The sequence below is a fragment of the Pseudorhodobacter antarcticus genome (assembly GCF_900110135.1).
Taxonomy (GTDB): Bacteria; Pseudomonadota; Alphaproteobacteria; order Rhodobacterales; family Rhodobacteraceae; genus Pseudorhodobacter; species Pseudorhodobacter antarcticus.
The window spans coordinates 111,658-153,075 of record NZ_FOCO01000006.1; the positions used below are offsets into that span (position 1 = coordinate 111,658).

The 41,418-nt window shown below is 60.2% G+C and carries 45 protein-coding genes and 1 pseudogene (1 of these 46 only partly in view); 32 read left to right on the forward strand and 14 right to left on the reverse strand.

The window, feature by feature from the left end:
• Positions 1–276, reverse strand: the beginning of a protein-coding gene (locus tag BMY36_RS04565) for a Hint domain-containing protein (RefSeq protein ID WP_050520999.1). The gene continues 852 nt to the left of window position 1, outside the view; 276 of the gene's 1,128 nt are visible here — the first part of the coding sequence; it begins with the start codon at positions 274–276; the stop codon falls past the left edge of the window.
• Positions 277–397: 121 nt separating this feature from the next.
• Between BMY36_RS04565 and fabD the strand changes: the two genes are divergently transcribed.
• The 24 genes from fabD to cysE all read left to right on the forward strand — a co-directional run bounded on the left by fabD (position 398) and on the right by cysE (position 20,570).
• Complete coding sequence (gene fabD / locus BMY36_RS04570; RefSeq protein WP_050521036.1) at positions 398–1,330, forward strand: ACP S-malonyltransferase; 933 nt, start codon at positions 398–400, stop codon at positions 1,328–1,330.
• A gap of 107 nt (positions 1,331–1,437) precedes the next feature.
• The gene (gene fabG / locus BMY36_RS04575) at positions 1,438–2,175 is read left to right on the forward strand and encodes a 3-oxoacyl-[acyl-carrier-protein] reductase (RefSeq protein WP_050521000.1); all 738 of its coding nucleotides are present in this window, start codon (positions 1,438–1,440) and stop codon (positions 2,173–2,175) included.
• Between the two features lie 231 nt (positions 2,176–2,406).
• Positions 2,407–2,640, forward strand: a complete 234-nt coding sequence (locus BMY36_RS04580) for an acyl carrier protein (protein WP_050521001.1) — start codon at positions 2,407–2,409, stop codon at positions 2,638–2,640.
• A gap of 165 nt (positions 2,641–2,805) precedes the next feature.
• The gene (gene fabF, locus BMY36_RS04585) at positions 2,806–4,068 is read left to right on the forward strand and encodes a beta-ketoacyl-ACP synthase II (protein ID WP_050521037.1); all 1,263 of its coding nucleotides are present in this window, start codon (positions 2,806–2,808) and stop codon (positions 4,066–4,068) included.
• Positions 4,068–5,246, forward strand: a complete 1,179-nt coding sequence (gene mltG, locus BMY36_RS04590) for an endolytic transglycosylase MltG (RefSeq protein ID WP_050521002.1) — start codon at positions 4,068–4,070, stop codon at positions 5,244–5,246. The genes fabF and mltG overlap by 1 nt, the downstream gene beginning before the upstream one ends.
• A 190-nt stretch (positions 5,247–5,436) precedes the next feature.
• A complete protein-coding gene (locus BMY36_RS04595; RefSeq protein ID WP_175469249.1) occupies positions 5,437–5,760 on the forward strand; it encodes a hypothetical protein in 324 nt (107 codons plus the stop codon).
• Entirely contained in the window at positions 5,711–7,054 is a 1,344-nt protein-coding gene (locus tag BMY36_RS04600) for a DNA-packaging protein (protein WP_050521003.1), read from the forward strand. The genes BMY36_RS04595 and BMY36_RS04600 overlap by 50 nt, the downstream gene beginning before the upstream one ends.
• Positions 7,055–7,141: 87 nt before the next feature.
• Positions 7,142–8,317, forward strand: coding sequence for a phage portal protein (locus tag BMY36_RS04605; protein ID WP_050521004.1), 1,176 nt, complete (start codon positions 7,142–7,144; stop codon positions 8,315–8,317).
• Complete coding sequence (locus tag BMY36_RS04610; RefSeq protein WP_050521005.1) at positions 8,314–8,562, forward strand: GTA head formation protein, RCAP_rcc01685 family; 249 nt, start codon at positions 8,314–8,316, stop codon at positions 8,560–8,562. Before BMY36_RS04605 ends, BMY36_RS04610 begins: the two co-directional genes overlap by 4 nt.
• 4 nt (positions 8,563–8,566) lie before the next feature.
• Entirely contained in the window at positions 8,567–9,127 is a 561-nt protein-coding gene (locus BMY36_RS04615) for an HK97 family phage prohead protease (RefSeq protein WP_050521039.1), read from the forward strand.
• 36 nt (positions 9,128–9,163) lie between these two features.
• Positions 9,164–10,354: a phage major capsid protein gene (locus tag BMY36_RS04620; RefSeq protein ID WP_050521006.1), complete on the forward strand. Its 1,191-nt coding sequence runs from the start codon at positions 9,164–9,166 to the stop codon at positions 10,352–10,354.
• A 178-nt stretch (positions 10,355–10,532) separates the two neighbouring features.
• Positions 10,533–11,132 (forward strand): head-tail connector protein, encoded by a 600-nt coding sequence (locus BMY36_RS04625; RefSeq protein WP_050521007.1) that lies wholly within the window; start codon positions 10,533–10,535, stop codon positions 11,130–11,132.
• Positions 11,129–11,467 carry a head-tail adaptor protein gene (locus tag BMY36_RS04630; protein WP_050521008.1) on the forward strand — a complete coding sequence of 113 codons (339 nt, stop codon included), beginning with the start codon at positions 11,129–11,131 and terminating at the stop codon, positions 11,465–11,467. The genes BMY36_RS04625 and BMY36_RS04630 overlap by 4 nt, the downstream gene beginning before the upstream one ends.
• On the forward strand, positions 11,464–11,862 hold the full coding sequence (locus BMY36_RS04635) for a DUF3168 domain-containing protein (protein WP_050521009.1): 399 nt from the start codon (positions 11,464–11,466) through the stop codon (positions 11,860–11,862). The genes BMY36_RS04630 and BMY36_RS04635 overlap by 4 nt, the downstream gene beginning before the upstream one ends.
• Positions 11,863–11,910: 48 nt before the next feature.
• Positions 11,911–12,324: a phage major tail protein, TP901-1 family gene (locus BMY36_RS04640; protein ID WP_050521010.1), complete on the forward strand. Its 414-nt coding sequence runs from the start codon at positions 11,911–11,913 to the stop codon at positions 12,322–12,324.
• Entirely contained in the window at positions 12,324–12,644 is a 321-nt protein-coding gene (locus tag BMY36_RS04645) for a gene transfer agent family protein (protein WP_050521011.1), read from the forward strand. The genes BMY36_RS04640 and BMY36_RS04645 overlap by 1 nt, the downstream gene beginning before the upstream one ends.
• Positions 12,645–12,647: 3 nt before the next feature.
• Positions 12,648–12,848 carry a rcc01693 family protein gene (locus tag BMY36_RS04650; protein ID WP_050521012.1) on the forward strand — a complete coding sequence of 67 codons (201 nt, stop codon included), beginning with the start codon at positions 12,648–12,650 and terminating at the stop codon, positions 12,846–12,848.
• The gene (locus BMY36_RS04655; protein WP_050521013.1) at positions 12,835–13,488 is read left to right on the forward strand and encodes an RcGTA-type gene transfer agent tail tape measure protein; all 654 of its coding nucleotides are present in this window, start codon (positions 12,835–12,837) and stop codon (positions 13,486–13,488) included. Before BMY36_RS04650 ends, BMY36_RS04655 begins: the two co-directional genes overlap by 14 nt.
• An 11-nt stretch (positions 13,489–13,499) precedes the next feature.
• Positions 13,500–14,132, forward strand: a complete 633-nt coding sequence (locus BMY36_RS04660) for a DUF2460 domain-containing protein (protein ID WP_050521014.1) — start codon at positions 13,500–13,502, stop codon at positions 14,130–14,132.
• Positions 14,132–15,019, forward strand: coding sequence for a phage/gene transfer agent baseplate hub protein (locus BMY36_RS04665; RefSeq protein WP_050521015.1), 888 nt, complete (start codon positions 14,132–14,134; stop codon positions 15,017–15,019). The genes BMY36_RS04660 and BMY36_RS04665 overlap by 1 nt, the downstream gene beginning before the upstream one ends.
• Positions 15,016–15,450 (forward strand): C40 family peptidase, encoded by a 435-nt coding sequence (locus tag BMY36_RS04670; RefSeq protein WP_050521016.1) that lies wholly within the window; start codon positions 15,016–15,018, stop codon positions 15,448–15,450. Before BMY36_RS04665 ends, BMY36_RS04670 begins: the two co-directional genes overlap by 4 nt.
• 13 nt (positions 15,451–15,463) lie before the next feature.
• Positions 15,464–19,369: a baseplate multidomain protein megatron gene (locus BMY36_RS04675; protein ID WP_050521017.1), complete on the forward strand. Its 3,906-nt coding sequence runs from the start codon at positions 15,464–15,466 to the stop codon at positions 19,367–19,369.
• 10 nt (positions 19,370–19,379) lie between these two features.
• Entirely contained in the window at positions 19,380–19,691 is a 312-nt protein-coding gene (locus BMY36_RS04680; protein ID WP_139193935.1) for a DUF7742 family protein, read from the forward strand.
• A 75-nt stretch (positions 19,692–19,766) separates the two neighbouring features.
• Positions 19,767–20,570, forward strand: coding sequence for a serine O-acetyltransferase (cysE, locus tag BMY36_RS04685; RefSeq protein ID WP_050521019.1), 804 nt, complete (start codon positions 19,767–19,769; stop codon positions 20,568–20,570).
• Positions 20,571–20,641: 71 nt separating this feature from the next.
• On the opposite strand, the gene BMY36_RS04690 is transcribed toward cysE, so the two are convergent.
• The 6 genes from BMY36_RS04690 to BMY36_RS04715 all read right to left on the reverse strand — a co-directional run bounded on the left by BMY36_RS04690 (position 20,642) and on the right by BMY36_RS04715 (position 27,079).
• Positions 20,642–21,949 (reverse strand): pyruvate dehydrogenase complex dihydrolipoamide acetyltransferase, encoded by a 1,308-nt coding sequence (locus BMY36_RS04690; protein WP_050521020.1) that lies wholly within the window; start codon positions 21,947–21,949, stop codon positions 20,642–20,644.
• 13 nt (positions 21,950–21,962) lie between these two features.
• Positions 21,963–23,357, reverse strand: coding sequence for a pyruvate dehydrogenase complex E1 component subunit beta (locus tag BMY36_RS04695; protein ID WP_050521021.1), 1,395 nt, complete (start codon positions 23,355–23,357; stop codon positions 21,963–21,965).
• A gap of 14 nt (positions 23,358–23,371) precedes the next feature.
• Positions 23,372–24,361, reverse strand: coding sequence for a pyruvate dehydrogenase (acetyl-transferring) E1 component subunit alpha (gene pdhA / locus BMY36_RS04700; protein ID WP_050521022.1), 990 nt, complete (start codon positions 24,359–24,361; stop codon positions 23,372–23,374).
• An 84-nt stretch (positions 24,362–24,445) separates the two neighbouring features.
• Positions 24,446–24,748, reverse strand: a complete 303-nt coding sequence (locus tag BMY36_RS04705; RefSeq protein WP_050521023.1) for an FtsB family cell division protein — start codon at positions 24,746–24,748, stop codon at positions 24,446–24,448.
• A gap of 100 nt (positions 24,749–24,848) precedes the next feature.
• The gene (locus tag BMY36_RS04710) at positions 24,849–25,742 is read right to left on the reverse strand and encodes a fructose bisphosphate aldolase (RefSeq protein WP_050521024.1); all 894 of its coding nucleotides are present in this window, start codon (positions 25,740–25,742) and stop codon (positions 24,849–24,851) included.
• A 143-nt stretch (positions 25,743–25,885) separates the two neighbouring features.
• Positions 25,886–27,079, reverse strand: coding sequence for a phosphoglycerate kinase (locus tag BMY36_RS04715; protein WP_050521025.1), 1,194 nt, complete (start codon positions 27,077–27,079; stop codon positions 25,886–25,888).
• 139 nt (positions 27,080–27,218) lie between these two features.
• On the opposite strand from BMY36_RS04715, the gene BMY36_RS04720 reads away from it, so the two are divergent.
• Positions 27,219–27,725 (forward strand): peptidylprolyl isomerase, encoded by a 507-nt coding sequence (locus BMY36_RS04720; RefSeq protein ID WP_050521026.1) that lies wholly within the window; start codon positions 27,219–27,221, stop codon positions 27,723–27,725.
• Complete coding sequence (locus BMY36_RS04725) at positions 27,718–28,329, forward strand: peptidylprolyl isomerase (RefSeq protein WP_050521027.1); 612 nt, start codon at positions 27,718–27,720, stop codon at positions 28,327–28,329. The genes BMY36_RS04720 and BMY36_RS04725 overlap by 8 nt, the downstream gene beginning before the upstream one ends.
• Before the next feature lie 206 nt (positions 28,330–28,535).
• On the opposite strand, the gene tyrS is transcribed toward BMY36_RS04725, so the two are convergent.
• Positions 28,536–29,783 carry a tyrosine--tRNA ligase gene (gene tyrS, locus BMY36_RS04730; protein ID WP_050521028.1) on the reverse strand — a complete coding sequence of 416 codons (1,248 nt, stop codon included), beginning with the start codon at positions 29,781–29,783 and terminating at the stop codon, positions 28,536–28,538.
• Between the two features lie 72 nt (positions 29,784–29,855).
• Between tyrS and BMY36_RS04735 the strand changes: the two genes are divergently transcribed.
• A complete protein-coding gene (locus BMY36_RS04735) occupies positions 29,856–30,950 on the forward strand; it encodes an anhydro-N-acetylmuramic acid kinase (protein WP_050521029.1) in 1,095 nt (364 codons plus the stop codon).
• 22 nt (positions 30,951–30,972) lie between these two features.
• Here the strand turns inward: BMY36_RS04735 and rarD are convergent, their stop codons facing one another.
• The 5 genes from rarD to BMY36_RS04760 form a co-directional block, all read right to left on the reverse strand.
• Positions 30,973–31,875, reverse strand: coding sequence for an EamA family transporter RarD (rarD, locus tag BMY36_RS04740; protein ID WP_050521030.1), 903 nt, complete (start codon positions 31,873–31,875; stop codon positions 30,973–30,975).
• A gap of 164 nt (positions 31,876–32,039) precedes the next feature.
• Entirely contained in the window at positions 32,040–33,317 is a 1,278-nt protein-coding gene (gene eno, locus BMY36_RS04745) for a phosphopyruvate hydratase (RefSeq protein WP_050521031.1), read from the reverse strand.
• A 29-nt stretch (positions 33,318–33,346) separates the two neighbouring features.
• The gene (locus tag BMY36_RS04750) at positions 33,347–34,246 is read right to left on the reverse strand and encodes a DMT family transporter (RefSeq protein WP_050521032.1); all 900 of its coding nucleotides are present in this window, start codon (positions 34,244–34,246) and stop codon (positions 33,347–33,349) included.
• Positions 34,243–34,683 carry a Fur family transcriptional regulator gene (locus tag BMY36_RS04755; protein ID WP_050521033.1) on the reverse strand — a complete coding sequence of 147 codons (441 nt, stop codon included), beginning with the start codon at positions 34,681–34,683 and terminating at the stop codon, positions 34,243–34,245. The genes BMY36_RS04750 and BMY36_RS04755 overlap by 4 nt, the downstream gene beginning before the upstream one ends.
• Positions 34,684–34,758: 75 nt before the next feature.
• Entirely contained in the window at positions 34,759–35,502 is a 744-nt protein-coding gene (locus BMY36_RS04760; protein ID WP_074818451.1) for a DUF533 domain-containing protein, read from the reverse strand.
• Positions 35,503–36,195: 693 nt separating this feature from the next.
• On the opposite strand from BMY36_RS04760, the gene BMY36_RS04765 reads away from it, so the two are divergent.
• The 4 genes and pseudogenes from BMY36_RS04765 to tnpB form a co-directional block, all read left to right on the forward strand.
• A complete protein-coding gene (locus BMY36_RS04765) occupies positions 36,196–39,870 on the forward strand; it encodes a vitamin B12-dependent ribonucleotide reductase (protein ID WP_050521035.1) in 3,675 nt (1,224 codons plus the stop codon).
• Between the two features lie 217 nt (positions 39,871–40,087).
• Entirely contained in the window at positions 40,088–40,228 is a 141-nt protein-coding gene (locus BMY36_RS19825) for a hypothetical protein (RefSeq protein WP_175469250.1), read from the forward strand.
• Between the two features lie 200 nt (positions 40,229–40,428).
• Positions 40,429–40,809 carry a transposase gene (locus BMY36_RS04770; protein WP_244888655.1) on the forward strand — a complete coding sequence of 127 codons (381 nt, stop codon included), beginning with the start codon at positions 40,429–40,431 and terminating at the stop codon, positions 40,807–40,809.
• A pseudogene (gene tnpB, locus BMY36_RS04775) lies at positions 40,758–40,994 on the forward strand (IS66 family insertion sequence element accessory protein TnpB); the annotation flags it as partial. The gene BMY36_RS04770 and the pseudogene tnpB, both read left to right, overlap by 52 nt.
• A 17-nt stretch (positions 40,995–41,011) precedes the next feature.
• On the opposite strand, the gene BMY36_RS20170 reads toward tnpB, so the two are convergent.
• The gene (locus BMY36_RS20170; RefSeq protein ID WP_139193936.1) at positions 41,012–41,269 is read right to left on the reverse strand and encodes a hypothetical protein; all 258 of its coding nucleotides are present in this window, start codon (positions 41,267–41,269) and stop codon (positions 41,012–41,014) included.
• Between BMY36_RS20170 and BMY36_RS04780 the strand changes: the two genes are divergently transcribed.
• A partial coding sequence (locus tag BMY36_RS04780) for an IS66 family transposase (protein ID WP_217646616.1) occupies positions 41,268–41,418 on the forward strand: 151 nt, incomplete at its 3' end. The two genes, BMY36_RS20170 and BMY36_RS04780, sit on opposite strands and share 2 nt — an antisense overlap.

A 41,418-nucleotide genomic window follows, 5' to 3' on the forward strand; every position in this document is an offset into this window, starting at 1 on the left:
TTGGTCGAGGATTTGATGACTGGCGTCGACGGTTTGGCCGCTGCCCAAAGCTTCGTCATCAAAGATCGGGTCATCGTCGAGGATATTCATCACGGCGGGCGTGCCGCTGACCGTAAACGTGCTTGGCGCGATCGAAAAGGGCTGGCGGCCCAGATCGGAGTTGGAAAACGCGAGGAAGCGGTAGACGGGCGTGATGTGTGCTTTTTGGTTGTGACGGGTGGGGTGGCGCGGGATTTGAGGCAAAATTGGTTCTGTATCGACGATAATACGGGTCAAATTTACCGATTTTTTGCGGGGAATGTGGCAATGGCGGGGTGATTGTGGGGTGGGGGTGCGGGAAAAGTTTGCGGTGCCTTGGGGGCTGGGCTATGGGTTTGGCAGCAGATTTGGAGGCCATATGAGCAGAGCATTTGTATTTCCGGGGCAAGGGTCGCAGGCGATTGGCATGGGCCGCGCGTTGGCCGAAGCCTATGCGCCCGCCCGCGCGGTGTTTGAGGCGGTGGACGCGGCGCTGGGCGAGGATTTGTCGGGGTTGATCTGGGCGGGCGATATTGAGGCGCTGACGCTGACGCAAAACGCCCAGCCCGCGATTATGGCGACATCTATGGCGGCGCTGGCAGCACTGGAGGCCGAGGGCTTGGGGTTGGAGCATGTGGCCTTTGTGGCGGGGCACAGTTTGGGCGAATATTCGGCGCTGTGTGCGGTGGGGGCGATTGATTTGGCCGACACGGCGCGGTTGCTGCGGGTGCGGGGCCAAGCGATGCAGGCGGCGGTGCCGGTGGGTGTGGGGGCCATGGCTGCCGTGTTGGGGTTGGAGTATGATGCTGTGGTCGCGCTGGCGGCGGAGGCGGCAGGCAGCGAGGTGTGTCAGGTGGCCAATGACAATGACCCGGCCCAAGTGGTGATTTCGGGGCATTTGGCAGCGGTGGAGCGGGCCTGTGTTTTGGCCAAAGAGCGCGGGGCCAAGCGGGCGTTGATGTTGCCAGTGTCTGCACCGTTTCATTGTGCGTTGATGGGGCCTGCAGGGCAGGTGATGGCTGCGGCGTTGGAGGGTGTGGAGGTACGCGCGCCGCGGGTGCCTGTGGTGAGCAATGTGCGGGCGCAGGCGGTGGTGGATGCCGCGGACATTCGCGGGTTGTTGGTGGCGCAGGTGACGGGTGAAGTGCGCTGGCGCGCATCGGTGCAATGGATGGCGCAGGCCGGGGTTGATGAGTTCTGGGAAATTGGCGCGGGCAAAGCCTTGTCCGGGATGATTAAGCGGATTGAGAAAGAGACGGTGCAACGCAATGTGGGTGTGCCGGATGATATTTTGGGGTTGAAGCTGGTTTGAATTGCAAGCGCCGGGGGGCTTCGCCGCCCCCCGGACCCCCCGCAGGTATTTTTACCAATGCGAATGGGGGGAGGGGCTGTTGGGGCGGTATAGGTTATGGAGTTGTTATGTTTGATATGACGGGGCGGAATGTGTTGGTTACGGGTGCGTCTGGTGGCATTGGCGGCGAGATTGCGCGGGTGTTGCATGGGGCGGGGGCTGTGGTGGCGCTGTCTGGGACGCGGGAGGGGCCGCTGGTTGCGCTGGCGGCGGAATTGGGGGAGCGCGCGCATGTGTTGACTTGCGATTTGTCGGACGCGGCATCGGTGGAGGCGTTGCCGAAGGCCGCGATTGCCGCGATGGGGTCGGTGGATGTGTTGGTGAACAACGCAGGCATTACGCGGGACAATTTGTTCATGCGCATGTCGGATGAGGAATGGGCGTCTGTTTTGGATGTGAACTTGACTTCGACTTTTCGGTTGTGCCGGGGGGTTTTGCGCGGGATGATGAAAGCGCGCTGGGGGCGGATTGTGAATATTTCGTCTATTGTTGGCGCGACGGGCAATCCGGGGCAAGCGAACTATGCGGCGAGTAAGGCGGGGATGGTGGGGATGTCGAAATCCCTTGCCTATGAGGTGGCGAGCCGGGGGATTACGGTGAATTGCGTGGCACCGGGGTTTATTGCCACTGCGATGACCGAGAAGTTGACCGACGACCAGAAGGGCAAGATTTTGACGCAGATCCCGGCGGCGCGGATGGGCGAGCCGCGTGATATTGCGGCGGCTTGTTTGTATTTGGCCAGTGCCGAGGGTGGATATGTGACCGGGGCCACGCTGCATGTGAATGGCGGTATGGCGATGCTGTGACGCGTTGGGTGCGGGTTTTGGGCTGCCGCCTTTGCGGGGTGCCGGTGTTGGCCCTGTCCCTTGCGCCATGAATAGCGTTTGCCAATGGCACGGACTGTGTTATAGGCGGCGCTGACACGGCCGGAGGGTTTTGCGACGCTTCGGTTTCCCGGTGTTTTCGGGGTGAGCCGCTCAACAGAGCAAGAGACAAAAGATCGGGATTTTAGGCCCGCCACTGCATGAGGAATTACCATGAGCGACATCGCTGACCGCGTGAAGAAGATCGTCGTCGAGCATCTGGGCGTTGAAGAGAACAAGGTTGTTGAAAACGCCTCGTTCATCGACGATCTGGGGGCGGACAGCCTTGATACCGTTGAGTTGGTCATGGCGTTTGAAGAAGAGTTTGGGATTGAGATTCCGGATGACGCTGCAGAAACCATCCAGACCTTTGGCGATGCGGTGAAGTTTATTACCTCCGCTGCTTGAACGGGTCACCGTTTGACATTTGAAAGGGCGTCCCGGTTGGGGCGCCTTTTTGCTGTTTAGTGCATTGGTGCGGGGCGATTGTTGCGCCGGGCCGCGCTGGCGTGTATCACGATTTCAAATGGGAGCCTGTGGGCGGATGCGCCGGGCAGCGAGAAGGATTTTGCGATGCGTCGAGTGGTTGTGACGGGCTTGGGGATGGTGACACCGCTGGCCTGCGGGGTTGAGGAAACTTGGGCGCGGCTGATTGCGGGGCAATCGGGGGCGGGGCCGATCACGCGGTTTGATGCCAGCGGTGTGGTGACGCAATATGCTTGTGAAATCCCTTTGGGCGATGGTTCTGACGGCACGTTTAACCCTGATGATTGGATGGAGCCGAAGGACCGCCGCAAGGTGGATGACTTTATCCTGTATGGCATGGCGGCGGCGGTGCAGGCGGTGCGCGATTCGGGGTGGGTGGCTGTTTCGGATGAGGACAAGCACCGCACGGGCGTGATGATTGGGTCCGGCATTGGCGGATTGTCGTCGATCGCGGAAACGGCTGTGTTGATCAAGGAGCGTGGGGCCAAGCGGGTGTCGCCGTTTTTCATTCCCAGCGCGTTGATCAATTTGGTGTCAGGGCAAGTGTCGATCCGGTTTGGGTTCAAGGGGCCGAACCATGCGGTGGTCACGGCCTGTTCGACGGGCGCGCATGCGATTGGCGATGCCGCGCGGATGATTGCGTTTGATGATGCCGATGTGATGATTGCGGGCGGGGCGGAAAGCCCAATTTCCGAGATTGGGATTGCGGGGTTTAATGCCTGTAAGGCGCTATCCACAAAGCGGGCGGATGACCCGACCAAGGCCAGCCGCCCCTATGATGCGGACCGGGACGGGTTTGTGATGGGCGAAGGTGCCGGCGTTGTGGTGCTGGAAGAATATGAGCATGCGCGCGCCCGTGGGGCCAAGATTTATGCTGAGGTGTTGGGGTATGGCATGTCGGGCGATGCGTATCACATCACCGCGCCAGCCGAGGATGGTGATGGTGGGTATCGCAGCATGGCGATGGCGTTGAAACGCGCTGGGCTGGTGCCTGCCGATGTGGATTACATCAACGCGCATGGCACCAGTACGATGGCCGATACCATTGAATTGGGCGCGGTGGAGCGCCTTATGGGTGATGCGGCGGCGGGGGTGACGATGAGTTCGACCAAATCCGCGATTGGGCATTTGCTGGGGGCGGCGGGCGCTGTGGAGGCGATTTTCTGTGTTTTGGCGCTGCGCGACCAGATTGCGCCGCCGACGATCAATTTGGACAATTTGGCGGTGGTGCCGAAGCTGGATTTGGCACCGAATGTGGCGCGCAAGCGCAAGATTGATGTGGCGCTGTCGAATTCCTTTGGGTTTGGTGGCACCAATGCGAGCCTTGTTATTGGCAAGGTGCGGCACTGATGTGGCGGGCGATTGCATCCAACGCGCTGACGTTTTTCATCGTCGTGCTGGTCGTGATTTCGGGGCTGCTGGCCTGGGGGCGGGCGGAATATTCCGGGCCGGGGCCGTTGGTGGATGCGGCCTGTGTGAAGGTGGACCGGGGCGCGTCGCTGTCATCGGTGAGCCGGGTGTTGGAGACGAGTGGCGTGATTTCGGACGCGCGGGTGTTTCGCATTGGTGCGGATTATTCGGGCGCGGGCGCGGGCCTGAAATTTGGCAGCTATTTGGTGCCAGCGGGCGCGTCGATGGTGGATGTGCTGGGAATTATCACGGAAGGCGGGCAATCGACCTGCGGGCGTGAGGTGAATTTTCGGATTGGCGTGAATTCGGCAGATGTGATTTTGCGCGAATTGGATGCAGCGACGGGGCGGTATTTGGAGGTGGTCAAGTTTGACCCCGCCGTTGACGTGGCCCCGCAAACTTATCTGGATGCGGTGGCGGATGCGGATTTACGCTACCGCGTGACGTTGGCCGAAGGGGTGACATCGTGGCAGGTGGTAGACGTGCTGCGCCGCGCGGACTTTATGGACGGCGAGATTGCGGCGGTGCCTGCCGAGGGCAGCCTTGCGCCCGACAGTTATGAGGTGACACGCGGGGGCGACCGGGCGGCGTTGATTGGCGCGATGGAAGAGCGGCAAGTGCGGGTGTTGGCGGAAGAATGGGCCGAGCGTGCGCCCGATTTGCCTTATGCCAGCCCCGAGGAGGCGCTGATTATGGCGTCGATCGTGGAGAAGGAAACCGGTATCGCCGAGGAGCGGCGGCAGGTGGCGAGCGTGTTTGTGAACCGTTTGCGCAAGGGGATGCGGTTGCAGACCGACCCCACGGTGATTTACGGCGTGACGAACGGCGAGGGCGTGTTGGGGCGGGGGTTGCGGCAATCGGAGCTGCGGCGCGAAACGCCGTATAACACCTATGTCATTCCGGCGCTGCCGCCCACGCCGATTGCCAATCCGGGGCGGTTGAGCATTGAGGCCGCGTTGAACCCGGATGACACGCCATTCATTTTCTTTGTGGCGGATGGCACGGGGGGCCATGCCTTTGCGGTGACGTTGGAGGACCATAACGCTAATGTGGTTAAGTGGCGCGCGATTGAAGCGCAGCAGGGGCAAAATGCGGTGACAGGGGTGCAAGGGAACTGAACCTGTTAAGGTTCGGTTAACGCAGCGCGCGGCTAAGCCGTTGGTTTTGTTTGGTTTTATCTTGACTTAGCGCGCGGTCGCGGGTATTGCTTTTGACATGCTAGAAGACGTGGGCAAGCGGCACGGGGGTGACCCCGGGGCCGCTTTTTCACATCTCTCGTGCGGGCAGCATGAGGCGGGCGCAGCACAAATGACGATGAATATCCAAATAGGGGACGCGCCGCTGGCAGAGTTGCTGGCGGCGGTGGACGAAATGTACCGCGATGCCGGGTTGGAACTGGCGCGCGCTGTGAAGGCCGCGAAAACCGGCACGCCCCAAGACGCGAAAGCGGCCTTGCAGGCGGTGCGCGATTTGAAGGCCGCGTTTCAATTGGCAATGGATGAAAGGACAAAACTTGACAAAATCCGCACAGATACAGCCGGGATCATTGGGGAAAGCATCCTTGACCTTGAGGCCGCGCGCGATGAAATCGGGGGCAGGTTGGCTCGCCTCCGCGACGCCGGAGGGGGTTGAGGCGTTTTTGGGGGGATTGAGCGACAATGCGTTGCTGGCCCTGCCGTGGATGTTTGAGTTTTGGGCGTTGCCGCATCAGTTGGCACCTGAAGGCGCGTGGAAAAGCTGGGTGATTATGGGGGGGCGCGGGGCGGGGAAGACCCGCGCCGGGGCGGAATGGGTGCGGGGGCAGGTTGAAGGGGCGCTGCCGCTGGATGCGGGCCGCGCGCGGCGGGTGGCGTTGGTGGGCGAAAGTGTGGACCAAGTGCGCGATGTGATGGTGTTTGGTGATAGTGGGATTTTGGCCTGTTCGCCCCCCGACCGCCGCCCGAAATGGGAGGCGGGTGCGGCGCGGTTGGTCTGGGCGAATGGGGCCACGGCAACCGCGTATAGCGCGCATAACCCCGAGAAGTTGCGCGGGCCGCAGTTTGATGCGGCCTGGGTGGATGAGTTGGCGAAATGGCCCAATGCGCAGCACACTTGGGACATGCTGCAATTTGCGCTGCGGTTGGGGGCGCATCCGCAGCAGGTGGTGACGACCACGCCCAAGAATGTGGAGGTGTTGAAAGCGGTGTTGCGCAACCCATCCACTGTGGCGACCCATGCGCCGACGCAAGCGAACCGGGCGAATTTGGCGGCGTCATTTCTGGAGGAGGTGGATCGGCGTTACGCGGGCACGGCGCAGGGGCGGCAGGAGTTGGAGGGGCTGTTGGTGGAGGAGGCGGCGGGCGCGATGTGGTCGCTGGCGCGGATTGAGGCGGCCCGGGTGGAACGTGCGCCGGGGCTGTCGCGCATTGTGGTGGCGGTGGACCCGCCGGTGACGGGGCATGCGGGGTCGGATGCCTGCGGGATTATGGTGGTGGGGGCGGTGACGGACGGGCCGCCGCAAACCTGGCGGGCGTTTGTGTTGGAGGATGCCACGGTGCAGGCGGCGTCACCCGATGCGTGGGCGCGCGCCGTGATCGCCGCCAAAGAGCGTTGGGGCGCTGACCGCGTGGTGGCGGAGGTGAACCAAGGTGGGGATTTGGTGGAAAGCGTTTTGCGCCAGATCGACCCGTTGGTGTCGTACCGCGCCGTTAGGGCCACGCGGGGCAAGGTGGTGCGCGCCGAGCCTGTGGCGGCGCTTTATGAGCAGGGGCGGGTCTGCCATTTGCCCAATCTTGGGGCGCTGGAGGCGCAGATGTGCCTGATGACCAGCACCGGGTTTCAGGCCAAGGGCAGCCCGGACCGCGTGGATGCGCTGGTGTGGGCGCTGACCGATCTGATGGTGGACGCGGCCACGCATTACCAACGACCCACCGTGCGCACGCTTTAACACATTTTAATAAAATTGGATCAGATTTGGGCTCAAGCCGAGGGGGCAACGCGCCGCCCCCCAGACACGACAAAGGAGCTGACCGAGATGGTGTTCGATTTTCTGAAACGCGGTGCGGCCCCGGTGCCGGAGCAAAAAGCATCAGCGGCGGGGCCGGTGATTAACTATGGCAGTTCGGGGCGGGTGGCGTGGAGCCCGCGCGATGCGGTGAGCCTGACCAAGACGGGGTTCCTTGGCAACCCAATCGGGTTTCGGGCGGTCAAGATGATTGCGGAAACCGCGGCGGCGATGCCGTTGGTTTTGCAAGATACTTTGCGCCGCTATGAGGTGCATCCGCTGATGTCGCTGGTCAAGCGCCCGAACCAAATGCAGGGCCGCGCGGAGTTGTTGGAGGCGCTTTATGGGCAACTTTTGCTGTCGGGCAATGCCTATATTGAGGCGGTCCAGGGGCCAGCGGTGTTGCCTGCGGAATTGCATGTGCTGCGGTCGGACCGGATGCATTTGGTGCCGGGGGCGGATGGTTGGCCTGTGGCCTATGACTATACCGTGGGGAACCGGAAGCATCGGTTTGACATGACGGGGGAGTTGAAACCGATTTGCCATATTCGCAATTTCCACCCGCAAGATGACCATTACGGCTTTTCACCAATGCAAGCGGCGGCGGTTGCGCTGGATGTGCATGTGGCGGCGTCGCATTGGTCCAAAGCGCTGCTGGACAATGCCGCACGGCCCAGCGGTGCGATTGTTTACAAGGGGTTGGATGGCCAATCGCAACTGACCAGTGACCAGTATGATCGTTTGCTGAATGAGATGGCATCGCATCATCAAGGCGCGCGCAATGCGGGCAGGCCGATGTTGCTGGAAGGCGGCCTTGATTGGAAACCGATGGGGTTTAGCCCGTCTGACATGGAATTTCAGAAAACCAAAGAGGCGGCGGCGCGCGATATTGCCATCGCCTTTGGGGTGCCGCCGATGCTGTTGGGGATACCCGGCGATGCGACCTATGCCAATTATCAAGAAGCGAACCGCGCGTTTTTCCGGCTGACGGTGTTGCCGTTGGTGTCGAAAGTCACCGCCGCGCTATCGTTTTGGCTGTCGGCGTTTTCGGGTGAGGAGGTCGAGTTTAAGGCCGATCTGGACCAAGTGGCGGCGCTGGCCGGCGAGCGCGACCAGCAATGGGCGCGGATTGGTGGTGCGGATTTCCTGACGCCAGCGGAAAAGCGTGGGCTGTTGGGCCTGCCAGCGCTGGCTGAGGATGAATGAGCCTGCGCGGCAAGGATGCGGGCGGGTCGCGGTATCTGTACGACAGTTTTGATGCGGCAGCGGCGCGAATAGAGGCAAATGAGCGCGTGGCGGAGGAACGCTGGACGGGGCTGGAATACCGGCTGGGCCAGATTGAGGGCAGTCTGGAGCGGCTGGAAAAGCGCATTTGGCTGGGGGTTTACGGGGTCGTGGCCTTTCTGCTGGCGCAGGGGGCCGAGGCGGTGCTGTCGGCGGCAATGAGGTGAAATGATGGGATATTTTGAAGGATTTGGCGCGTTGGAACGCAAGTTTCATGTGCCGGAAGCGGGGCTGATTGTGACGGATGGCAGGGTGATTGAAGGCTATGCCAGCTTGTTTGGCAAGCGCGATCAGGGCGGCGATGTGGTGCAAAAAGGCGCCTATGCGGCCAGTCTGAAGGCGCTGGCGGGGGCGGGGCGGCGGGTGAAAATGCTGTGGCAGCATGACCCGGCGCAGCCCATTGGCGTGTGGGACGAGGTACGCGAGGACGGCGTGGGCCTGTATGTGAAGGGCCGGATTTTGGCGGATGTCGAAAAGGGGCGCGAGGCGGTGGCGCTGCTGGCGGCGGGCGCGATTGACGGGCTTTCCATCGGTTATCGCACGTTGCGAGTCGAAAAAGATGGCAAGGGCCAACGGCTTTTGTCGGAGCTGGAGCTGTGGGAGGTGTCGCTGGTGACGTTTCCCATGCTGCCAGAAGCGCGGGTGGCGGCAAAGGGCGATGCCTTGGGCAACACCTGGGCGAGTGTGGCGCAGATCCTTGAGGATGCGCGCCGGGAGTTGGCGGCCCGCTGAGGCGGGCGCTGGGTGAACCCTTGAAAGGACATGAGGATGACCGATGCAAAGGCACGGGCCGGGGAAGGTTTGCCCCACGGCGCGGCGGTGGATGTGAAATCTGCCATGATGGGTTTTTTGAACGAATTCAGCGGCTTTCGGGCCGAAGTGAAGACTGCATTGCAACAACAGGAAGAGCGTATGACCATGCTTGATCATAAAACGATGACTTACGGGCGGCCCGCCTTATCGGCGACTGCCGAGGCCGATGTGCCGCATACCAAAGCGTTTGACGCCTATTTGCGGTCTGGCGATGATGACGGGCTGCGCGGTTTGGTGCTGGAAGGCAAAGCGCTGAACACCGCCGTGAATGGCGATGGTGGGTTTTTGGTGGACCCGCAGACGGCGGACAGCATTAAGTCGATGTTGGTGTCGACCAGTTCGATCCGAGCGATTGCGAATGTGGTGAATGTTGAGGCATCAAGCTTTGACGTTTTGATTGACCGGTCCGAAGTGGGCAGCGGTTGGGCCACGGAAATTGGCGCGCAGGCGGAAACGGTGACCCCGATTGTTGAGCGGATTTCGATCCGTTTGCACGAACTGTCGGCGATGCCGAAGGCCAGCCAGCGGTTGCTGGACGACAGCGCGTTTGATGTTGAAGGGTGGCTGGCGGGCAAGATTGCCACGCGGTTTATCCGGGCGGAATCGGCGGCGTTTGTGTCGGGTGATGGCATTGACAAGCCCAAAGGGTTTTTGCTGCCTGCCAAGGTGGCCAATGCGAGCTGGGCGTGGGGCAGCCTTGGCTATGTCGCGACGGGGGCTGCGGGTGATTTTGCAGCGACCAATGCGGCGGATGCGATTATCAATTTGGTGTATTCGCTGTCGGCCACCTACCGTGCGAATGGCACGTTTGTGATGAATTCCAAAACCGCCGGGGCCGTGCGCAAGATGAAGGATGCCGATGGGCGTTTCCTTTGGTCGGACGGGTTGTCGGCGGGCGAGCCTGCGCGCTTGATGGGGTACGGCGTCCTGATTTGTGAGGATATGCCGGATATTGCAGCCAATGCCTATGCGATTGCGTTTGGTGATTTTGCCAGCGGTTACACGATTGCCGAGCGCCCCGATTTGCGCGTGATGCGCGATCCCTTTAGCGCGAAACCGCATGTTTTGTTCTATGCGACCAAGCGGGTTGGCGGCGATGTGTCCGACTTTGCGGCGATTAAGCTGCTGAAATTCGCAGTCTCCTAAGGGGGTGCGAGTGACCTGGCCCTTGGGTTTGGGCTGGGTCCTTTGGGTGCGCGCGGGGGGGTGGGGTTTTGAGGCTGCCCCCCGCCCGGGTCGTCTAGCTGCTCCCACCCGTTCGAGCGATGCGGGGTGCGTGCCCAGAATTACACAGGTTTGGCAGCGAAATTAGTGGAGAATTTGGATGTATTTGATCGAGCAAACAACGGTTCCCACGGCGGCGCTGCCGGTGCAGGCGCTGAAAAACCATTTGCGGCTGGGCACCGGTTTTGCCGATGACGGGCTGCAAGATGGATTGGTGGAAAGCTATTTGCGGGCGGCGATGGCGGCGATTGAAGGGCGGATTGGCAAGGTGCTGATTGCGCGCAGTTTCACATGGAGTTTGGACGATTGGCGGCGCGGGGGGGAGCAAGCGTTGCCTGTGGCCCCGGTGTCGGTAGTCAGCCAGATTGCGCTGTTGGACCGGGCGGGTGTGGCGGAGGTGGTGCCAGCGAGCGCTTACCGTTTGGTGCAAGATATGCACCGCCCGCGGGTGCAGGCGGCTGGGTTTATGCTGCCGCAAGTGCCGATGGATGGCGGGATTGAGATTACTTTTGTCGCAGGATTTGGCCCGGCCTGGGGCGATGTGCCTGCCGATTTGGCGCAAGCGGTGTTGATGCTGGCGGCGGAATATTACGAGGGCCGCCATGACGGGGGCCAAGGTGCGGGCGGTTTGCCGTTGGCCGTGGTCACGTTGATCGAACGCTGGCGCACGGTGCGGGTGCTGGGGGGGGCGGGGGCATGAAGGTGGTGCATCTGTCGCGGCCTTTGGTGCTGGAGGGCGCGGTTGAACTGGCCGATGGCATGGGCGGGTTGACGCGGAGTTGGGGTGCGTTGGGCACGCTGTGGGCCGAGGTTTTGCCGGGCACCGGGCGCGATGTGGCGGGCGAGGAGGTGGTGGTGTCCACCGTGCCGTATCGAATCACGGTGCGCGGTGCGCCGCAGGGGGCGGCATCGCGGCCCCAAGTGGGCCAGCGGTTTCGCGACGGCGCCCGCGTGTTTGCGATTTTGGCGGTGACGGAGCGCGACGAGGACGGGCGGTATTTGGTGTGCTTTGTGCGCGAGGAGGTTTTGCCATGAGCTATGGTTCGGCGGCGGCGTTGCAGGCGGCGGTTTATGCGCAATTGACCAGTGCGGCGGCCCTTGCGGGGGTGTTGGTGGTGGATGCGGTGCCAACGGGCAGCGGTGCGGGGACGTTTGTGTTGATTGGCCCGGAGGAGGTGATTGACCAAGCCGATAAAACCGGCGGCGGGGCGGAGCATCGTTTGGTGGTTTCGGTGATTTCGGACGCGACTGGGTTTGCGGCGGCCAAGGCGGTTGCGGTGGCGGTGTCGGACGCGCTGGACGATGCGTCGTTGGTTTTGACGCGGGGGCGGTTGGTCAGTTTGCGATTTTTGCGAGCGCGGGCGCAGCGGTTGGATGCGGGCGGCGCGCGGCGCATTGACCTGAGTTTTCGGGCGCGGCTTGAGGATTAAGGTTTGACCCTAGGGGTCTGTTTTTGATGCAATAAATGGAGATAAGCAATGGCTGTGCAAAGCGGAAAAGATCTGCTGATCAAGCTAGATATGGTTGGCGATGGCAGCTTTGAGACGATTGCGGGGCTGCGCGCGTCGCGGATCAGTTTCAACGCGGAGACGGTGGATGTGACCAGTTTGGAAAGCACCGGCGGCTGGCGCGAGTTGCTGGCGGGGGCGGGTGTGAAAACAGCGTCCATTTCCGGGTCGGGGGTGTTTCGTGATGCGGGCACGGATGAACGCGCGCGCCAGATTTTCTTTGATGGAGAAATCCCGCTATTTCAGGTGATTATCCCTGATTTTGGTGTGGTGGAGGGGGCGTTTCAACTGTCGTCGATCGAATATGCGGGCAGCCATAACGGCGAGGCGACGTATGAGATGACGATGGTTTCGGCCGGCGCGCTGACCTTTACGGCGCTGTAATGGCGAACCCTTGGACGGGTGAGGTGGCCGTGGTGCTTGATGGCCAGCGCCATGTGGCCAAGCTGACGCTGGGGGCGCTGGCGGAGTTGGAGGCCGTGCTGGAAACCGGGACGCTGATTGAATTGGTGGAACGGTTTGAGGCGGGGCGGTTTTCAACGCGCGACGTGTTGGCGCTGCTGGTGGCGGGGCTGCGGGGCGGTGGTTGGCAAGGGTCGGCTGCGGATTTGCGCTGTGTCGAGATTGGCGGCGGCCCGGTGGAGGCGGCGCGGGTGGCGGCGGAATTGCTGGCGCGGGCGTTTTCTGTGCCGGGGGAGGCCTGAGCGATGGATTGGGCGGGGCTGATGCAGGTGGGCCTGCATGTTTTGGGGCTGGCGCCCGCCGATTTCTGGCGGCTGACCCCGGTGGAATTGCGCATCAAACTGGGGGCGGCGGCGGTCGCTGCCCCTTTGAGCCGCGCGCGCTTGGAAGATTTGGCGCGCGCCTTTCCGGATGTAAAAAGGGAGCCTGAGCATGGCGGATATTGAGCGGTTGGAGGACCAGATCGCGGCGCTGGAGGTGTCGCTGGAGGGGACGGGCGGCATGGTGGCGGCGTTTGACGGCGAGTTGGGGCGGATGCGCGAGAGTTTGGTGTTTACCGGGCGCGAGGTCACCACGCTGTCCAACAGCATGGGCGGCGGTTTGCGGCGTGCGTTTGATGGCGTGGTGTTTGACGGGATGAAGCTGTCGGACGCGCTGAAGGGTGTGGCGAAAACCATGAGCGACAGTGTGTATTCTGTTGCGATGAAACCTGTGCAAAACGCGCTGGGGGGATTGGTGGCGAATGGGCTGGGGTCAGTTTTGGGCGGGGTAATGCCCTTTGCCAATGGCGGTGCGTTTTCGCAAGGCCGGGTGATGCCGTTTGCCAAGGGGGGCGTTGTATCGCAGCCCACGAACTTTCCGATGCGTGGCGGGATGGGGTTGATGGGCGAGGCGGGACCGGAGGCGATTATGCCGCTGGCGCGCGGGGCCGATGGGCGGCTGGGCGTGCAGGCGGGGGGCGGCGGGCGGCCCGTGACGGTGGTGATGAACATCTCCACCCCCGATGTGGCCGGGTTTCAGCGCAGCCAAAGCCAGATTGCGGCGCTGGCCTCGCGGGCGTTGTCGCGCGGCCAGCGCAATAAGTAAGGAGATATGGAATGGGATTTCACGAGATAAGGTTTCCGGCGAACTTGAGCTTTGGCTCGGTCGGCGGACCAGAGCGGCGCACCGAGATTGTGACGCTGGCCAACGGGTTTGAAGAGCGCAACACACCTTGGGCCCATTCGCGCAGGCGCTATGATGCGGGCGTGAGTTTGCGCAGTTTGGATGATGTGGAGGCGCTGATTGCGTTCTTTGAAGCGCGGCGCGGGCAGTTGTTCGGGTTTCGCTGGAAAGATTGGTCGGATTACAAATCTTGCCTGCCATCCAAGGTGCCGGGGGCGCTGGACCAGTTGATTGGGCGGGGCGATGGGGTGTCGGTGACGTTTCAGTTGAGCAAAACCTATGCGTCGGGGGAGCAGACTTACACGCGGCCTGTGATCAAGCCAGTCGTTGGCAGTGTGAAACTGGCGCTGGCGGGTGACCCCAAGGTGGAGAGTTTGGAGTTTACAGTGGATCCGAACACCGGGGTAATCACTTTTCCGACGCCCCCCGATGAAGGCGTGCGGATCTCGGCGGGGTTTGAATTTGATGTGCCGGTGCGGTTTGATACGGACCGCATCCAGACATCCGTACAGTCGTTCAAAGCGGGTGATGTGCCGTCGGTGCCTGTTGTAGAGCTGCGGGTTTGATGGGCGCGCGGGAGGCGCTGTATGCGCATCTGGCCAGTGGGGCGACCACCGTTTGCCGGGCGTGGGAAATTGCGCGCAAGGATGGGGTTTGGTTTGGGTTCACCGATCATGACCGTGATTTGGTGTTTGGTGGCAAGGTTTACAAAGCCAATTCGGGGCTGACGGCGCGGGCGTTGCAGCAGACCACGGGCCTGTCGGTGGACAACACTGAGGCGATGGGCGCGTTGTCGGATTTGGCCGTATCAGAGGCGGATATTCTGGCGGGGCGGTTTGATGGTGCGGGGTTGATTGGCTGGCAGGTGAATTGGGCCAACCCAGAGGACCGCGCGTTGACGTTTCGCGGCACAATCGGTGAGATTGCGCGGGCGGGTGGCGCGTTTCAAGCCGAACTGCGGGGGTTGACCGAAGTGTTGAACCAGCCACAAGGGCGCGCGTTTCAGCGCAGTTGTGCGGCGGTGTTGGGGGATGCGGGATGCAAGTTTAACCTTTTGCAACAGGGGTTTACGCAAACCGTTGTGGTTGTGGAGGTGACGCAAAACCGAGCGTTTCGGTTTGTGGGTTTGCCGGGTGTCGCCCCGCGTTGGTTCGATTCGGGACGATTGACGGTGATATCGGGGGCCGCTGTGGGCTTGGTCGGGGTGATCAAGGCGGACCGGGATGTGCAAGGCCAGCGCGAGGTTGAGGTTTGGCAGCAAATCCCCGCGGCGGTTGTGGTGGGTGATACACTGCGGCTGGAGGCGGGGTGTGACAAGCGGGCCGAAACGTGCCGATTGAAGTTCGCGAATTTCGCGAATTTTCGAGGGTTTCCAGATATTCCGGGTGAGGATTGGCTGGCGTCTTATCCGGTGTCGTCACAGGTTAACCGGGGCGGGAGTTTGGTGCGATGACGCCAGCCCAAGTGCGGATTGTGGCGGAGGCGCGGGGCTGGATTGGTACGCCTTATGTGCATCAAGCCAGTTGCAAGGGGGCAGGGACCGATTGTTTGGGCCTGCTGCGCGGCGTTTGGCGCGCTTTGCACGGGCCAGAGCCGGAACTGGTGCCTGCCTATACCGCCGATTGGGCGGAGCCTTTGCGCGACGAGATTTTGCTGCGCGCGGCCTGTCGTTGGTTGGTGCGCAAGCCGATAGAGGCGGGGGCTGTGGGCGATGTTTTGCTGTTTCGGATGCGTGACGGCAGTGTTGCCAAACATCTGGGGATTGCGGGGTCTGAGGGGCCCAGCCTTAGCTTTATCCACGCCTATACCGGGCATGGTGTCATTGAAAGCCCACTGTCAGAGCCGTGGGCGCGCCGCGTGGTGGCGCGGTTTGAATTTCCATAAAGGAGTGCTGTGAATGGCGACGATCCTTCTGTCTGCTGTTGGTGCCGCCGCTGGGGCGGGGTTTGGGGGCACTGTTTTGGGCCTGTCGGGAGCGGTTATTGGCCGTGCGGTTGGGGCCACTTTGGGGCGGGTCATTGACCAGCGGTTGATGGGGGCCGGATCGGATGCCGTGGAGACGGGGCGGGTGGAGCGGTTCCGGTTGACCGGCGCGTCTGAGGGGGCGGCGGTGCCGCAGGTTTACGGGCGGATGCGGGTTGCGGGGCAAGTGATTTGGGCGACGCAGTTTGTGGAAAACCCCACCACCACAGGCGGTGGGGGGGGCGGCAAAGGAGCGCCCAAAACGGCGCCTGCGGCGCGTGTGACGACATATTCTTATAGCGTCAGCTTTGCTGTGGCGCTGTGTGAGGGCGAGATTTCCACGGTTGGCCGGATCTGGGCCGATGGGATTGAGATTGACCGCGACAGCATCAACCTGCGGGTTTATCGCGGCACAGAGACGCAATTGCCAGACCCGAAAATTGAGGCAGTTGAAGGGCTTGGTAACGCCCCTGCCTATCGCGGGATTGCGTATGTTGTTTTGGAAAGTCTGGATATTGGTCGGTTTGTCAACCGCGTGCCGCAAATGACGTTTGAGGTGGTGCGGCCCGCGCAAGGGGATTACGCGCAGACCACCACCGATTTGACGCGGGCCGTGCGGGCCGTGGCGATGATGCCGGGCACGGGGGAATATGCGCTGGCGACAACCGCGCTTTATTACAATGATGGACCGGGCCTTGCGCGCAGTGCAAATGTCAATTCACCATCTGGTAAGGCGGATTTTGTGACATCGTTGCGCCAAATGCGCGGCGAGATACCGAATGTGGGGTCGGTGTCGCTGATCGTGTCTTGGTTTGGCGATGATCTGCGCTGTGGCGCGTGCCAAGTGATGCCCAAGGTGGAGCAAAACCTGCAAGATGCCCAAGGGATGCTGTGGCGTGCGGGCGGTATCACGCGTGGCCAAGCGCAGATTATTGTCAAGGATGCGGGTCGGTCTGTTTATGGTGGGACGCCATCGGATATGTCGGTTATCCAGTCAATCCAAGCGGTGCGCGCCGGTGGGCAAGAGGTGATGTTTTACCCGTTCATCTTGATGGATCAGATGGCGGGGAATGGGCGCACTGACCCTTATACCGGGGCTGCCGATCAAGCGGTTCTGCCGTGGCGCGGGCGGATTACGTTGTCGACAGCACCCGGCCGTGCGGACAGCCCAGACCGGACTGGGGCGGCGGTGGCGGAAGTGGCAGCCTTTTTTGGCACGGCGCAGGTTTCCCATTTTACGCTGTCGGGAGGTCTTGTGTCCTATTCCGGGCCTGCGGAATGGCGGTATCGGCGGTTTATTTTGCATTACGCCTATTTGTGTGTTGCGGCGGGCGGGGTCGATGCGTTTTGTATCGGGTCCGAGATGCGCGGCTTGACCCATATTCGGGGCGCTGGTGACAGCTTTCCGGCTGTTATTGCCTTGCGCCAATTGGCGGCGGAGGTGCGCGCGATTTTGGGGCCGAACACCAAGATAAGCTATGCTGCGGATTGGTCCGAGTATTTTGGATTGCAGGCCGATGGGAATGTCTATTTCCACCTTGATCCGTTGTGGGCGGATACCAACATCGATTTCATCGGCATCGACAATTACATGCCGTTGTCCGATTGGCGCGATGCGGACGATCATGCGGATATTGCGTTTTCATCCATCTATAACTTGGACTATCTGCGCGGCAATGTGATGGGCGGCGAGGGGTATGATTGGTATTATGACAGCGCTGAGGGGGAGGCCGCACAGCGCCGCCTGCCAATTGAGGATGGCGCGTATGATGAGCCGTGGGTTTACCGCTACAAGGACCTGAAAAACTGGTGGCTGAACCCGCATCACAACCGGATTTCCGGGCAGCGCCAGCTGGTTTCGACCGATTGGGTGCCGCAGTCCAAGCCGTTCCGCTTCACCGAATATGGCTGTGCGGCAATCAACATGGGCACCAATGAACCGAACAAGTTCTTGGACCCGAAATCGTCGGAATCCAGCCTGCCTAAGCAGTCAAACGGGCTGCGCGATGATACGATTCAGATGCAGTATTTGCGGGCGATGACGCAGGCCTGGGCTTTGCCTGCGAACAACCCCACATCAATGATTTATGGTGGGGCGATGGTGGATATGTCGCGCGCACATGCTTGGGCATGGGATGCGCGGCCTTTTCCGCAGTTCCCAAACACTTTGGCGATTTGGTCGGATGGTGACAACTATTCGCGCGGGCATTGGTTGACCGGGCGCGGTACCAATGTGCCGTTGGCATTGGTGGTGGCGGAGATTTGTGAGCGGTCTGGCTTGGCCGATTTTGACGTATCGCGGTTGTACGGCGTGGTGCGCGGCTTTGCGCCGGATGGGGTTGGAACGGCGCGTGCAGCCTTGCAGCCGTTGATGCTGGCTTACGGGTTTGAAGCGGTGGAACGGGATGGGATTTTGCTGTTCCAGATGCGCGGCGATCAGCGGGCCGTTGCGGTGGACCCGGCGCGATTGGTGGAAACCACTGCGCTGGAAGGCACGTTGGAAACCATGCGCACGCCCGAGGCGGAAACTGCGGGGCGTGTCAGGTTGACTTTTATCGAGGCGGAGGCTGATTTTGGCAACCGTCAGGTGGAAGCGGTTTTCCCGGATGAGGAAAGCTTTGGCGTGTCGCAAGGGGATGTGGCGCTGGCGCTGACGGATGGTGAAGGGCGCAGCATCGCGGAGCGTTGGCTGTCTGAGGCGCGGGTGTCACGCGATACGGCGCGGTTTGCGTTGCCGCGTTCTATGGCACATTTGGGCGCGGGGGATGTGGTGGGTCTTGCTGGTCAAACTTACCGCATTGACCGTGTGGAACAATCCGAATCCGCGTTGATTGAAGCGGTGCGGACGGAACGGCAGGTATACACCCCGGCCGATACGGTGGAGACGCGGCGCCAAGTCAACCCATTTGTGCCTGCGGCCCCCGTGTTCCCTTTATTCTTGGATTTGCCTTTGCTGACGGGCGAAGAGGTCGAACATGCCCCCCATATTGCAGTAACGGCGCGCCCGTGGCCCCAATCTGTGGGGGTGTGGATCGCGGTTACAGATGCCGGTTACAACATCAACCGCGTGATCACCCGGCCTGCAGTTTTGGGGATTACGCAAAGCCCGCTTGGGGCAGCACAGCCGGACCTTTGGGACCGCGCAGCACCGTTGCGCGTGAAGCTGAGCAATGGGGAATTGTCCAGTGCGGTTCAGCTTGACCTGTTGGCGGGTGCAAATGCCTTTGCGATTGGGGATGGCAGTTCAGACAATTGGGAGGTTGTGCAGTTTCGCGATGTGGCCCTGATTGCACCTGATATCTATGATCTTGGCCATGCTTTGCGCGGGCAGGTGGGCACGAATGGGGCAATGCCCGCTGTCTGGCCGCCGGGCAGTTTTGTGGTCTTGCTGGAGCCGTCTTTGACCCAAATTGATGTGGCGCTGTCTGCGCGGGGATCGGCGCGCAACTACCGCATCGGGACTTTGGCGCGGGGTGTGGATGACCCAAGTGTCATTCACCGGGTTGAGGCGTTTTCCGGGATCGGTTTGCGGCCCTATTCACCCGCCCACCTGAAGGTGAAAGCCTTGGCCAGCGGTGACTTGATGGTCGGTTGGACGCGGCGAACCCGGATAGACGGCGACAATTGGGCGGCGTTTGAGGTGCCGCTGGGCGAGACACAGGAGCAATATTTGTTGCGGATTGTGCGCGCTGGGTCTGTGGTGCGCGAAGTGACGGTCGCACACCCAAACTGGATCTACGCGGCCGGGATGAAAGCGGTGGATGCGGGTGAAACGCTGTTGGTGGCGCAATTGTCCGACCGCTTTGGTCCAGGTCCATTTGCCGAACTGCCCTTGGTGTGATGGGCAGAAAATGCGACAGATCTTGATTGGTGACGTGATTGCAGCGGCGCGTTCGGTTTTGAACGTGCCGCGCGATGTGCGGGCGCGCAGGCTTGTACAGCTGTTGGACCAAGCGCTTGTTGCGGATAAGGTGACCAAGCGCACGGGGCGCCCGCATTTTGCATGGGGGAATGGCAGCCTGATGGCCGCCTGTCCACAACGGCATCACAAGGATGCGCCGCCTTTGGCGGAGCAGGCGTATCTGGAGGCGCTGCGTGACACGATCGACCAAGTGATCCTTTGGAAACAAAGGGATTCATCACAGACGCGGCATCACGGCTGAAACCTTGCGCAACTGGTGGACCATTAGGCAGGTCGTGGCCTATAATAGATCCAAAGTGATGCAAGGAGATGGGCCATGGCCGAACAAAAACAAAATCTTGCGGCGGTTGATCCGGTGTGGCGGCGGGTCTGCGACGAGGCGGTTCAGGCCATCGCAAACGAGCCCCTGTTGGGGGGGCTGATCCATTCAAGCGTGCTGCACCATGCCTCGTTTGAACGGGCTTTGGCCTATCGGTTTTCGTTAAAACTGGCATCTGGCGAAATGAGCGAGCAGATTTTGCGCGAAATCGCGGACGAAGCGTTTGCGGCTGATACCACGCTGGGGCGGGCGGCGCGGGCGGATATTATGGCGGTGCTGGAGCGTGATCCGGCTTGCAGTCGGTTCTTGCAGCCACTGCTGTTTTTCAAAGGGTTTCAAGCAGTCCAAGCTTACCGCATCGCGCATTGGCTGTGGCATCAAGGGCGGCGCGATTTGGCGTATTTTGTTCAGATGCGCGTGTCCGAAGTGCTTGGTGTTGATATTCATCCCGCGGCCAAACTGGGGCGCGGGATTATGATCGACCACGCCCATTCGATTGTGATTGGTGAAACGGCGGTGGTGGGCGACAACGTGTCCATGCTGCATTCCGTGACCTTGGGCGGGACTGGCAAGGAAGATGGTGATCGCCACCCCAAGATCGGCGATGGCGTTTTGATTGGCGCGGGTGCCAAGGTTTTAGGCAATATCAAGGTGGGGTACTGTTCGCGCATCGCAGCAGGTTCCGTGGTTTTGCAAGATATTCCGCCCTGCAAGACGGTTGCAGGCATCCCGGCGCGTGTGGTGGGGGAGGCGGGGTGTGATCAGCCGTCCATCATGATGAACCAAGTGTTCGACGGTTAAGGTCTAGCTGTCAGACATGAAAAAGCCCGGCTGCGATATGCAGCCGGGCTTTTTTTGTTTTAATGGGGCGATTAGGCCAGCATCGACATCGGATTTTCCAGATTGTCGATCACTGCCGCAAGGAACGCGGCCCCCAATGCCCCGTCGATCACGCGGTGATCCACGGACAGGGTCATTGACATCACGGTGGCCACCACAATGTCGCCTGCTGCGTTGACCACTGGCTTTTTCACCCCAGCACCGACCGCGAGGATGGAGCCGTGCGGTGGATTGATCACGGCGTCGAAATTATCGACCCCCATCATCCCAAGGTTGGAAATCGCGAAACTGCCACCTTGGTATTCATGCGGGGCCAGCTTTTTCGTTTTCGCGCGGCCTGCCAGATCTTTCATCTCCGCAGAAAGCGCCGATAGCGACTTTTGATGGGCGTCGCGCAAGACGGGGGTGAACAGGCCCCCTTCGATCGCCACGGCCACGGCCACGTCGGATGGTTTCAGCTTCAAAATCCGGTCGCCTGCCCAAACGGCGTTGCAATCGGGTACCTCTTGCAGCGCATTGGCGCAGGCTTTGATGATGAAATCGTTGATCGACAGCTTGACCCCGCGCCCCTCCAACTGCTTGTTCAGCGTGGCGCGGAAGGCCATCAGCGCATCTAACTGCACATCGCGGCGCAGGTAGAAATGTGGGATGGTCTGTTTGGCCTCGGTCAAACGGGCGGCGATGGTTTTGCGCATCCCGTCCAGCGTGACCTCTTTGTATTCGCGGTCTGCGAACATCTTTTTCACCTGATCTGCCGATGCACCAGTGGCCAACGCCGGGGCGGTGGTCGTCGCTGGGGCAGGGGCCGCGGCGGCGGTCGTAGAAGCCGATGCTGGAGCCGAGGCTTTTGCCCCTTCGACATCTGCTTTTACAATCCGGCCATGCGGGCCGGAGCCGGTGATCTGTGTCAGATCAACGCCTTTTTCTGCGGCAATGCGCCGGGCCAAGGGCGATGCAAACACGCGCGCGCCAGCAGGTTTGGGGACTGCAGCGGCGGTTGCGGCCTCAGCTGGGGCAGAGGCAACGGCCTCCGCCTTGGGGGCTGCGGCCTTGGGATCTGCGGCTTTGGGGGCGGCAACTGCGGCAGAGGCGTCTTCGCCTTCCTCCAGCAGCACCGCGATGGGGGTGTTTACTTTCACCCCTGCCGTGCCTTCGGCCACCAGAATTTTGCCCACGATCCCTTCATCGACCGCTTCAAATTCCATCGTCGCTTTGTCGGTTTCAATCTCGGCCATGATGTCGCCGGATTTTACCATATCGCCTTCTTTGACCAACCATTTGGCCAAAGTGCCTTCTTCCATCGTCGGGGAAAGCGCGGGCATTAAGATTTGGGTCGCCATTGTGCGTTTCTCCTTAACGGTAGCAGACGGATTTAACGGCCTCGACCACTTCCGCGGTCGTGATCAATGCGTGCTTTTCAAGGCCAGCGGCATAAGGCATCGGCACGTCCTTGCCGGTGCAGTTGATCACGGGCGCGTCCAGATAGTCGAACGCGCGTTCCATGATCGTGGCCGACAGGTGGTTGCCAATCGCACCCACAGGCCAGCCTTCTTCCACCGTGACGCAGCGGTTGGTTTTCATGACCGATGCCAGCACCGTGTCGTAATCCAGCGGGCGCAGGGTGCGCAGGTCGATCACTTCGGCGGAAATGCCATCCTCGGCCAGCTTATCCGCCGCCTCCAGCGCATAGGTCATGCCGATGCCAAAGGAGATGATGGTCACATCCGTGCCTTCACGCCAGATGCGGGCCTTGCCAAAGGGAATGGTGAAATCAGGCAGGTCCGGCACCTCAAAGGATTTGCCGTACATGATTTCGTTTTCAAGGAAGATCACCGGGTTCGGGTCGCGGATCGCCTGTTTCAACAGCCCTTTTGCATCGGCGGCCGAATAGGGCATGACAACTTTCAGGCCCGGCACGGCGGCATACCACGCGGCAAAACACTGGCTGTGCTGCGCGCCCACGCGGGCGGCGGCCCCGTTGGCCCCCCGGAACACGATGGGACAGCCCATTTGGCCGCCCGACATGTAAAGGGTTTTGGCGGCCGAGTTCAGCAGATGGTCAATCGCCTGCAGCGCAAAGTTGAAGGTCATAAATTCAACGATGGGGTTGAGGCCCGCAAATGCCGACCCAACCGCGATACCGGCAAAGCCGTGTTCGGTGATAGGTGTGTCAACCACACGTTTGGGGCCAAATTCGTCCAGCATCCCTTGGCTGATTTTGTAAGCGCCTTGGTATTCGCCAATCTCTTCGCCCATCAAATACACGCGGTCGTTTGCGCGCATTTCTTCGGACATCGCCTCGCGCAGCGCCTCGCGCACGGTCATGGTTTTCATCGGCGTGCCTTCTGGCCAATCTGGCGAGGCATTGGATTTGACCGCCACAGGGGCCGATTTCGCCGCAGAACCTTTTCCGCGGGGAAGGTTTTCTTCTTTGGAATCAGTGGCTTGTTCATCATTCGTTAAGGTTTTGGCCGCGGGCGCTGCCTTAACATCATCGGCGGATTCGCCTTCTTCAACCAGCACGCAGATTGGCGTGTTGACTTTGACGTTGGCAGTGCCTTCGGCGATCAGGATTTTGCCCACGATGCCTTCGTCGACCGCTTCAAATTCCATCGTTGCTTTGTCGGTTTCAATTTCGGCCATGATCTGACCGGATTTGACGGTATCGCCTTCTTTGACCAACCATTTGGCCAATGTGCCTTCTTCCATCGTTGGGGAAAGGGCCGGCATTAGGATTTGTATTGCCATGTTTTGGGTCCCCCTCAGGCGTAAATATCTGTCCAAAGCTCTGCAAGCGCAGGCTCCGGGCTGTCTTTGGCGAATTCGGCGGCGGCGTTGACGGTTGCCTTGATTTCCTTGTCGATCACTTTCAGATCATCCTCGGACGCATGGCCGCCTTGGACCAGCAAATCGCGGACGTGATCGATGGGATCTTTTTCATCCTTCATCTTTTGCACTTCCTCGCGGGTGCGGTATTTCGCGGGGTCAGACATCGAATGGCCACGGTAACGGTAGGTCATCATTTCCAAAATATAGGGGCCATTGCCCGCGCGGCACACCGCCACAGCCTTTTCAGCGGCGGCTTTTACGGCCAGCACATCCATGCCGTCCACAGCCTCGCCCTTGATGCCATACGCGGCGCCGCGTTCCCACAATGTCTTGGAATGGGTGGAGCGTTTGACGGACGTGCCCATCGCATAGCCGTTGTTTTCAATCACGAAAACAATCGGCAGTTTCCAAAGTTCGGCCATATTGTAAGTTTCGTACACCTGGCCTTGGTTTGCCGCACCGTCACCGAAATAGGTGAACGACACGTTGTCATTGCCAAGGTATTTGTCGGCAAAGGCAAGGCCCGCACCAAGGGGTACTTGCGCGCCCACAATGCCGTGGCCACCATAAAAATGCTTCTCCTTAGAGAACATGTGCATGGAGCCGCCTTTGCCTTTTGAATAGCCGTCCTCGCGGCCCGTCAATTCGGCCATCACACCTTTTGGGTCCATCCCGCAGGCCAACATATGGCCGTGGTCGCGGTAGCTGGTGATGCGCTTGTCACCTTCTTTGGTCGCCGCCTCGATCCCCACAACAACGGCTTCTTGGCCGATGTAGAGGTGACAAAACCCCCCGATTAGGCCCATGCCGTAAAGCTGACCTGCTTTTTCCTCGAATCGCCGGATCATCAGCATTTCGCGGTAAAAGCCCATCAGGTCTTCTTTGGATGTATTTGATTTCGTGGGTTTCTTCTCTGCGGCCATCGCGCGCACCCTCCCTCAAGGATAATATAGTTCAGTGTTAAACTACTTTGAGGGATACGGAAAAACAAGGGTTTTTTGGGCGGATCAGCGGATCACGATTTCATCGGCGCGCAGATAACCCAGCACATCGCGGGCCTGTTCATCCAGCAGATCAAGGTCAAGATAGCTGTCAGACAGGCGCAGGGTAAGGTTTTGCATGCGGGCAAGTTCGATGCGCAATTCGTCGCGTTGCTGGGTCAGCACACGTTCTTCGGCGCGCAATTGGACGTGGCGGAACACGCCGTAATCGCCCTGCACGGCGGCAAAGGTGAAATAACCGCCAAGGCTGATCGCGGCGATCATCAAGAGCAGCGAGGTGATTGCTGGGCGGGATTTTGGGGTGGTCATATGCTGCCTCGTACCCTCTGACTCGGGGTTTGGAGTAGTATGGCACAGCCGATTCGCAAAGGGAATCCCCCCTTGTGGGAATTCCCTTGTTTTTGCCGGATTATCCGGCGATGGACGCCGCGTGGATGCTGGCGATCGCGTGGCCCAGCGTTGCGTCAAATTCGGCATCGGTTTGCTGCGCGCTCAGCCCTTCGGACAACGCGCGGCTGAAGCTGGCGATGATGCCTTGGTTTTGCGCAAGGATGGCGTTGGCTGCGTCGCGGGCATGGCCGCCGGACAGGGCGACGACCTTCATCACGCCGGGATGATCCACCAAAGCTTTGTAATGGTTGGCGTTTGTGGGCAGCGACAGTTTCAGCATCACCTGTTGGCCTTTTGGCAGCAGGTCCAGATGGCGCAGCAGGGCGGTTTGCAGCAGCGCCTCCGCCTCCGCCTTGTCGGCGATCGAAATGGTGACTTCCGGCTCCAAGATTGGCATCAGGCCAGCGGTAGTGATTTGCGCACCCACGGCGAATTGCTGCGCCACGATCGCCTCAATCCCCTTGGCGTTTGCGGCGTTAATGACAGAGCGTTCTTTGGTGCCAAAAATCCCGCCCTTTGCCGCGCGGGCCAAAAGCGCGTCCAGATCGGGCATCGGTTTCATCAGCTGCACGCCGTCTGCCTCCGCCTCCAGCCCTTTGTCGATTTTCAAAAACGGCACCACACCGCGCTTTTCCCACAGATAGGTCGCGGTGGGCAGGCCATCGACCATGCGGTCCATCGTTTGTTCAAACAAAATGGCCCCGACCACTTTATCGCCCGTAAAGGCGGGCGATTGCATGATGCGGGCGCGCATGGCATGGATCAAATCATACATTTCGGCGTCGGTGCTATAGGCATTTTGCGCCACGCCATATAGCCCCAGCGCCTTTGGCGTCGATCCGCCCGATTGGTCCAGCGCCGCGATAAAGCCCGCGCCGCGTTGCATCTGTTGGGTCATTGCGCTGTTTGGCATGGGCTATCCTATCGGTGACAAAGGGCCGTTGGCCCGGTTGGCACCCCCATAGCGACAAGCGTGTAGGCGTTCAATTCTGTTGGCGCTAACGGGTTGTAAATAAGGTCAATTGAGATGTTTCACCCGACCGTAGGCGCCAGCGATCAGTCTTTTAACGCCGCGATGCCGGGCAAATCCTTTCCTTCCATCCACTCCAAAAACGCGCCGCCCGCGCTGGAGATATAGGTGAATTGATTTGCCACCCCGGCCTTGTTCAAGGCCGCAACCGTATCGCCGCCGCCCGCGACCGACACTAGGCTGCCTGCTATGGTCAACGTGCCTACGGCCTGCGCAGCGGCGTTGGTGGCGGCGTCAAAGGGGGCGATTTCAAACGCGCCCAAGGGGCCATTCCAGATCAGCGTGCGGGCCTGCGTGAAAACGGCCACGATTTTGGCAACGGTTTGCGGCCCGGCGTCCAAAATCATTGCATCCGCCGGGCAATCGCCCACGGGCAAGGTGTCAGACGCGGCCCCCGCCTTAAATTGGCGCGCCACCACGATGTCGTGGGGCAGGTGGATGGTGCAGCCTGCGGCGGTCGCCTTGGCCAAAATCGCCAGTGCGGTATCGGCCATGTCGCGTTCGGCCAGACTTTTGCCCACCTCAATCCCTTGGGCGACCAAAAACGTGTTGGCCATGCCGCCACCGATCACCAGATGATCGACTTTGGTCACCAGGTTGCCGATCAAATCCAGCTTGGTTGATACTTTGGCCCCACCCACTACGGCCACCAACGGCCGCGTCGGCGCACCCAAGGCAGCATCAAGCGCTGTCAATTCGGCTTGCATCAAACGGCCCGCGCAATGGGGCAGCAGGCGCGCGATGCCTTCGGTGCTGGCATGCGCGCGGTGGGCGGCAGAAAAGGCGTCATTGACGTAAATATCGCCCAAGGCGGCAAGGCTGGCGGCCATCATGGGGTCGTTTTTCTCCTCGCCCGCGTGGAAACGGGTGTTTTCCAGCAAGACGACCTCGCCGGCTTCCATCGCGGAAATGGCGGTTTTGGCAGGCCCGCCGATACAATCTGTGGCGAAATGCAGCTTTACGGGGCCCAGTGCGGCTTGCAGGGCCGGCACAATTTGCGCCAAACTCATCGCGGGCACAACTTGCCCTTTGGGGCGGTCAAAATGCGCCAGCAAAACGGGTTTGCCGCCCGCCGCCAAAATATCGGTGATCGTGGGGATGATGCGATCAATCCGGGTAGTGTCGGTGACTTGACCGTTTTCCATCGGCACGTTCACATCGACCCGCACAAGGGCCACTTTGCCCGCAAGGGTCATGTCGTCCAGCGTTTTCCAAGCCATTTGGGCCTCCCATTCATTCAGCCCTTTCCATCCTATCGGGGGGCCGCCGTCAAGGTTTGGGCGGGGCTTGATGGGGTTTGCCCTTTTCAATGGGCCTTTGGGCTATTAGATTGTGGGCATAAATGAACAGGAGGCCCAGATGGCTGAGTATAAAGACCCCGAAAACACCGTTTTGATCGAACTTAAAGGCGGCACGGTTGTGATTGAGCTGTTGGCCGATGTGGCCCCGCTGCACACCGCCCGGATGAAGGCGCTGGCGCGCGCTGGCGCTTATGACAACGTGTGTTTTCACCGCGTGATTGATGGGTTTATGGCCCAGACCGGCGATGTGGAACATGGCGATATGGAAGACGGGTTCAACCTGCGCCGCGCGGGCACAGGCGGCTCCGATATGCCCGACGTAAAGGCAGAATTTTCCAAACTGCCCCATGCACGCGGCACGTTGGGGGCGGCGCGGTCGTCCAACCCGGATTCGGCCAACAGCCAATTTTTCATCAGCTTCAAGGACAATGACTTCTTGAATGGGCAATATACGGTTTATGGCCGCGTGATTTCCGGGATGGAACATGTCGATGCCATCGCCAAGGGAGAGCCGCCCGCAGCCCCCGACCGGATGATTTCGGTCAAGGTGGCCGCAGATGCGTAAGGAAAACATGATCGCAGGCGGCGTTTTCGCGCTGGGGCTGGCGGTTTTGGGCGGCTGGACGCTGTCCCATACAGCAAGCCCTGCGATGGCGCAGGCTGTCGACGGGCCGGGGCCGAATTTGGTGATTGCGGTGGACGGCACGGCAAAAGGGACGGTCGTGATCGACATGCTGTCCGATCTGGCACCCTTGCATGTGGCGCAGATCACCGCGCTTGCGGTATCCGGGGCCTATGATGGTGTGGTGTTTCACCGCGTGATTGATGGGTTCATGGCGCAGACCGGCGATGTGGAATTTGGAAAATCCAGCGGTGACACCTCGCAGGCGGGGATGGGCGGGTCGTCGATGCCCGACATCAAGGCAGAGTTTTCAAGCCAAACTTTCGATCGCGGTATCGTGGGCATGGCGCGAGGCGGCAGCCCAGATTCCGCCAACAGCCAGTTTTTCATCATGTTCGCGCCGGGGCCGTCTTTGGACAGCCAATACACGGTCGTGGGGCGCGTGATTGAAGGGATGGACGTGGTCGATCAAATCAAACGCGGCGCAGGCAGCAATGGTGAGGTCAATGGACCCGACCAGATGGTGTCCGTTACGGTGCAAAACTAACGTTTTTGCCCGCATTGCACCTTTGCGATGCGGGCAAGAAATCGCGCGCGATCCAATCTCTAACCAACTGAATTTAAAAGACTTCTCATTTTCCATTAACCGAATTTTAACCTGCGCCTGCATTTCATCTTGGCAAAAATACCTCGGGGGGTCCGGGGGGCTGGCCCCCCGGCTTACTCTCGCGGCAAGCGCCGGGTGGCAGCCCTTTAGCCCAGAACAATCAACGCGTGGCGCTTGCGGCCTGCGGTCAGTTTGATCGGCTGCGCCAGGTCGGCGGCCGTGACCATCTGCCCCTCCATCACCGCTGTGTCGTTCATCCGCGCGCCGCCTTCAACGATCAGGCGTTTTGCGTCCTTGCCGGATTTCGCGAGGCCGGAGGTGACGAACAAGGACGACACTGACAGGCCGTTGGCGAGGTCTGCGGGTGTCACGGTGAAGGTGGGCAGCTCGTCGCCGGTGCCGCCACGTTCAAACACATCGCGCGCGGTGGCTTCGGCCGCTGCCGCCGCGTCGGCGCCGTGGCACAGGGTGGTGACTTCGTTGGCGAGGATGACTTTGGCGCTGTTGATCTCGGACCCTGCCAATGCGCCCAAGCGGTCACATTCTGCGACGGGCAGTTCGGTATATAGCTTTAGGAACCGGCCCACATCGGCGTCGGTGCTGTTGCGCCAAAACTGCCAAAACTCATAGGGCGACAGCATATCGGCGTTCAGCCACATTGCGCCGCCTTGGCTTTTGCCCATTTTCTTGCCGTCCGATGTGGTCAGCAAAGGCGAGGTGAGGCCAAAGATTTGCGCGTCGATCACCCGGCGTGTCAGATCAATCCCGTTGATGATATTGCCCCATTGATCGGAGCCGCCCATCTGCAACAAACACCCGTAACGGCGGTTAAGTTCCAAGAAATCATAGGCTTGGAGGATCATATAGTTGAATTCCAGAAAAGACAGCGATTGTTCGCGGTCCAGCCGGGATTTCACAGATTCGAATGACAGCATCCGGTTGATGGAAAAATGCCGCCCAATGTCGCGCAGAAAATCAAGGTAGTTCAACCCGTCCAGCCATTCGGCGTTGTTCAGCATGATCGCATCGGTCGGCCCGTCACCATAGGCAAGGTATTTGGCAAACACCTGCTGCATGCCTGCGATGTTTTCGTTGATTTGCGTGGGCGACAGCAGCGGGCGTTCATCGGCGCGAAAGCTGGGGTCGCCGACTTTGGTGGTGCCGCCGCCCATCAAGGTGATCGGTTTGTGCCCGGTTTTTTGCAACCAACGCAGCATCATAATGTTCAACAAATGGCCGACATGCAGCGATTTTGCCGTGGCGTCATAGCCGATATAGGTTGGCACGATGCCTTTGACCAAAGCTGCATCCAACGCTTGATAATCGGTACAATCGGCCAAAAAGCCGCGTTCCATCATCACGCGCATGAAGTCCGATTTTGCATGGTAGGTCATAGGGCTCTCGTGCTTTATAAGGATTATCATGCGCGTATAGCGGGGCGGCGGGGTGCCGTCAAAGGGGGCTTTATGTTGAAGGCGGGGCCGGTTTGGGCGTTGGGGGCGATGTCGGGGACATCGTTGGACGGGGTGGACGCGGCGATGGTGTTGACGGACGGGCAGCGGATTTTGGAATTTGGGCACACCGCTTACCGCGCCTATTCGGCGGACGAGCGCGATGTTTTGCGCGCGGGTTTTGGCCTGTGGCCCGGCGATGCGGGCGTCCATGCTGTGGCGGAGGTGGTGGAGGCCGCCCATGCTGCCGTGCTGGGGCTATTTGACGGGGCCGAATTGGTGGGGTTTCACGGCCAAACGCTGGCGCATGATCCGGGCGGGCGCGGCACGCATCAAGCGGGGTCGGGGGCGGTGTTGGCGCAGGTGTTGGGCCTGCCTGTGGTTTGGGATTTTCGGTCGGCGGATGTGGAATTGGGCGGGCAGGGTGCACCATTGGTGCCGTTTTTCCATTTTGCCTGTGCGAAATTTATTGGCGCAGATGGCCCCGTGGCGTTTTTGAATTTGGGCGGGGTGGGGAATGTAACGTGGGTGGACCCGCGCCACGGGTCGGCGGATGCGCCCGGCGCGTGTTTGGCGTTTGATACCGGGCCTGCCAATGCGCCGATCAATGATTTGATGTTGGCGCGGTTGGGGTTGGACCGGGACGAAGGCGGCGCGCTGGCCGCAAGCGGTGTGCCCGATGATACGATCTTGGCGCAGTTTTTGGCGCATCCGTTTTTCTTCAAGATGCCGCCGAAGTCGTTGGATCGCAATGATTTTGCGGGATTGTTGGCGGCGGTGGCGGACTTGCCTGATGCGGATGCGGCGGCGACCCTGACCTATGCGGCGGCGGCGGCGGTGGCGCGGGGCGCGGAGCATTTTCCCGCGCGCGTGTCACGTTTGTTGGTGACGGGCGGCGGGCGGCATAATGCGGTTTTGATGGAGGCGTTGGCGCAGTTGATGGACTGCGCGGTGGTGCCTGTGGAGGCGGTTGGTTTGGACGGTGATATGCTGGAGGCGCAGGCGTTTGGCTATTTGGCGGCGCGGGTGGCGATGGGGTTGTCCACGTCCTGTCCCAGCACCACGGGCGTGCGCGCGGCGATTGGTGGTGGGCAGATCAGCCGGCCCTGAGGCATTAGGTCGGGGTGGGGGTTTAGGTCGGTGTGACCTTACGCGCGCGGTTTTGGAACATCGACAGGGTATAAAGCGCCAGCGCCGCCCAGATCATTGGGAAGGCGATCATACGGGCGAGGCCAAAGGGTTCGTTGAAGATGAACACGGCGGTGAGCATGATCATGGTGGGCGCGATATATTGCATGATGCCGATGGTGGACAGGCGTAACCCTTTGGCCCCATTGGCATAAAACATCAAAGGAATGGCGGTGACAAGGCCGCATCCGACAAGCATGGTGGTGTCAAACATGTTGCCAGCGGCGAAATGGCTGGTGCCGTTGAGAGTGATGTAGATGACGTAGCCAAGCGCGAAGGGAGTGAGGAGGAGCACCTCGAGCGCGAAACCTTGGTTGGGGCCGATGGGCAGTTGTTTTTTGAAATAGGCGTAAAAGCCCCAAGTGAGCATAAGGGCAAAGGCGACCAGCGGCAGGCGGCCCAGATCGACGGTAAGGACGACGACCGCGAGGGCGGCGAGGGCAATTGCGTATTTTTGCAGTTTGGTCATGCGTTCTTGCAGCAAGAGCGCGCCGACGAGGATGCTGAACAGCGGGTTGATGTAATAGCCCAAGGCGGCGTCGAGCGCGTGACCTTCGGCGATGGCCCAGACGTAAAAGCCCCAGTTGACGGAAATGAGCGTGGCAGTGACTGCCCCCATCGCGAGCATCGACGGCGTGCGCAGGGCGCGCTGTAGATCTGCGGTGCGGCCTTGGTAGAGAAGGACGGCGGCGGCGACGGGCAGGGACCACAAGACACGGTGGGCGATGATTTCGGCGGGGGGCATATGGGCCAACGCCTTCATATACAAGGGTAAAAACCCCCAGATGAGGTAGGCCGCGAGAGCGTAGAGAAAGCCGTGCAGGGTGTCTTGGTTTTTTTGCATCATGCGGGTGGGGGTAGTGGGGGGCGCGGGGTTTTGCCAGCGCGAAGTTGTACGGGGTACATTTTGCGGCTGTTGGCGCGGGGGGTGATTGGGGGGACGGGAGGTATTTGGGCCAAGCCGAATGGGCAAGGGGTGACCCCCGCTGGTTAGGGCGGGGGCGGGGATTTTTAGGCGCGCAGGATGGAATGGCCTGCGTATTCGGCGGTTTCGCCCAGCATCTCTTCGATCCGGATCAATTGGTTGTATTTCGCCAACCGGTCCGAACGGGCGAGGGAGCCGGTTTTAATCTGGCCGCAATTGGTGGCCACGGCGAGGTCGGCGATGGTGGTATCTTCGGTTTCGCCCGAGCGGTGGGACATCACGTTGGTAAAGCGGGCGCGGTGGGCCATTTCGACCGCCGCCAGCGTTTCGGTGAGGGTGCCGATTTGGTTGACCTTGACCAGCATGGAGTTGGCACAACCGTCTGCGATGCCGCGCGCAAGGCGCAGGGGGTTGGTGACGAACAGATCATCGCCGACCAGTTGGATTTTATCGCCGAGTTTGTCGGTGAGCAGTTTCCAGCCGTCCCAGTCATCTTCGGCCATGCCGTCTTCAATGCTGATGATCGGGTAGGCGGCGACGAGGGCTGCGAGATAGTCGACGTTTTCGGCCGACGACAGCGATTTGCCTTCGCCCTTCATTTCATACTTGCCGCCTTTGTAATATTCGGTGGCGGCGCAATCGAGGGCCAGCATGATATCTTCGCCGGGGCGGTAGCCTGCTTTTTCGATGGATTTCAGAATGAAATCAAGCGCGTCGCGGGTGGAGCTGAGATTGGGTGCGAAGCCGCCTTCGTCGCCGATGCCGGTGGAAAGCCCTGCGTTGGAGAGTTCCTTTTTCAAAGTGTGGAACACTTCGGAGCCCATGCGCACCGCGTCGCGGATGTTTTCGGCGGCGACGGGCATGATCATGAATTCTTGGATATCAATCGGGTTATCCGCATGTTCGCCGCCGTTGATGATGTTCATCATCGGTACGGGCAGCACGCGGGCGGAGGTGCCGCCGACGTAGCGGTACAGGGGTTGGCCTGCGGCATCAGCGGCGGCCTTGGCGACCGCGAGCGAGACGCCAAGAATGGCGTTGGCGCCAAGCCGGGATTTGTTGGGGGTGCCGTCCATTTCGATCATGGTGCGGTCGATGGCGACCTGTTCCATCGCGTCGAACCCGCAAATTTCCTCGGCGATTTCGCCGTTTACGGCGGCGACGGCATCTTGCACGCCTTTGCCCATGTAGCGCGATGTGTCGCCGTCGCGGCGTTCAACCGCCTCATGTGCGCCAGTGGATGCGCCCGAGGGGACGGCGGCGCGGCCCATTTCGCCGGATTCCAGAATAACATCAACTTCGACGGTGGGGTTGCCGCGGCTGTCAAGGATTTCGCGGGCGTGGATATCGACGATTGTGGACATGATAGCTCCTGTACTGGGTTGGGGCGTGTTTAGCGGGCGGGGGCGGATTTGGAAAGGTTTTTGCGGCGCAAGCGGCGTTCGCGGGCAAAGCTGTAAAGCCCGGAGCCGATGATGAGGGCTGCGCCTGTGACCATCCAAACATCGGGGCGTTCGCCGAATACGATGGCGGCGAGCAGAGCTGCGAACACAAGGCGGGAGTAGCGGAAGGGGGCGACAAAGGAGACATCGCCCGCGCGCATCGCTTGGGTCACGGCCCAGTAGCCGATGAGGCCAGTGACCAGCGCGCCGAGAAGATCGCCCCAATGGGCGGGGTCGATTGCCATGGGTTTGGTGCCGCTGAACACCATAAGGAGGAGGCCAGCGGGGACGAGCGCGAGATAGGCCCAAGTGGTGAGTTGGAAGGTGCCAATGTCGCGCGGCATCATGCGGGTGGAGAGGTCGCGGGCGGCCAGCGCAAAGACGGAGGCCACGGTGAGGAGACCCGCGATTTGGAAGCCATCGGTGCCGGGGCGCAGCACGATCAGCACGCCCGCAAAGCCCACAAGGATTGCGGACCAGCGCCGCCAGCCCACGGGTTCGCGCATGAACAGGGCCGCACCCATGGTGACGACGAGGGGGGAGGCCTGTAGAATCGCGGAGTTCATCGACAGTGGCAAGAGGGTGAGGGCGGTGATGTAGAAGATGCTGGCGACCGCTTCGGCCACCGAGCGCAGGAGGGCGGGGCGGCAAAACGCGCGGCGGGTGAGGATGGGTTGGTTTTGTTGGTAGGCGATCGCCCAAAAGCACAAAGCGCCTGCAAAGCCAATCATCGCAATGACTTGGCCAGTATCAAGCGCGGTGGCGGCGCGTTTGAGAAAGACATCTTCGAACGCGAACGCGGCCATGGAGCCGAGCATCAGCAAGCTGGCGCGCGTGTTGTCGGGGTTCATGTATTGGACTTTGGCGGAGTTTTGGCGGTGGATTTTAGCGGCACGCCGTAGAGTTCCAAACGGTGCCCTTTCAGGGTGTAGCCAAGCCGGGCGGCGATGCGTTCTTGCAGCGCCTCAATTTCCGGATCGACAAATTCGATGACCTCGCCAGAATGCATGTCGATGAGATGGTCGTGGTGGTCGCGTTCGGCGTCTTCATAGCGGGCGCGACCATCGCCAAATTCATGACGTTCTAAGATGCCCGCCTCTTCAAACAATTTCACCGTGCGGTAGACGGTGGCGAGCGAGATGCGGGGATCAATGGCGGCGGCGCGGTTATACAGCTCCTCCACATCGGGGTGATCGTCGGCGTCACCGATGACGCGGGCCACGATTCGGCGCTGGTCGGTCATGCGCAGACCCTGCGCGATGCTGCGTGCAATGATGTCTTTGGTCATGGCTGCCCTCAAGGGATGGGTCTGCGGCCCGTTTACGGGGTTTGGGCCGCAGGAACCACCCCTTTTCTGGGCGTTTTAGGCGTAAAGCGCGGGCAGGCCGGCCTGTTGGTGGATCGCGTTGACCGCTGCGTGATCTATCGCGAGGGCGGCGGCGAGATCGTGGAGGTATTGCGCCTCGATCCGGCTGTCGAGGTCGATAGCCATAAGGGAGATCAGGTAGACCTGTTCCTCCATCCCGTCGGGAACATCGAAGGCGAGGGCATCAACGTCGACGGGTTTGTCGAGGAGTTCGGTGACATAGGCGCGTTCGGCATCGGTGGCGGTGTCAAGGTGGCGCATCAGTTTTTCGCTTTCTGCGTCGTCCAATTTGCCGTCGGCCATGACCGCTTGGACCATTGCGCGCAGCATCAAGGCTGCGGCGAGTTCCTGGTCGCGGGTGGGTTCGACGGTTTCATGACCTACGATGGCTTGGTTAAAGATGGGGCCCAAGCCTGCGGGGGCCAAGCCTGCTGGGGCCAATCCTGCGGGGGCGGTGTTGCGAGGGGAGGTTGCTGCGGTTGCGGCCCCGGCGCCCAAGAGGCCGGTGAGGGCGGGGCCCGCCTTGGCCAACAACCCGTTGAGGCCGGAGGCGTGGGGGGCGCGGCCCGCGTGGTTTGCGGTGGAGTTTGCGCCGAGTTTTTCGAGCATCCCGCCCAAGCCACCTGCAAGGCCGCCTGCGCCGCCCCCAAGTTTCGGCATCCCGTTGCGCGAGACGTGGCTGGCGCCTTTGGCAATAGCGACGCCGACGGCAACTTTGGCGAGTGTGGAAAAGAGACCCATGGACATACCCCTGTAAACGATTCTGTTGCCCCTAATGTTGGGGCGTAGCGCGTTATTACAAGAGGGGCACGGGGGAGAAACGAGGGGGGAAGATGCCGCAATTTTGGGCAAAGAGGTGGTGGGGGCGGCAGGATGGGGCGACGTGGGGGCAACTGGAAAGACTGTCGCAGGTGTTTGATGCTGCCCAAGCGTCACACGGTTGCAACAGTTTGACAGGGGCGTGCGCGCTGTAAGATGTGGCGCGGGGGCGGGCGGCCACCAGATGTAGTGGTGTGTGGCATGTTAAAGCCGCAGCACAGCTTGTGCGGGTAAAGGGGCGCGAAACATAGAAAAAACATGAATTTTGGGTGGGCGCGCGGGGGCGGGCGTGCCGGGGGGCGGGGCCATAGGCGCGGGACCGGGGCGCGGGCGCGACCTTGGACGGCAAAATGAAAACTGCCCACAGGGTCGCAAATATCTGTGGAAAGAAATGAATTATCCGTTGATCCCGGCGGAGAAATACGACAATTTGATTAAGGGATCCCGTTGCACACTAGATGTGGTAGCCGGGACGAACATTATACATTTAACAAGAAGTGAGGGGGCCTAAGGGCACCTCATGCGCTTGGCCGTTTTGCGGCAGGGCCGTTGGTGAATGTGTGTGAATGGAAAACTCGGGCAGGTTACGCCCGCAACAAGTCGGAGACGGGGCAGATGAAGATCGAGCGTAAATTCACGAGCGAGGCGACTGGTGCGTATGGCACTATGGATTTCACCACCACGGTTTCGGAAATTCGCAACCCGGATGGCACGATTGTGTTTCGCAATGACGCGGTAGAAGTGCCGAGCGGCTGGAGCCAAGTGGCATCGGACGTGTTGGCGCAGAAGTATTTCCGCAAGGCGGGCGTTCCGGCGAAGTTGAAGCGGGTGAAGGAAAAGGGGCTGCCAGAGTTTTTGTGGCGTTCCGTTCCGGATGAGGCGGCGCTGGCGGATTTGCCCGTCGATGCGCGGATTGTGGGCGAAACATCAGCCAAGCAGGTGTTTGACCGTTTGGCGGGGGCGTGGACGTATTGGGGCTGGAAAGGTGGGTATTTCACCACCGAAGGCGATGCGCGCGCATACTATGATGAGATGCGGTTTATGTTGGCCAACCAGATGGCGGCGCCGAACAGCCCGCAGTGGTTTAACACCGGCCTGCATTGGGCCTATGGCATTGATGGGCCAAGCCAAGGCCATTACTATGTCGATTACCAGTCGGGCGTGTTGACCAAGTCCACCTCTGCGTACGAGCATCCGCAGCCGCATGCGTGCTTCATTCAGTCGGTTGCTGATGATCTGGTTGGCGATGGTGGCATCATGGACCTTTGGGTGCGTGAAGCGCGGTTGTTCAAATACGGCTCTGGCACGGGCACAAACTTTTCCAGCTTGCGCGGTGCGGGCGAAAAGCTGTCGGGCGGTGGCAAGTCATCCGGCCTGATGGGGTTTTTGAAAATCGGTGACCGGGCAGCGGGTGCCATTAAATCGGGCGGCACCACCCGGCGCGCGGCCAAGATGGTGATTGTCGATGCCGACCACCCCGATATTGAAGATTTCATCAACTGGAAAGTGATTGAGGAGCAGAAAGTCGCGAGCATCGTGGCAGGTTCCAAAATGCACGAGCAGAAGTTGAACGCGATTTTTGCGGCGATCAAGGCGTTTGATGGCAGCGTGGAGGGGGCTTATGAGCCGTCTGCCAATGCGGGCCTGAAAGCGGCGATCAAGGATGCGAAGAAAGTTGCGATCCCCGAGACATATATCAAGCGCGTGCTGGATTATGCCAAGCAGGGCCACACCAGCATTGAATTTCCGACCTATGATACCGATTGGGATTCGGAGGCTTATTCATCAGTTTCTGGCCAAAACTCCAACAACTCCATCCGCGTGACGGATGCGTTTTTGGATGCGATCAAAAACGATGGGGATTGGCAGCTTTTGAACCGCAAGGATGGGTCTGTGTCCAAGACCATCAAAGCGCGGGATTTGTGGGCGCAAGTGGGGCATGCGGCATGGGCCTGTGCCGATCCGGGCATCCAATTCCATGATACGGTTAATGCGTGGCACACTTGCCCCGAGGATGGGGCGATCCGTGGGTCGAACCCTTGTTCCGAATATATGTTCTTGGATGATACGGCCTGTAACCTTGCGTCGATGAACCTGCTTACGTTCTTTGCGGACGGCAAATTTGATAGTGCGGCCTATATCCACGCGACACGGTTGTGGACGGTGACGTTGGAAGTGTCGGTGATGATGGCGCAGTTCCCAAGCCGTGAGATTGCGCAACGCTCGTTCGATTTCCGCACGCTGGGGCTGGGCTATGCCAACATCGGCGGGTTGTTGATGAACATGGGGCTGGGGTACGATTCGGTGCAGGGGCGGGCGCTGTGTGGTGCGTTGACAGCACTGATGACCGGCGTTTCCTATGCCACATCTGCCGAGATGGCGGGGGAGTTGGGGGCGTTTGCAGGATACGCGCGCAATAAAGCGCATATGCTGCGGGTCATTCGCAACCACCGCGCGGCGGCCCATGCCACGGGCATCTATGACGGTGTGAACGTGGACCCGGTGGCGCTGGACCAAGTGAATTGCCCGGATATGTCGTTGGTATCGCTTGCCAAGGGTGCGTGGGATGAGGCGCTGGCGCTGGGTGAAGTGCACGGGTTCCGCAACGCGCAAACCACGGTGATTGCGCCAACCGGCACCATCGGTTTGGTGATGGATTGCGACACCACAGGGATTGAGCCTGACTTTGCGCTGGTGAAATTCAAAAAGCTGGCGGGGGGGGGGTATTTCAAGATCATCAACCAATCCGTGCCTGCGGCGTTGGAAAAGCTGGGTTACGGGTCTGCGCAAGCGTCCGAGATTGTGGCCTATGCGGTGGGTCACGGGTCGATGGGCAATTGCCCCGGCATCAACCATTCGTCGCTTGTGGGCCACGGGTTTGGCCCGCGTGAGATTGAAAAGGTTGAAGGCGCGCTGGCATCGGCGTTTGATATTCGCTTTGTGTTCAACCAATGGACGCTGGGTGAGGATTTCTGCAAAGGCACGCTGGGCATCCCTGCGGCCAAGCTGGCCGATCCGACCTTTGATTTGCTGCGCCACCTTGGGTTTACGAAAGCCCAGATTGAAGCTGCGAATGAGCATATTTGCGGCACCATGACGCTGGAAGGCGCGCCGTTCCTGCGCCCGGAGCATTATTCGGTGTTTGATTGCGCCAATGCGTGCGGCCGTAAAGGCAAGCGCTATTTGTCGGTGGGCAGCCATATCCACATGATGGCGGCGGCGCAGTCGTTCATCTCGGGCGCGATTTCCAAGACGATCAACATGCCAAATTCGGCGTCGATTGGGGAAACCTTGGCAGCGTATGAGTTGAGCCATTCGCTTGGCATCAAGGCAAACGCGTTGTACCGCGATGGATCGAAGCTGAGCCAGCCGTTGGCGTCTGCCTTGGTGGAGGATGATGATGAAGCCGAAGACATCTTCATCAACGGGTCCGATCAGGAAAAAGCGATCGTGCTGGCCGAAAAAATCGTGGAAAAGGTGATCATCAAGGAGATTATCAAATCCCACCGTGAAAAGCTGCCGGAGCGCCGCAAAGGCTATACCCAAAAGGCGATTGTGGGCGGGCATAAAGTGTATTTGCGCACAGGCGAGTACAAAGACGGCGCGCTGGGCGAGATTTTCATCGACATGCACAAAGAGGGTGCGGGGTTCCGCGCCATGATGAACAACTTTGCCATCGCAGTGTCGGTTGGCCTGCAATACGGCGTGCCGTTGGAGGAGTTTGTGGAGGCGTTCACCTTTACCAAATTTGAGCCAGCCGGTATGGTGCAGGGCAATGACAGCATCAAAAATGCCACGTCGATTTTGGATTACATCTTCCGCGAATTGGCCGTGTCGTATCTGGACCGCACCGATTTGGCGCATGTGAAACCGCAAGGGGCCACGTTTGACGATCTGGGCGGCGGCGTGGGCGAAAGCAAGCGCAACATCAGTGCCGTGGATGATGCGGCGGCCCACCGTGGGTTGGAAGTGCTGCGTCAGATTTCGTCGACCGGATATCTGCGCAAGCGGTTGCCGCAGGAGTTGACGGTGCTGCAAGGCGGGATCAATTCGGCGGTGACGTCGGACCCGGTCGCGTTGCTGAACACGTTGGTGCCGCAAACGGCGGTGGCCTTGGTGGCATCATCCACCGCGCTGGCCAGTGGCGGTGTGTCGATGGACGCGCGGGTGAAGGCCAAAATGCAAGGCTATGAGGGTGAGGCGTGCGGCGAGTGCGGCAACTACACGCTGGTGCGCAACGGGACCTGCATGAAGTGCAACACCTGTGGCGGGACGTCTGGGTGTAGCTGAGTTTGGAATTGAGGTTGGGACGCAGCGCGCCAACGCTGCGCCCCAGCTTTCTGGCGTGTATTAGGCACGACGCCAGAGAAGCTTTCTCGCCCTTTGCGGGACGATGGTCTGTTAAGATCATGTGTTAGAGATTGCATCAATCCCGTGTCTGAATCTGTCCACCATTTTCCACAGGCCTGTGGAGGAATGTGGATAGCTTTGGAAGGGGGTGATTTAGATGGACAAAAAAAGTTCAGGAGAAGTGACAAGCGCAAAAGCTGCGTCTGCAGCTTCACAGGTGCTTAGGGATCCAAAGTCGAGTGCTGCGGCAAAAACTGCTGCTGCTTCGGCGCTGACCCAGCGCCCGAATAAAAAGTAAGCGGTTGTAAACGCTGCTGGTAGACGGGCGGGGACTGCTCCCCGCCCGTTTTTTATTTTTTCGGTAATTTTTTGAAAAGTAACAGTTTTGTTTGAATGTAAGCGTCCGGTCTCACTGCCCTGCCTGCGTGATGGAGTGGGTGATAGTGTCCACCATCGGTAGTGGACATCTTGCGGTCGGTGATGGCGGGGAAGAAGGGTTTGAAGAATCGGATCTGGTCGGATGACGAGAAGCGCACGATTTGCGCGCAGACGTTGACGCCGGGCGTTTCGGTTGCACAGGTTGCGCGGCGCTATTCGATGAACGCGAACCTGATTTTCAAATGGCTGAAGGATACCCGGTTCGCGCCAGTGGAGGGTGGATCGTCGCCCGAGGAGAGTATCGCTATTGAAGGTGCTTTTCTTCCGGTCGAGATAGAAACGTCCACCTTGAAAAGCCCCACCGTTCCCGCGCGAATAAGCGCCGTGGCGGCTGATCCTGGCCCTGTTGTCTTGGCGCAGCGCGTGGACATCGCGCTGTCGGACGGACACCGTATTCTGGCCATCTGTTCGTGTTCCGTGGCCGTCGAGGTGATCTGTTAAAAATCATCTGGTGGGATACGCAGGGCGCATGCCTGTTTATGAAACGCCTTGAGAAAGGGCGGTTTGTCTGACCTTCGACCAAGGACGGCAAAATCTGTGTCACGGCTGCACAACTGTCGATGCTTCTGGAAGGAATTGACTGGCGGATGCCTGCGCGAACATGGCGACCATTGCAGGCTGGATAAGCCAATAAAACATGGGTTTATATGCATTTTGTGTTCCATTCAGAAGGCTGTTCGGATATAAAATATGCATGCACGCGACGTTCAAAACCTTGCCCGAAGACCCCACTGAGCTGCGCGCAGTCAGCGAACTGATGGCGGCTGAAATCAAGGCGCAGGCCTATCAGATCGAGAAGCTGAAGAAGGAACTGGCGGGACATCCGGTGCCCGGCAGGCGATTTGCAAGGCAAATCTGCCGAGAGGGGCAAGGCCCGTTTTGGCAGCAAATCCGAGGCCATGGATCAGCTGGCCTTCGACCTTCAGGAAGATACCGAAATTGCGGCGGGCTCTGAGGCACAAAAGACAGCCCCCGAAACTGATGCGGATCAAGGGGCTCCTGCCAAACGCACCCACAATCGCGCACCGCTGCCCGATCATCTTGAGCGTC

Excerpts from the sequence above, each read along its gene's own strand:
- fabD (WP_050521036.1), top strand. The coding sequence starts at position 398 with ATGAGCAGAGCATTTGTATTTCCGGGGCAAGGGTCGCAGGCGATTGGC.
- fabG (WP_050521000.1), top strand. The coding sequence starts at position 1,438 with ATGTTTGATATGACGGGGCGGAATGTGTTGGTTACGGGTGCGTCTGGT.
- BMY36_RS04580 (WP_050521001.1), top strand. The coding sequence starts at position 2,407 with ATGAGCGACATCGCTGACCGCGTGAAGAAGATCGTCGTCGAGCATCTG.
- fabF (WP_050521037.1), top strand. The coding sequence starts at position 2,806 with ATGCGTCGAGTGGTTGTGACGGGCTTGGGGATGGTGACACCGCTGGCC.
- mltG (WP_050521002.1), top strand. The coding sequence starts at position 4,068 with ATGTGGCGGGCGATTGCATCCAACGCGCTGACGTTTTTCATCGTCGTG.
- BMY36_RS04595 (WP_175469249.1), top strand. The coding sequence starts at position 5,437 with ATGACGATGAATATCCAAATAGGGGACGCGCCGCTGGCAGAGTTGCTG.
- BMY36_RS04600 (WP_050521003.1), top strand. The coding sequence starts at position 5,711 with ATGAAATCGGGGGCAGGTTGGCTCGCCTCCGCGACGCCGGAGGGGGTT.
- BMY36_RS04605 (WP_050521004.1), top strand. The coding sequence starts at position 7,142 with ATGGTGTTCGATTTTCTGAAACGCGGTGCGGCCCCGGTGCCGGAGCAA.
- BMY36_RS04610 (WP_050521005.1), top strand. The coding sequence starts at position 8,314 with ATGAGCCTGCGCGGCAAGGATGCGGGCGGGTCGCGGTATCTGTACGAC.
- BMY36_RS04615 (WP_050521039.1), top strand. The coding sequence starts at position 8,567 with ATGGGATATTTTGAAGGATTTGGCGCGTTGGAACGCAAGTTTCATGTG.
- BMY36_RS04620 (WP_050521006.1), top strand. The coding sequence starts at position 9,164 with ATGACCGATGCAAAGGCACGGGCCGGGGAAGGTTTGCCCCACGGCGCG.
- BMY36_RS04625 (WP_050521007.1), top strand. The coding sequence starts at position 10,533 with ATGTATTTGATCGAGCAAACAACGGTTCCCACGGCGGCGCTGCCGGTG.
- BMY36_RS04630 (WP_050521008.1), top strand. The coding sequence starts at position 11,129 with ATGAAGGTGGTGCATCTGTCGCGGCCTTTGGTGCTGGAGGGCGCGGTT.
- BMY36_RS04635 (WP_050521009.1), top strand. The coding sequence starts at position 11,464 with ATGAGCTATGGTTCGGCGGCGGCGTTGCAGGCGGCGGTTTATGCGCAA.
- BMY36_RS04640 (WP_050521010.1), top strand. The coding sequence starts at position 11,911 with ATGGCTGTGCAAAGCGGAAAAGATCTGCTGATCAAGCTAGATATGGTT.
- BMY36_RS04645 (WP_050521011.1), top strand. The coding sequence starts at position 12,324 with ATGGCGAACCCTTGGACGGGTGAGGTGGCCGTGGTGCTTGATGGCCAG.
- BMY36_RS04650 (WP_050521012.1), top strand. The coding sequence starts at position 12,648 with ATGGATTGGGCGGGGCTGATGCAGGTGGGCCTGCATGTTTTGGGGCTG.
- BMY36_RS04655 (WP_050521013.1), top strand. The coding sequence starts at position 12,835 with ATGGCGGATATTGAGCGGTTGGAGGACCAGATCGCGGCGCTGGAGGTG.
- BMY36_RS04660 (WP_050521014.1), top strand. The coding sequence starts at position 13,500 with ATGGGATTTCACGAGATAAGGTTTCCGGCGAACTTGAGCTTTGGCTCG.
- BMY36_RS04665 (WP_050521015.1), top strand. The coding sequence starts at position 14,132 with ATGGGCGCGCGGGAGGCGCTGTATGCGCATCTGGCCAGTGGGGCGACC.
- BMY36_RS04670 (WP_050521016.1), top strand. The coding sequence starts at position 15,016 with ATGACGCCAGCCCAAGTGCGGATTGTGGCGGAGGCGCGGGGCTGGATT.
- BMY36_RS04675 (WP_050521017.1), top strand. The coding sequence starts at position 15,464 with ATGGCGACGATCCTTCTGTCTGCTGTTGGTGCCGCCGCTGGGGCGGGG.
- BMY36_RS04680 (WP_139193935.1), top strand. The coding sequence starts at position 19,380 with ATGCGACAGATCTTGATTGGTGACGTGATTGCAGCGGCGCGTTCGGTT.
- cysE (WP_050521019.1), top strand. The coding sequence starts at position 19,767 with ATGGCCGAACAAAAACAAAATCTTGCGGCGGTTGATCCGGTGTGGCGG.
- BMY36_RS04690 (WP_050521020.1), bottom strand. The coding sequence starts at position 21,949 with ATGGCGACCCAAATCTTAATGCCCGCGCTTTCCCCGACGATGGAAGAA.
- BMY36_RS04695 (WP_050521021.1), bottom strand. The coding sequence starts at position 23,357 with ATGGCAATACAAATCCTAATGCCGGCCCTTTCCCCAACGATGGAAGAA.
- pdhA (WP_050521022.1), bottom strand. The coding sequence starts at position 24,361 with ATGGCCGCAGAGAAGAAACCCACGAAATCAAATACATCCAAAGAAGAC.
- BMY36_RS04705 (WP_050521023.1), bottom strand. The coding sequence starts at position 24,748 with ATGACCACCCCAAAATCCCGCCCAGCAATCACCTCGCTGCTCTTGATG.
- BMY36_RS04710 (WP_050521024.1), bottom strand. The coding sequence starts at position 25,742 with ATGCCAAACAGCGCAATGACCCAACAGATGCAACGCGGCGCGGGCTTT.
- BMY36_RS04715 (WP_050521025.1), bottom strand. The coding sequence starts at position 27,079 with ATGGCTTGGAAAACGCTGGACGACATGACCCTTGCGGGCAAAGTGGCC.
- BMY36_RS04720 (WP_050521026.1), top strand. The coding sequence starts at position 27,219 with ATGGCTGAGTATAAAGACCCCGAAAACACCGTTTTGATCGAACTTAAA.
- BMY36_RS04725 (WP_050521027.1), top strand. The coding sequence starts at position 27,718 with ATGCGTAAGGAAAACATGATCGCAGGCGGCGTTTTCGCGCTGGGGCTG.
- tyrS (WP_050521028.1), bottom strand. The coding sequence starts at position 29,783 with ATGACCTACCATGCAAAATCGGACTTCATGCGCGTGATGATGGAACGC.
- BMY36_RS04735 (WP_050521029.1), top strand. The coding sequence starts at position 29,856 with ATGTTGAAGGCGGGGCCGGTTTGGGCGTTGGGGGCGATGTCGGGGACA.
- rarD (WP_050521030.1), bottom strand. The coding sequence starts at position 31,875 with ATGATGCAAAAAAACCAAGACACCCTGCACGGCTTTCTCTACGCTCTC.
- eno (WP_050521031.1), bottom strand. The coding sequence starts at position 33,317 with ATGTCCACAATCGTCGATATCCACGCCCGCGAAATCCTTGACAGCCGC.
- BMY36_RS04750 (WP_050521032.1), bottom strand. The coding sequence starts at position 34,246 with ATGAACCCCGACAACACGCGCGCCAGCTTGCTGATGCTCGGCTCCATG.
- BMY36_RS04755 (WP_050521033.1), bottom strand. The coding sequence starts at position 34,683 with ATGACCAAAGACATCATTGCACGCAGCATCGCGCAGGGTCTGCGCATG.
- BMY36_RS04760 (WP_074818451.1), bottom strand. The coding sequence starts at position 35,502 with ATGGGTCTCTTTTCCACACTCGCCAAAGTTGCCGTCGGCGTCGCTATT.
- BMY36_RS04765 (WP_050521035.1), top strand. The coding sequence starts at position 36,196 with ATGAAGATCGAGCGTAAATTCACGAGCGAGGCGACTGGTGCGTATGGC.
- BMY36_RS19825 (WP_175469250.1), top strand. The coding sequence starts at position 40,088 with ATGGACAAAAAAAGTTCAGGAGAAGTGACAAGCGCAAAAGCTGCGTCT.
- BMY36_RS20170 (WP_139193936.1), bottom strand. The coding sequence starts at position 41,269 with ATGGCCTCGGATTTGCTGCCAAAACGGGCCTTGCCCCTCTCGGCAGAT.